Raw genomic sequence first — 43,140 nt, forward strand, 5'->3', positions numbered from 1 at the left:
AGCCCAATGCCGTGAGCAGTGCCGAGTTGGGCCACGACCCCACTCGCGTGCAGGACACAACTCAACCTCGTCCCGAGGGATCAAGCCCGCACGGGTGGGTCAAGGAGCGACACCGACGGCCTCATCCGGCGCGACACAGAATGCCTTGAACATCGGACAGCCCCAGAATCGCGTGGGACACTGAGTTCGTTAAGTTCACTCGCTACCTATGCCCGTTGACCGCAAGCTCGCAGCCGAGTCCATCAGCAAGGAGGCTTGCCCCCGGTGGAAATGCCCGTCTTGTAAGGCGGGACCATTCCGGCTTGAGAAGAACACGCTCCACTACGAGCTAGAGGGGCACCTTGAACTGGTGTGGCGAGAGGATTGGTTCGATCCCGCCACTCACGCGAAGTACCGCTTCACGGCCCTGCTGCGGTGCGCGAACGACCTGTGCCTTGAGGTCGCCTCAGTTGCCGGTCACGGCACCTCATTCGAAGCACCAGATGAGGACGCGAACCGAATGGACTATGCCGAGGAGTTCTTCCCAACGTACTTCAATCCTTCGCCGCCGCTCATAGATGTCCCTGAAGCGTGCCCTGAAGACGTTGCAACGCAACTCAAGCGCGCCTTCGTTGCTTCGTGGGGCGAGCCAGGTGCTGCGGCCGGGCGAGTCCGGATCGCGACGGAGCTCCTGCTGACGCACCTCAAGGTGCCGAAGACACAGCCGAAGCGCGCAGGCGGAAGAACGCGGCTGAACCTTCACCAGCGGATTGACGTGCTGCCTGCGAAGCATGCAGAGGTGCGGGAGGCATTGCTTGCTATCAAGTGGCTCGGGAACGCCGGAGCCCATGAGGCGGAGATGCCCCGCCACACGGTCTACGACGCGTTCGACATCCTGGAACTTGTGCTGAGGAAGCTCTACTCGAGGGACCAGGAGGCGGTGGAGCGCTTGGTCAAGGCGGTGAACAAGCGGAAGGGTTCCGCAGCCAAGAAGAGGAAGGCAGAACGGTGAGTCGGCGGGCTGCGCCTAGTGGGGGATCAGGATCCGCTGGTGATCTGCTACCACTTGGTTCTCCCGGAAAAGGACGTCGTTGCGTCGCGGCAGCAGATCGGACCACAGCGATCACTGCCAATGAAATCCCCTTTGGTAGGCCCTCGCGTCCTCGCGTCCTACGCGCGCATGCGCCCCAGGCTGACCTCCCCGCCGAACACGCGGATCTAGGCTCAGCCCATGGGACTGCATCGACTCATCGGGCGCCTGGCGATGGCGCCCTTCTCCAAGGCCTTGCCCGCGATGGGCGACACCGAACGGGCGGCCCTCGAGGCCGGCACGGTCGGCTTCGAAGGGCAGCTCTTCGCGGGCCGGCCCGACTTCGACGCGCTGATCGCGCAAGGCCCCAATCGCCTCACCGACGAAGAGCGTCGCTTCCTCGACCAGGAGGTGACCACGCTGGTCGGCATGCTGGACGACCACGCGATCGACGAGGCCGGCGACCTGCCGCCCGAGGTGTGGCAATACCTGCGCGAACACCGCTTCTTCGGGATGATCATTCCCAAGGCGTACGGCGGCCTGGGCTTCGGCCACTACGCGCACGCCGAGGTGGTGACCCGCATCGCCACCGTCAATACCGCCTGCGCGGTGACGGTGATGGTGCCCAACTCGTTGGGACCGGCCGAGTTGCTGCTGCGCTACGGCACGCCGGCCCAGCAGCAGCATTACCTGCCGCGCCTGGCCGATGGCCGCGAGCTGCCCTGCTTCGGCCTCACGTCGCCGCATGCCGGGTCGGACGCCGCTTCCATCCCCGACCGCGGCGTGCTCACCGAACGCGAGATCGACGGCCGGACCGTGCGCGGCTTCAGCGTGCGTTTCGACAAGCGCTACATCACGCTCGCGCCGGTGGCGAGCGTGGTGGGCCTGGCCTTCCAGGCGATCGATCCCTCGCGGCCCGAGGGTCAGCAGGAACTGGGCATCACCTGTGCGTTGCTGCCGGTGCCGACGCCCGGCATGGAGATCGGCCGCCGCCATCATCCGATGGACTCGGCCTTCATGAACGGGCCGATCCGCGGCGAGGACGTCTTCGTGCCCATGGACTGGGTGATCGGCGGCGAAGAGCGCGTCGGCCAGGGCTGGCGGATGCTGATGGAATGCCTGGCCGCCGGCCGCGCCATCTCGCTGCCGGCGCTGGGTGCGGCGATGCAGCAGACCGCGTTGTTTGTCGTCAACGGCTACGGGCAGGTGCGCGAGCAGTTCGGCCTGCCCATCGGGCGTTTCCACGCAATCGCCGGCATCACCGCGCAGATGGCCGCGCGGCTCTACGCGACCGACGCCGCGCGGCGCTACACCGCCGCGGCGCTCGATGCCGGCGAGCAGCCCAGCGTCGCCAGCGCGATCCTCAAGGTGCAGCTCACCGAAGCAGGCCGTCGCGCGGTCAACGACGGCATGGACGTGCTCGGGGGCAAGGGCATCATCGCCGGGCCGCGCAACCTGCTGGGCGTGGCCTACCGCCACGCGCCCATCGCCATCACGGTGGAAGGCGCCAACCTGCTGTCGCGGGCACTGATCATCTTCGGCCAAGGCGCGACACGCTGCCATCCCTTCGTGCTGGAGGAGATGAAGGCCGTGCAGGCCAAGGACGATGAGCGACTGGGCCGCGCCCTGGCCGGTCACGTCGGCCATGTGATGCGCAATCTCTGGCGCAGCCTGGCGCACGCGCCGCTGCGCGGGCAGCCGCCGGCCGACCTGCGCGCGGAAGCGACGCTCATCGCCTCGCTGTCGGCCCGCTACGCGCTCACCGCCGATCTGGCGATGGGGCTGCTGGGGGGCAAGCTCAAGCGCATGGAGCTGTTGTCCGCGCGCCTGGGTGACGTGCTCGCAGCGCTTTACCTCGCCGCTGCCTGCGTGTGGCGCTACCAGGTCGAGAACGACCCGGCGACGCTGCCGGTGGCGCGTGCCGCGATCCGCCTGCAGCTGCACGAGGCCGCCACGCTGCTGCGCGAGCTCTACGCCAACCTGCCTTCCCGTCTCCTGCGAGCGATGGCGCCGATGTTCCTGCACGGCACCGGCCACCTCGCGCCGCTGCGCGACCGCGAGGCCATCGCCCTGGCCGACGCGTTGCGCACGCAGCCTGCGCTGGTGCAACGACTGTGCCCCGATGTCTCGCGCCCGAAGCGCGGCGGCCTGCTCGACCTGATGCGCGCGCTAGACGCGGCTCGCGCGTTGGGTGACGAGGTGCCGGAGCTCAACAAGGCGCTGCGCCGCTCCGGTTCACTGGAGACGGTGGCGCGCGGCGCGCGCAGTCCGGAAGCGGCGCTCGCCTACCTGAGGGCCGCCGAAGAGGTGATCCGGGTCGACGAGGACTGAACGCCGGGCGCACCTCTCCCCCATCGGCAGGCCCACCGATACGCAAATTCGCTCATGCGGGTGCCGCCATTTGTGCGATTGCTCCGGGAACGGATTTCCCTAGAGTTCCTCACCTCTGCTCCAGCGCGACCGGCCAGGTCATCGCCTCGCTGGAGCTGGCTTCACGCCCGCCAAGAGGTCTTCGGATGGAACTGCTCAAAGAGAACTGGATCAGGCTCGCCTATGGCGCTGCCAGCGTCGGCATCGTGTGGGCCGCTTATCACTTCCGCATCGAGGTCCTGTCGGACAAGGACGCCTTCGACCGCTTCAGCTACATCGGCGGTGTCGCGACCTTCATCGGCCTGCTGATCACGGTGTCCGAGGTCCTGCAGGCGATCAGCATTTCCAAAGGCATCCGCGCCGAAGCGCGTGCGTTGCTGGCCGAGGCACGGAAGGTCGATCGCGCAGCACTCCTGAGCGAGTGCCTGTTGTTGATCGATCGCGTCAACGACGACCTCATCGACAACCGGAGGTCCACAGCCCTGCAATGCGTCCAGCAGGCCCGACGGTCCTTCCTGCGGGCCCTGCCGCCTGGCCCTGAGACCGACGAGCTGTCCTCCGGGCTCGTGGGACTTGAGGCGCATCTTCAAGACGCCATCCGATCCAACGATCGAGATGAACGTCTCTCCAAACGCGTTCTTACCGACATCCAGGAGCGTTCCCTGGATGTGAAGCAAGGCCTTGAACAACTGATATCCGGAAGGAGCAAACCTCATGTTTCCTGAGAAGGTCCGACACTTTGTGTCCGAGCTCGTGCAGCGCACCGAAGCCGGAGAACTCCCTTGGACGTACGACTATTTCGACGCTGTCTTCTGCACGGCAAAAAACTTCTCCGCGAGGCTGCTCTTCTCCCAGAACTCGCGGGAGTCCTGTACCCAGTTCGTCCTGGTTTATCGCGACGCCGAAGACAACCTCTACGACTTCTGCGTCACAAGCCTTGCCAATGACATCACCGACTATCACCTCGCGAAGCAACTTTTCGACACGGCACGCGCCAGCGGGATGGCGCTCCCGTTCTGACATCCCGAAAGTTGGACACTGAGGTCACTCCCTCCAAGCAACAGAACGCCATGCGCCTCCTCATCCTCGGCGGCACCGTCTTCCTCGGCCGCCATGTCATTGACGCCGCGCTGGCGCGCGGCCACACGGTCGCTATGCTGAATCGCGGGCGGCACGGCCCGGGTCTGTTTCCCGAGGTCGAGCGCCTCATCGGCGATCGCGACGGCGACATGAGCGCCCTGCGCGGCCGCGAATTCGATGCGGTAATCGACTGCAGCGCGTTCAACCCCGCGCAGATCGAGCGCACCATCGCCGCGCTCGACACGGGAACGCCGCATGTCGTGCTCGTGTCCTCGATTTCAGCGTACGGCGTGTTCCCGCCGCATCGTGCCTTCGACGAATCGACGCCGCTGGCTGACGGCAACGAGGGCTACGGGCCGTTGAAGGCCCGCGCCGAGGAGGCGCTCGCCCGCGCCCTGCCCGATCGGCACGCGATCGTGCGGCCGGGGCTGATCGTCGGGCCACATGACCCGACCGGCCGATTCACGTATTGGCCGACGCGCGTCGCGCGCGGCGGCGAGATCCTCGCGCCTGGCCGGCCCGAGCGGCCGGTGCAGGTCATCGATGTCCGCGACCTCGCCGCGTTCTGCGTGGCGCTTGCAGAGTCGCGCACCACCGGCGCATTCAACGCAGTCGGACCACAGCTGCCGATGCAGGAGCTGCTCGAGGCTTGCGTGCAGGCCGCGCCGGACGGCGATGCCCGCTTCACCTGGAAGCCGGACGCCATGCTGCTCGTGCTCGGCGTGGCGCCGTGGACGGGGCTGCCTCTGTGGCTGCCCGAGGAGGACCCGAGCTACGGCGGCATGCTGCTCGGCGACGCGTCCTGCGCCGTTGCCGCGGGCCTCACGACCCGCTCGATCCAGGCAACGGCTGCAGACACGCTGGCCTGGGCGAAGGCGCCGCGCGAGGCGGGCTGGGAAACCAGCAAGCTCGTCGCGACGTTGGCGCCCGAGCGCGAGGCCGAGATCCTCGCCGGCCGCTCCGCCACGGACCGCCCGAGCGGCCCGGGCGGCGCCGTTCACATCAGATCAACCTGATCAGTTCAGCCTGAACACCGCGATCGCGGTCGACAGGCGCGTCGACTGGTCCTTGAGGCTTTCCGCCGCCGACGCGGCCTCCTCGACGAGCGCCGCGTTCTGCTGCGTCATCTGGTCCAGCTGACCCACGGCGGCGTTCACCTGGTTGATGCCGTCGCTCTGCTCCTGCGACGCCGCGCGGATCTCGGCAATGATGTCCGTGACCCGCTGCACGCTGGTCACGATGTCGGTCATCGTCGTGCCCGCATCGCTGACCAGTCGCGATCCGGATTCCACCCGCTCCACGCTGGTGGCGATCAGCGTCTTGATCTCCTTGGCCGCCTGCGCGCTGCGCTGCGCCAGCGAGCGCACCTCGCTCGCCACCACCGCAAAGCCTCGGCCCTGCTCGCCCGCCCGCGCCGCTTCCACCGCCGCGTTCAGCGCCAGGATGTTGGTCTGGAAAGCGATGCCGTCGATGGTGCCGATGATGTCCGCGATGCGCCGCGAGCTGTCGCTGATCTCGCCCATCGTCGCCACGACCTGTCCCATCACTGCGCCGCCGCGCTGGGCGGTTTCCGCCGCGGAACCGGCCAGTTGATTGGCCGTCGTCGCCGCGTCCGCCGTCTGCCGCACCGTGCCCGTCAGCTGCGTCAGCGACGCCGCCGCCTGCTGCAGGTTGGAGGCCGTCTGCTCCGTGCGCGCCGACAGGTCCATGTTGCCCGTGGCGATTTCCGCGCTCGCTGTACCGATGCTGTCCGTCGAGCCGCGCACTTCGCCGATCAGGCGCACCAGCGCGCCCTGCATCTCGCTCAGCGAGCGCAACAGCTGACCCGTCTCGTCACCGCCCGACGTCTCGATGCGACCCGTCAGGTCGAAGCGCGCGATCGCATCGGCCACTTCCGCCGCCTGGGCAAGCGGGCGCGTGATCGATCGCGTCAGCCACACCGCCAAGGCGCCGCCCGCCGCCAGCGCGACCAGGCCGAACACCACCAAGGCGGTCCGTGCCCGCGCATTGGTTTCCGCCAGCGCCTTCAGCGCCGTGTCGAGCTGATCCCGCTGCTGCTGCGCGATCACGCGGATGCTCTCCAGATAGGCGGCGGCCGCCGGCTTGAACTGCTCGTCGAAGAGCTGCTTCGCCCGCGCCGGATCGCCTTGTTTCTTCGCCTCGGTGATGGTGTCGCGCACCTTGATGTAGCCCTTGCGGAGCTCGATCACGCGGTCGAAGGCGGCGCGTTCCTCCGGCGAGTTGAGCAGCTTGTCCATCCGCCCCTGCAACTCCGTCGACGACTTCGTCGATTCCGCCGCCTGCTCGGCGAAGAAGGTCGCCAAGGCCGGATCGGCGCTCACCGCGATCGCCGTCGTGCGCGTGCCGCCGTTGAAGACGTTGCGGTACCAGTCCGAGGCCACCCGCTCGGTGACGATGGTCTCCTGGTACATCGACTCCGTCTGCGCCGCCACGCGGCTCAGCCCCAGATAACCCATCGCCGATCCGATCAGCGCAATCACCAGTACCAGGGCCTGGACCAGCCCCAACCGCCGGCCGATGGATCCCCGGACGTTCGTGTTGGACATCATGTTCGTTCTCCTCGACACCGGTCCGAAGGGAGATCGGACCTGCGGTGCGGCGCGATGTTGTCACCGGTACCGTACACCGATATCAAGTCGCCGTTAAGACGCATCGGCCCTGTGGAATGCTTGGCAGAGGCGTGGGCGATCTTCAGATCCGAGGGGTCAGCCGCACCTGCGGGATCGGCTTGAGCGAGCCCACGTCCAAGGTGCGCGGCTGGCCCGACAGCTTGCGCGGCGTCGCGGCGCCGATGGCGTCCAGGCCGGTGAGGAAACGCGCCGCCTCGGCCCGCATCGCCGACGAGCGCTGGTAGCGCGTGTCCGTGTCGAGCAGCACCAGCCAGTCCGCCGGCGTCCCCTTCCCCGTCCTCGTGCTCCAGCCCATCGCCGACGCCAGCCCGACCGTCGCGGGTTGCATCACGCCGAGGAAGGTCGTCAGCCGGGCGCGCCGATGGTTATCCCAACCCGCGCCGCCCTCGGCGCCCGACGGATGGAAACGCGCGATCAGGCGCTGCGCCGCCAAGCCGCCGGCCTCCGCCAGCGCGGCGATCGTGCCGGCGGGCATCGTCAGGTTGAGCCCGCCCTCGTCGGACTTCTGGCTGATCTGGACGATGCGGTCGCGGAAGCCCGGCGTCGGGAACAGGATCTCGTCGCGCCAGTTCTGCATCGTGCCGACGATGCTTCCCAGGAAACCGGCCAGCCCCGCCAGCGGCGCCTTCTCGCGCGCATCCGGCGCGCGCTGCTCCCAGCCGTCGACGAGATCGGGCTCCGGCCAGTAGCGCAGGCGGCCGCCGCGATCGTCCTCCGGCAGGTAGATCCGTCCGCCGTCGTTGCCCGCATCCCCCGGCTCGATCGTATGGTCCGGATGCGGGCGCTTCAGGTTGATGGCGAACGTCGGATGCCGCGGCAACATCGCGTCGAACAGGTGCAGCGGCATGTTGCTGCCGATGCCGCCGTCCGAGAACCAGATCCGCGTCGCCCGCAGCCGCAGGCGGCGACGCTCCTCGGCCGTCGCCGCGGCGCGGACCGCCGCCTGCGTGCGCTGGTTGGCGGTGCGCGACCAGTCCACCGCGTACAGCGGCACGGCCGACAACAGCAGCGGGAAGCTCAGGCTCATCCGGATCGCGACCACCACCGGCAGGTCGCCGTGCCGCGGCAGCGGCCGCAGTTCGCGACCTTGGGCGCTCTCGATCACCGGACCGTCATGCCCGCCGCCGAACGGCGCCGCCAACGCCGCCATCACCGCCGGCGGAAACAGCCGCGACCACTCGAGCGGGTCGTAATAGAACATCGGCGTCCCGGGCCGGAACGGGATGCTGTAGACCATCTGCTGGCTGACCGCGCTCGTGATCACCTCGAGGTTGATGCGGCGCGTCGCCGGGTCCGGTCCCCACAGGTCCCCGAAGCTCAGCGGCGGCCCGTCGACGCTCTTTCCGGCCAGCTCATTGAAGTAGCCATGCAACCAGTCGGTGAGCGCGGTCTGCTCGCGCCACTCACCCGACTCACGGGGCTCGCCACGCGCGACCGGCCCCGGTTGCGTCAAACCGCTGCACAGGCCGTAGCCGTTGTCCTTGAGCCCACGGAGCAGGCTCCTGGCGAAGAGCGCCAGCACCGTACCGAGCATCGCAGCCGTCACGAGCGCGACGATCACCGCGATCCCCACGACGGCGACCAGCTTCTGCCAGGGTCCGGCGCTCCCATCGGACGCGATCAGCTGGAAATACGGGACCAACAGCGCCGCACCGACCGCGGCGATCGCCACGGCGGCGACGCCATGCATCGCCACCATCCCGCCGATGACCGACGCCACCGCCGCGCCCGTCGGCTTGCCGAGCGCCCGCGTCAGCACGTCGAAGTGGCGGCGCAGCGCGGGGACCGGCTGGAAGAGCGTGAACAGCCGGCTGCGACCGGGGCCAGGTCTTGCGCCCGGAAACTCGGCGCCCAGTTCCTCCGGCAGGCGGGCCAGCCGCTCGAACGCGCCGGCATGGCCGCGCTGGCGGCCGAGCTCCGCCGCGGCGCTGGCGCCGGCCGCGATCGCGCCCGCCGAGGTGCCGCCGATGTTCTTGAACCGGTATCGGTCGGACAGCCCGGCCACCAGCCGCGGATAGATCACGCCGCTGGTGACGCCGCCCTTCATGACGAGGTCGCAATGGCTGACCTCGCCGACCCCCGTCCCGGCCTCCGGTCCTGGTCCGGTGCCGGGTCTTGCCTCTGACTGCCGCATGTCGTCGCTCTCCATGACCCCTGATTCTCAGGGGGCCCGGCGACCACCGCTGTCAGGATCGTTCGGACTCGATGTCGCGGACGACGCCGTCACGCAGCATCACGCGACGGTCGCCGAAGCGCGCCAGGTCCTCAGGGTCGTGCGTGATCATCAGCATCGGCACGCCGACGCGCTCGAGCAGGGTGTCCAGCTCCGCGCGCATGCGGCCGCGCAGGTCCGGATCGAGCGCGGAGAACGGCTCGTCGAGCAGCAGCGCGCGCGGCTCGTTCACCAGCGCGCGGGCCAGCGCGGTGCGCTGGCGCTGGCCGCCGGACAGCTGGTGCGGCCGTTGCTGCGCGACGCGTTCCAGCTCGAAGGCCTGGATCCAGCGGTCGACCGCCTCGCCGCCCTCGTGGCGCGAGGGATTGCGCCAGCCGCGCTTCAGCGCGAAGGCGATGTTCTGCCGCACCGTGAGCTGCGGGAACAGCGCGTAGTCCTGGAACAGGTACCCCAGCCGCCGCTCACGGGCCGGCACGTCGATGCGCGACGCGCTGTCGAAGACCGGATGGCCGTCGATGTAGATCGTGCCCTCGTCGGGCTTGAGCAGGCCCGCGATGGCCTGGAGCGTGAGGCTCTTGCCGGCGCCCGACGGCCCGTAGATCACCGTCCGCCGCGTGTCGGTGCTGAAGGCGACATCGAGCTCGAAACGACGCCCGCCGCCGTCGACGTGCTTGCGGATACGGACCTCGAAGCTCATGCGGCGCTCCTCGGTCCGGCCAGACGGCCGGCGGCCAGCAGCACCACGATGCAGGTCAGCGACACGATCAGCACCAGCAGATTGGCCGTGTCGTCCTGACCGGCCTGCACCGCCTCGTAGACGGCGACGGACAGCGTCTGCGTCTTGCCCGGGATGCTGCCGGCGACCATCAGCGTCGCGCCGAACTCGCCCAGCGCGCGGGCGAAGGCCAGCAGCACGCCGGCCAGCACGCCGCGCCAGGCCATCGGCAGCGTCACGCGGAAGAACAGCGCCCATTCACTGAGGCCGAGCACCCGTCCGGCGCGCTCCAGCTGCGGATCGACGCCCTCGAACGCAGCCCGCGCGGACTTCATGACGAGGGGAAAGGCGACGATGGTCGCGGCGATCACGGCGCCCTGCCAGGTGAAGATCAGATTGATGCCGAAGGTGTCCCACAGCCACGCGCCCAGCCAGCCGCGCTTGCCGATGACGACCAGCAGGTAGTAGCCGAGCACCGTCGGCGGCAGCACCATCGGCAGCGTCAGGATGGCGTCGAGCAGCTCGCGCCCCGGGAAGCGCAGGCGCGCGAGCGCGAAGCCCGCGGCCACGCCGAGCACCAGGTTGAGCGCGGTCGCCCAGCCGGCGACCTTCAGCGACAGCGCGAGCGCGATCCAGGCAGATTCCACGAGGGGCGGCGCTCCTCAGTCCAACGTCGTCAGCCGATCAGCCGGTCGGCCGTTCAGGGCTTCTGGAAGCCGTACTTGGCCAGCACTGCCTGGCCGGCGGCCGAGGCCACGAAGTCCAGGAACTGCTTGCCGCCGTCGACGTTCGTGCCGCCGTTGGTGACGGCGATCGGGTAGGAGATCGGCGTCTCGGTCGGCACGCTGAACAGGATGCGGACCTTGTCCTTCAGCACGAAGGCGTCGGTCGCGTAGACGAAGCCGGCTTCGGTCTCACCGCGCGAGACGTAGTCCAACGCCTGGCGCACGTTCTGCGCATAGACCGCCTTCGGTTCGAGGGCGGTCCACAGGTTGGCCTTCTCCAACGCGGCCTTCGTATAGCGGCCGGCGGGCACGCCCTCGGGCTTGCCGATGGCGATGCGCTTGACGGCGGGCTGCTGCAGCTCGGCCAGCGACTTCAGCGCCACGCCGTTCTCCACCGGCGTGATCACGACCAGCGCGTTGCTGACGAAGTTGCGTCGCGTGCCGTCGACCAGCAGCTTCTGCTGCTGGGCCTTGTCCATCGTTTCCTGGTCGGCCGAGGCGAACACGTCCACCGGTGCGCCCTTGGCGATCTGTGCGAGCAACGCGTCCGACGCGGCGAAGTTGAACTGGACCTTGGTCCCGGGATGCGCCGCTTCGAAGGCAGGCGCCAGTTCCTTGAACGCATTGGTCAGGCTGGCGGCGGCGGAGACCGTCACGTCGGCGGCCTGCGCAAGGCCTGCGGCCATCAGTGCGAGGGTCAACACCGCGGCGCGGCGAGCGATCTGGACAGGGCGAATCGAGCGCATGGCGAGTCCCTCGAAGGGTGGACACAAAGGAGGCTCGCAATATATCCCAGGATATTGCGCCGCACGACGCTCGAACAAGGGCTGCCACGCAGCGCGCACGGCCATGCTGCGAAGGCCGAGGCCCGAGAACCTGGGTGTCTCGACGCCGGCGGCGCCGGTGCCCCTTGGAGCGAATTCCGAGCGGCGAGGTGGAGATTGAGCGGAAAGGGGCACCGGCGCTGCCGGCGTCCGCGCTGCTGTCAGGAGGCGAGCAGCTTGAGCAACTGCTTGATGTCGGGCTTGCACGCCGCGAGCGCCGTGTCCTCGATCTGCCGATAGAGCGAGACCAGCGCCCGGCCGGACTCGGTGAGCGCGCTCCCGCCGCCCTTGGCGCCGCCGGCGGCGGTGGCCACGGCGGGTTCCTTCAGTGCCTTGTTGGTTTCGTCGATCAGCAGCCAGGCGCGGCGATAGGACATGTCCAGCGACTTCGCCGCCGCGGTGATCGAGCCGGTCTCGTCGAGCGCTTCCAGCAGCGCGATCTTGCCGGGGCCGATGGCGATGACATCGCCGACGGTGACGCGCATGCGGAGCTTGAGCGTTGGCTTGAGCGACGGCTGGGGCGTGGAGGGGGCGGGAGTCGAACGGGCAACCATGGCTGCATTACACCCGATGCCGCATTCGACGCCGCACCCGTTGTTCCTCAGTCCGCCAGGCGCCAGCAGCCCCGCCCGGCCGCCTTGGCCGCATAGAGCGCGTCGTCCGCCCGGCCGAGCAGGGTCACGTCGCCCTCCGTCCCGCCGCCATGGCAGGCGATGCCGATGCTGGTCGTGAGCCGCAGATCCTGCCCCTGCAGCGTCAGCGGCGCCTGCACCGTGTCGAGCACCTTCTGGGCCACCACCGTCGCCTCCAGCGGCGTGTGCAGGTTCTCGAGGATCAGCACGAACTCGTCGCCGGCCAGCCGGCAGAGCTGGTCGGTCTCCCGGATCGCCCCGCGCACGCGGTCGGCGAAGGCGCGCAGCACCACGTCCCCGGCCGCATGGCCCAGCGAATCGTTGATCTGCTTGAAGTGGTCCAGGTCCATGAACATCAGCGCCATCGTGCGCTGGTTGCGCCGCGTGCGGGCGATCGCTTCCGACAGGCGGGACTCGAACTGGCGCCGGTTCGGCAACCCGGTCAGCGGGTCCACGCGGCTGAGCTGGTCCAGCTCCCGTTCGACCTGCTTGAACGGCGTGATGTCGGTCGCCAGCGTGTAGACGCCGGCCACGCTGCCGTCGGGGCGCAGGTCGGGCACGTACTCCGCCAGCATGTCCCGCACCACGCCATTGGCCTCCGATCGCGTCTCGAAACGCTGCCGAACGCCCGCCAGCGCCGCCTTCAGGAAGGGCTGCCGCTGCGCATGCAGCACCGGGCCGACGACCTCCAGCAAGGTGCGCCCCAGCGCCTCCTCCGGCGTCATGCCCATCCAGGTCCGGAAGGTCGCATTGAGGAAGCGCAGGCGCTCCTCCGCGTCGATGTAGGAGATCAGTACCGGCAGGTTGTCCGCGATCGTGCGCAGCCGGCGCTCGCTCGCTTCGTGGCGCAGCACCGCGTCATGCAGCTCCAGCGTGCGCGCCTCGACGCGCAGCTCCAGCGAGGCGTTCAGCTCCGCCAGCGAGCGGTCCTGCGCGGCCTGCCGGTGCGCCAGGTCGGTCAGCGCGTGCGACAGCACCGCCGCCTCGCGGTACCCGCCGACGATGGGGAGCGCGTCCTCGCTCAGGTGACGGCGTTGCGCGATCGCGTCGGCCAGTTCGTTCAGCGGCCGGCTCATGCGCCGCGCCAGCCACCAGCTCAGCGGCACCGCCGCCGCCAGCAGCAGGATCGCGCTGAGCACGATCTGCCGGCGCAGCCCGTAGTAGTCCGACAGCGCCACCGCCACCGGCTGCCGCACCAGCACCGTCCAGCCCAGGCCCGGGTACAGGCCGTAGCCCTGGCTCGGCACGCTGACGGCGAAGTAGTCGACGCCGTCGGCCTCGTGATGACGCAGGCCCTGGCCGTGCTCGGTGCCGATCGGCATCTTCTTTCCCTCGAGGTCCGAGGGCCCCAGGATCACCACGCCGTCCTTGCCCAGGACCAGCGCGTCGGCCTGATGGGACGACATCGTCGCGTCGATCAGCTCGCTCTTGATCTGGCGCGCCCAGCCCCAGCTCAGGTGCACGCCGAAGACGCCCTGCAGCTGCCCGCGGTGGTCGAGCAGCGGGATCGCGAAGTCGACGAAGCGCCAGGGCTCGTTCTGGCGCGGCAGCAGTTTTTCCAGCAGCAGCGCCGCGTGCACGTCGCCGACGAAGGGCTGCCCGCCCTTCGCGCCCTGCCACCACGGGCGCTTGGAGACGTCGACGCCGTCCAGCAGCCCGCCGGCCGCGGCCAGGACCCGGCCCTGTCCGTCGGTCACGCCCAGCCACGCGAAGTGGTCGAAACCGACCTGCACCTGATCGAGTGCGCGGCGCATCGTCTCGGGGTCGTCGAAGCGGCGGAAGGGCTCCAGCTGGGCCAGCACCCGGACTTCCTTGAACTGCTGCGCCATGCCGCGGTCCAGCGCGTCGCGGAAGTCGACCGCGACCTGGCGCAGCGACTCCACCGCGCGGCGCTCGGCATGGGCGCGGGCGAAGTTCTCGATCAGCAGCGCGGAGATCAGCAGCGCCGCCGCCACCGCCGACAGCACCATCGCCGTGAGCCAGCGGCCCAGCGAGGCGCGCGAGCCGCGCGGCGGGACGAAGCCGTCGGCGCCCGCGGCGCCGGTTCCCTGAGGACCGCCGGGGGCTGGGGGCGACGGCAGGACCTGGGTGTTGTCGTGCATCCGCGCATTTGTAGCGAGAGCCGGCCCGGCCCGCAACGCGGGATAGTGCCACTGCACCAGCGGCGGGCAAAGCCCGACCCTCTGTGGGCACCGTCGCGGGGCGGGGTTTGCAGGCGCACCAAAAGCGGTCAAGCTGGAGGCCTGACCGGCCCGCCCGCCGGACGGGGGTGGGCACGGCGCTTGCAACCGGCCCCTTCCGACCGCCACCCGGAGGCGGTCCGTCCCTGGAGACCTCATGCATGCGCTGACCCTTCCGGCCCCTGGCCACTATGACGAGATGCTGCTGCAAAGCGGCGCGATCCGGCCCAGTTACCAGGACTTCGCGGACTGGCTGCACGCCCAGACCCCCGACGCCCTCGCCAAGAAGCGGGCCGAGGCCGACCTGCTGTTCCACAAGGTCGGCATCACCTTCGCCGTCTACGGCGACGAGGCCGGCGCGGAACGCCTGATCCCCTTCGACACCGTGCCCCGCATCGTCCCCGCCGACGACTGGCGGATGCTGGAACGCGGCCTGCGCCAGCGCGTCACCGCGCTCAACCGCTTCCTGTGGGACATCTACCACGACCACGAGATCGTCAAGGCCGGCCTGATCCCCGCCGAGCAGGTCTTCGCCAACGCGCAGTACCAGCCGGCAATGCAGGGGCTGGACCTGCCGCTGGGCGTCTACGCGCACATCACCGGCGTGGACCTGATCCGCCATTCCGACGGCGGTTATTACGTGCTGGAGGACAACCTGCGCGTGCCCTCCGGCGTCAGCTACATGCTGGAGAACCGCAAGATGATGATGCGGCTCTTCCCGGAGCTGTTCGCGAAGTACCCGATCGCGCCGGTCGCGCACTACCCGGCGCTGCTGCTGAACACGCTGCGCCAGGCCAGCCTGGCGGACAACCCGACCGTCGTGGTGCTGACGCCGGGGCCGTTCAACTCGGCCTACTTCGAGCACGCCTTCCTCGCCCAGCAGATGGGCGTGGAGCTGGTCGAAGGCCAGGACCTGTTCGTCAAGGATGGTTTCGTGTTCATGCGGACCACCGTCGGACCGAAGCGCGTCGACGTGATCTACCGCCGCATCGACGATGCCTTCCTCGACCCGCTGGCCTTCCGGTCCGATTCGATGCTGGGCGTGCCGGGGCTGCTGTCGGTCTACAAGCAGGGGCACGTGGTGCTGGCGAATGCGGTCGGCACCGGCGTCGCGGACGACAAGTCCATCTACCCGTACGTGCCGGACATGATCCGCTTCTACCTCGGCGAGGAACCCATCCTGCACAACGTGCCGACCTGGCAGTGCCGCAAGCCGCAGGACCTGGAACACGTGCTGGCCAACATGGCCGAACTGGTGGTGAAAGAGGTCCACGGCGCCGGCGGCTACGGGATGCTGGTCGGACCGGCCGCGACCGCGGCCGAGGTCGCGGACTTCAAGGAACGCGTCAAGGCGAATCCGTCGAACTACATCGCGCAACCGACGCTGTGCCTGTCGAGCTGCCCCACCTTCGTCGAGCGCGGCATCGCGCCGCGCCACATCGACCTGCGACCCTTCGTGCTCTCGGGGCGCGAGGTCAACATGGTCGCCGGCGGTCTGACGCGCGTGGCGCTGAAGGCGGGCTCGCTGGTCGTCAATTCGTCCCAAGGTGGCGGCACCAAGGACACCTGGATCCTGGAGAACTGAACCATGCTCAGCCGTACCGCCGCACAGCTCTACTGGATGAGCCGATACATGGAGCGCGCCGAGAACCTGGTGCGCATGCTCGACGTCACGCATTCGCTGTCGCTGCTGCCGCAGTCGCGCGGCGCCGCGACGGAACTCGCCGCGCCGCTCGCCGTGACCGGCACGCTCGAGGCCTACCAGGCGCGACATCCGCAGTTGAGCGCCGCGCAGCTCTTCCGTTTCATGGGGATCGACCTGGAGAACCCCGCCTCGGTGCTGTCCTGCATCCGGCAGGCGCGCGAGAACGCGCATGCCGTGCGCGGTCAGATCACGGCCGAGATGTGGGAAGCCATCAACACCAGCTGGCTGGAGGCTCGCGAGCTCGCGCGCAAGGGCGTGGCCGAGCCGTCGTCCTTCTTCGACTGGGTGAAGGAGCGGTCCCACCTGTTCCGCGGCGCGACCTACGGGACGCTGCAGCGCAACGACGCGTACTGCTTCATCCGGCTGGGCACCTTCGTCGAGCGCGCGGACAACACCGCGCGGCTGCTGGACGTGAAGTCGCAGCTGATCGCGCCGGCGGTGGACACGCTGGCGCCGGTCGACGCACCGAGCGAAAGCGCGCCGGACTTCTATGCGTGGAACGCGCTGCTGCGCTCGCTGTCGGCCTTCGAGGCGTACCACGCGGCCTACCGCGACAGCCTGAACGGCCGCCGCGTGACCGAGCTGCTGATCCTGCGGCCGGACGTGCCGCGCTCGCTGCGCGCGTGCTGCGACGAGATCCGCGCGGTGCTGCCGCAAATCGAGGCGCGCGAGGGCTCCGAGGATGCGGGGCGCAATGTCAAGCAGAGCGCCGGCCGGCTGGCGCTGCGACTGGAGTATGGTGCGGTGGACGAGATCCTCGACCAGGGGCTGCATCCCTGGCTGACGGGTTTCCTGCAGGACTCGGCGCGGCTGGGCCGCGACATCCAGCAGGCCTACTTCGAGGCGCAGTGAAACCAGGGACGGCGCCATGCATCTGCACATCTCGCACGAGACCATCTATGCCTACGACTCGCCGGTGGCGCGCAGCACGCAGTACCTGCGGCTGACGCCGCGGCCCACGCGTGGCCTGCGCGTGCTGCACTGGCAGCTGGAGCTGCCGTCGCCCGCGAGCGCCTGCAAGGACGCGTTCGGCAACACGATGCATGTGCTGAGCCTGGACGGCCCGCGGCGCGACATCGTCCTGCGCGCGATCGGCGAGGTCGACACCGACGACGCGCCGCCCACGCCGGATCCTGAAGAGGACCTGCCCTCCCCGCTGTTCCTGCGCGACAGCCCGCTGACGCGGGCGGACGACGCGCTACGGCAGTTCGCCGGCGGCTTCGCGGAAGCGGCGAAGGCCGATGCGCATGGCGCGTTGCTCGCGATGATGGCGGCCATCGGCGAGCGCATGCCCTATGTGCGCGGCTACACGGACGCCGCGACGCCCGCGGCGGAGGCTTTCCAGACGGGTCATGGCGTCTGCCAGGACCACGCGCAGGTCTTCGTGTGCTGCGCGCGGCTGCTGGGGCTGCCGGCGCGTTACGTGTCGGGGTACCTTGCGACGGACTTCGAGCATGTGGCGAGCCATGCCTGGGCGGAGGTGCGCCTGCCCGCGGCCGACGACGCCGACCCCGCCGCCGCGCACGGCATGGCGGGCGGGTGGCTGGGTTACGACATCAGCAACCAGTGCCTGGCGGACGGGCGTTACGTGAAGCTCGCGACGGGTGCGGACTACCTGGACGCGTGCCCGGTGCGCGGTGTCCGCACCGGCGGCGGGCTGGAGACGATGCGGGCGCAGGTGCATGTGAAGCCCGGCACGACCGATCAGCAATGAAGATGCACCACGACGGCGCGCTGCAAGCCTGATGCGCTAACCTTCCGCCCCATGACTTACTGTGTTGCCATGCGGCTGCGTGCCGGCCTGCTGTTCGCGTCGGATTCGCGGACCAACGCGGGCGTGGATCACATCGCCACGTTCCGCAAGATGAATCTGTTCGAGCAGCCCGGCGAGCGCCTCATCACGCTGCTGACGGCCGGCAACCTAGCCACGACGCAGAGCGTGGTGAGCCTGCTGCGCCAGCGCGCGACCGCCGACGGCCGTCACCTGATGAGCCTGACGTCGATGTACGACGTCGCGGAGCTGGTGGGCAAGACGCTCAAGGAAGTCGTCGCGCGTGACAGCGACGGCGTCGGCCAGTTGAACCAGGGCGTGGACTTCGGCGCCAACTTCATCGTCGGCGGGCAGATCCGGGGCGAGGCGCCGCGCGTCTTCCATGTCTATCCGCAGGGCAACTTCATCGAGGCGACGGAAGACACGCCTTACGTGCAGATCGGCGAGTCCAAATACGGCAAGCCCATCATCGACCGCGTGATCGACTTCGACAGCTCGCTGGCCGAAGCGACGAAGTGCGCGCTGATCTCGTTCGACTCGACGATCCGGAGCAACCTGTCGGTGGGGTTGCCGATCGACATGCTGCTCTACAAGACCGACAGCTTCGCGCCGGCCGAGCCGCACCGGATCACCAAGGACGATCCCTACTTCAAGACCATCAGCCAGGGCTGGGGCGGCGGCTTGAAGCGGGTGTTCGAGCAGTTGCCGGACGAAGACTGGTTCGCGTGAGCGGACGGCAAGCCGGTCACGGCTTGCCCTGGCAGTCGCAGACCTCGCTGCCGTTGTCGAAGACGACACGCCAGCGGCCGTCGACGTCAAGGCGCCATGTGGACGCGAAACGCGCCACCAGCTTGTCCTTCACATGCACTGGGCCGGTGGAGTAGCCGAGCTTGCCGTCGGGCAGCACCTCGACGAGATCGGGCGCCCAGGAGAACGGCGCTTCCGCGCTGTCGAAGAAGCGCTTCCAGTGCGCCAGAACGGCGGCTCGGCCGCGCAGCGGCCGCTTGCCGTCGATGAACACTGCGTCCTCGGCAACGAATTCGGCGAAGGCCTTGAAGTCTCGTTTGGCCATCGTGGCGGCGAAGGCGATTTCAGCATCGCGCACAGGATTGCTGACACCTGCAGCGGATGGCGCCGCAGCCTTCGAGGAATTCATCGCGGTCGCGCTCAATACACCGGACGTCAGCGCAAGCGTGGATCGGAGGATCGAGCGGCGGTCAGGCATGGCGGGGCTCCTCGGCGAGTAAGGCGGAGTCTAGCGACCACGTGAAGGCTAGAAGGAAGTCAGCTTGCGCGCCGATCCTGTTTTCCACGGCACGCGATAAAGGCCGTTGCGAGCCGTCTCCACGTGCTCAAGGATGATCGGCCACCATTCGACGAGGCGCTCCGCAATGGCCCAGAAGCCATGCCCGCTCCACTGCGGATCCAACACGTAGCCGATGAGCTCGTTGCGATGAAAGGTCGTCCTCTCGTCGCCGCCCTGTTTCTTGAACTTGTCATTGGTCACCACCACCCAATGGGGCCCGTGGTCCTGCAGACGACTGAGCCACACGACATCGTCGGCGCTTTGCGGGAAGAGATCCTTGAGATGGTGGACCTGCTCCACAACGCACTCCTGGCGGGAAAGCGCCCCGATCGCCTTGGCCAGATCGATCGACAGGTTGTTGTCGAAGATGAATTTCATGCCGCCGCCAACCGTTCTTCGTAGGCGACCGCCGCCATGACCTCGTTGGGCGTCACCCGCCAGATGCGCGAGACGAAGTCCGTATTGCCTCCCTCCGCCCGATGGGAGAGAAACAGCGTCTCCGTCGACACATTGATCCGTGTGAGGATGGGCTCGCCAAAGCACCTCGCCGGATCGAGCACAACGACGCGCTCGTTCGGCACCGGGAACCATCGACGCGAATTTCCGTCCGTATCGAATTCGACGCCGTCGAACAGCGAAGGACGGATGACGCTGTCCAGCACCAGTTGCCGCGCTTGCACGTCAAGAAGACGCGAGGGCTGACCGTCGATACCGACGATGTCCATGAAGATGCGTTTCCCATCCGACAGGAATCGCCGAGACTGCAGCGGATACGGTCCCATCTGCTCGCGAGCAAGTTGGATGGCTGCTCGGACCGTTTGCAGCGCCACACCTTGCTCGACCAATCGTGCGACCACCCGCAACTCCATGAGGTCCTTGAACCCGAGCACATGCCGGTCACCGATCTCTTCATCGTCAGAGTACTGCAGTGACCACAGCGGCGGCGTGATGCTCAGACCGTTCTTCGTCTTGCGCGAACTTCCCTTCAGCCATCGGCGCACGCTGCGCAAGTCCAGGCGAAGAAGCCGAGCGGCCTCGTAGGTGGAGTAAAGACCGGTACCGACAAGCGAATGACGTTGACTCATGACGAAGCAGTTTAGGAACGCTTCGTGAGTCCGGATTCAAGCCAGCCGGGGGATGTTGCCGCCGAGACACGCCCCATCGGGCGCCCCCTTCAGTGGGAACTCAATCGTCGAGCGACTTCAGGAACTGCTTCAGCTCCGGCGTCCTCGGCGAGCCGAAGACATCGGCGGGCGTGCCGATCTCATGCACCCGTCCCTGGTGCATGAAGATCACCCGATCCGCGACCTTGCGCGCGAAGTTCATCTCGTGCGTGACCATCAGCAGCGTCATGCCTTCGTCGGCCAGCGACTCGACGACGCGCAGGACCTCGCCGACCAGCTCAGGATCCAGCGCCGAGGTGATCTCGTCGCACAGCAGCACCTGCGGCTCCATCGCCAGCGCCCGCGCGATCGCGCCGCGCTGATGCTGACCGCCCGACAGCTGATCGGGCATCGCATCGAATTTCTCCGCCAGGCCCACGCGCGCCAGCAGCGCGCGCGCCTGCTCCGCGGCGTCCTTGTCGGAGCGCCGCTTCACCAACGTCGGCGCCAGCATTACGTTGCGGCCGACGCTCAGGTGCGGGAACAGGTTGAAGCTCTGGAAGATCATCCCGACCTGCTGCCGCAGCGCCCGCATCGCCATCGCGCTCTCGTGCAGCAGCGGCTTGTCGGCCACGCGCAGCGAGCCCTCCTGGAACTGCTCCAGGCCGTTGATGCAACGCAGCAGCGTGCTCTTGCCCGAGCCGCTCTTGCCGATCAGCGCGATCACCTCGCCGCGCATCACGTCCAGGTCGATGCCCTTGAGCACTTCGTTCGTCCCATAGGACTTGCGCAAGGCGGTGATGCGCACGATGGGCACGCCGGGAGCAGGCATCCCCATCGGCGGGTTCATGTCGTCGATCGGGTGGTCGATCACGTGATCGATCAGCTTGTCAGGCAGTGCGGCCATGCTGCTTCCTTTCGAGGTGTTGGGCGGCCAGGCTCACGGGAAAGCACAGCACGAAATAGAACAGCGCCACGCAACCGAAGACCAGGAAGGGCTTGAAGCTCGCGTTGGCGATCATGCCGCCGGCCTTGGTCAGCTCCACGAAGCCGATCACCGACGCGAGCGCGGTGCCCTTGATGACCTGCACCAGGAAACCGACCGTGGGCGCGATCGCCAGGCGCGCCGCCTGCGGCAGGATCACGTGGCGCAGCTGCTCGCCGAAGCTCATCGCCAGGCTGCGCGCGGCTTCCCATTGGCCGCGCGGCACGGCCTCGACGCAACCGCGCCAGATCTCGACGAGGTAGGCGCTCGTGTAGAGCGTCAGCGCCAGTGAGGCCGCCGTCCACGCCGAGACGTCGATGCCCAGCAGCGACACGCCGAAATAGGCGAGGAACAGCTGCATCAGCAGCGGCGTGCCCTGGAAGATGCCGACGTACGCGCCGATCACGCGCTGCGTCTTGCGGCCCAGTCCGATGCGCAAGCACAGCAGCGTCGCGCCGACCAGACCGCCGCCGATGAAGGCGATCAGCGACAGCGCCACGGTCCAGCGCAGGGCGAGCGCGAGGTTGCGCAGGATGTCCCAGAGGGTGAACTCGATCATGAGGGTCTCCCGCCGCCGAAGAACCACTTCGGCCCGGCCCAGAGCAGGAAGCGCCGCGTGACCAGCGACAGCGCCAGGTAGATCGCCAGCGCGACGAAGGTCGCCTCGAACGCGCGGAAGTTGCGGCTGTGGATCAGGTTGGCGGCGTAGCTCAGTTCCTCGGTGGAGATCTGACCGCACACCGCCGTGCCCAGCATCACGATGACGATCTGGCTGGTCATCGCCGGCCACACGCGCTTGAAGGCGGGCGGCAGGATGACGCGCGTGAAGACCTGCGTCGGTCCGAGGGCCAGGCTTTGCGCCGCTTCCCACTGGCCCTTGGGCGCGGCCTGGATGCCGGCGCGCAGGATTTCGGTGCCGTAGGCGCCGAGGTTGAGCGTCATCGCGATCAGCGAGGCGGCCTCCGGCGACAGCTTCACGCCCAGCGCCGGCAGGCCGAAGAACACGAAGAACAGCTGCACGATGAAGGGCGTGTTGCGCAGCAGCTCGACGTAGACGCCGACGCCGCGCCGCAGGGCCGTCGACCCGCAGGCGCGGGCCCAGGCGCCCAGCGTCGCGATGAGCAGGCCGAGCGGCACGGCGATCACCGTGAGACCGACCGTCCACGCGAGGCCGCGCAGCAGCAGCGGCCATTCGGCGAGGACGGCGCCGAAGTCGAACTCGATCATGGGCGGCTCCCGGGGTGCCTGCTAGACGCGATCAATGTCGAGATGCAGCGAGTCGCCGCTCAGAGCGGCAGCTCGCCCGCGCCGCGGCCCAGCCACTTCTTGGAGAGCGCTTCGAGTTCCCCGCCCTGCTTCGCGGCAGCGACGATCGCGTTGACCTTCGCCAGCAAGGCGTCCTCGCCCTTGGCCACGCCGATGAAGCACGGGCTGTCCTTGAGCAGCAGCTTGTATTCGATGTTCAGCCCGGGCTGGCGCTGCATCAGGTTTCCGGCGACGGCGGCGCTGGTGGCGACCACCTGCGTCTGGCCGGCGGCGAACGCGGCAATGGTCGCGTTGTTGTCCTCGAAGCGCTTGAACTCCAGCGTCGTCGGCGCGACCTTGGCGAGCTCCTGGTCCTCCATCGCGCCGCGCGTGACGGCGACGGTCTTGCCGGCGAGGTCGGCGAAGCTCTTGATCGCCAGGCTCTTGGGCGCGAAGACGGCTTGATAGAACGGCGCGTAGGCCGAGCTGAAGGCGATGACCTTCTCGCGTTCCGGGTTCTTGCCGAGCGTGGAGATGACGAGGTCGGCCTTCTTCGTCTGCAGATACGGAATGCGGTTGGCGCTGGTGACCGGCACCAGCTCGACCTTCACGCCGAGCTTGGCGGCGATCAGTTCGGCCATCGCGACGTCCAGGCCTTGCGGCTTCATGTCGGGACCGACGAAGCCGTAGGGCGGGTAGTCGGTCGGGATCGCGATCTTGATGGTCTTGGACTTGGTGATGGTGTCCAGCGCGGTCTGCGCCTGCGCGCCCAGCGAGAGGACGCCCAGGCCGAGACCGAGACCCACCGCCAGCAGCAGGCGACGCGGCAGGAAAGCGCGGACGGAGGGACGGACGGCGTGGCTCATAACAAGGCTCCTAGGTAGGGGGCGGGGGCGGAATCGGAAACGTCGGCAGCCGCCGTGCGTGCGCGCGAGCGGCGCGCTGGCGAGGCGGAAGTCGATGAGACGGAAGACGATGCGGAGGCGCTCGACGCCAACGGCGAGAGCGCCTGCCGTAGGTGATGCAGGGGGTCGTCGGTCTGCGTCTCGAGCTGCAGCCCGGCCTGCACACTGGCGAGGTGTTCGGCCATCAGCGCCTCGGCGCGGACGGCGTCGCCTTGCTCGAGCGCGGCCACGATGGCGACGTGCTCCTGGCAGGACTGCGCGGCGTCGTGCGACGACTGGTAGAGCATCGCGATCAACGTGGTGCGCGCGGTGTAGTCGCGCAGCGTGTCGGCGAGCAGGCTGTTGCCGAGGCACTCGGCCAGGCAGACATGGAAGTCGCCGAGCAGGAAGCTGCGCGCGCCGACGTCGTCGCCGCGCAGGGCGGCCTTCTCCTGCGCGAGGTGCTTCTTCAGGCGCGTGAGCGCGGGCTTGTCGAGCGGCCGTCGGCCGCGGAGCAGACCGAGCTCGATGACTCGTCGTGCTTCGAAAGCTTCACGGGCTTCGTCCCGCGAAGGGGCGATGAGGTACCAGCCGCGGCGCGCGCTGACGGTCACGATGCCGCGCGCGGCGAGCCGGGTCAGCGCCTCGCGGACGATGGTGCGGCTGCAGTCGAAGAGCAGCGCCAGCTGCTGCTCGCCGAGACGCGTGCCCGGCGCCAGCTTCTGCGCCAGCACGGCATCGATGATGCGTTGGCTGATGTCGGTGGCGGTGATGCCCATGCACGGGGCTTTGCAGCTTCCGTGCCAGCGCGGGTCCACCCTGCCTTCCCAGGCTCATCTGTCTTGTATGCAAGACAGAACGGCACCCGCGCACCGCCGTTGCGCACAAGCTTGGTGTGGCGGGCACTGTCGCAGTGCCTGTCTGGCCGTCAATGCGGCCACGGGGCTTCGATGTCGTTCATCGCAGGCGGGCGATGACGATCGTCCTCTTCGGATAGTTCCGCCTGATCCATCAAGAATGGAGCGTGCTTGATCTTCTGGTAGAGATTCAGCAGTCGACGCTCCGCCTTCTCGAGAAGGGTGTCATAGCGCATCAACGTGATCGTGGTCTGGGGCCCGGCATTCCAGAACTCCTCTTCCCCGCGTTGGATGCCCTCTCCAAGAACATAGCAATCAATCTTCGTGTGAGCTTTGAAGCATCCGTGATTCCGAAGCTCCTTCACGTACTTCACCACCTGCGACCGCTCGGTATCCCCGATCTCCGTGCCGGTCGTCTTCAGTTCGATGAGTGCGAGATGCTTGATGCCGTTGACCTCATGCACGGCGTCGTAAGACGGGCAGGCGTAGAGCCCGATGCTGCTATCGGGTAACACAACGAAGTCAGGACGATTTCGGGAGCCGACTGCCGTCGGATCCTTGAGGAATTTCCGGATCACTCGCGTCATGCCTGCGTTCGCCGTGAACTCGGCCGACTCGAACTCCGGACCAAACATCCACAACCCGCGCGCGACGAGCGGTTGCAGTTCGTGGACTTCATCGACGCCCACCACATCGAGCTTGCCGCGAAGCTCGGCGATCAGTCGCAGGCGGCACTCGACCTCGTTGAGCACCAGCGTCGCCATGCTGGCCGGCCAGCGGCTCAGGATGTCGCGGAGCGCGCCCGCATTCGCATTGGGCACGTGTTCATCGTTGCAAGCATCAATCAATACTGTCTCCTTCGGTTGGGAAGGAAGTCAGTGTCTGAAAGAACTTCGGCGCCGAATATGGCGCCGAATTGCAGGAGTCGCTGATATCGAAGTCAGCGTCAGCCGTCGACCCGCATCGAGTAGTCAACCGCCTTCGCGTCCTTGGTCAGGCGCCCGACCGAGATGCGGTCGACGCCCGTCGCCGCGATCCAGCGCAACTGGTCGATGGCCACGCCGCCGGACACCTCCAGCAAGGCCTGACCCCCGGCGATCGCCACCGCCTCGCGCATCATCGGCTCGCTGAAGTTGTCCAGCAGCACGCTGACCGCGCCGGCCTTCAAGGCCTCGCGCAGTTGCTCGATGGTCTCGACCTCGACCTGGATGGACACGCCGGCCTCCAGCGCCTGCGCCTGCTGCAACGCCTGCGTCACACCGCCGGCCGCGGCGATGTGGTTCTCCTTGATCAGGATCCCGTCGTAGAGGGCCAGGCGTTGATTCGCCCCGCCGCCCACGCGCACCGCGTACTTCTGCGCCAGCCGCAGGCCGGGCAGCGTCTTGCGCGTGTCCAGCACCGCGCAGCCGCGCGGGTTCGGGCTGGCGCCTTCGATCGCGCGCGCATGCGCCCGCGTCGTCGTCGCCGTGCCCGACAGCAGCTGCAGGAAGTTCAGCGCCGGCCGCTCGGCCGACAGCAGCGACCGGCCTTCGGCCTCGATGCGGCAGACCACCGTGTCGGGCGCCATGTCGGCGCCTTCCTCGTACGACCACTCGATCCGCGACGACCCGTCCAGCGCGAGGAACACGCCCTCGAACCAGTCGCGCCCGCACAGCACCGCCGCTTCGCGCACGCGGACATGCGCCGTCACGCGCCGGCCCGCCGGCACCAGCCGCGCGGTCCAGTCGCTGACGCCGATGTCCTCGAACAGCGCATCACGGATGTTGCGCGCGCGGGCCTCGTCCAGGGTCTCGTTGTGATCGAACATCGTCTCGCGTTTCCGACTTGCGCTCGTTGCGCCTGTTTACTCGGCCTCGCCGATCGTGATCGACAGCTCGCCGAAGCCCTCGATCACGCCGGTGATCTTGTCACCCGGCTTCACCGGGCCGACACCTTCCGGCGTGCCCGTGTAGATCAGGTCGCCCGGCTCCAGGTGATAGAACTGCGACAGGTTGGCGACCAGCTCCGGAATGCTCCAGATCATGTCCGACAGGTCGCCGCGCTGCTTCTCCACGCCGTTCACCGACAGCGTGATCGCGCCCTTCGTCAGGTCGCCCTGCTCCGAACGCGGCACCAGCTCGGTGATCACCGCCGAGTGCTCGAAGCCCTTGCCCAGGTCCCACGGCCGGCCGATGGCCTTGGCCTCGTTCTGCAGGTCGCGGCGCGTCATGTCCAGTCCGGCGGCGTAGCCCCAGACCGCATCGCCGGCCTGCTCGGGCGTGGCCTTGAACACCGGCTTGCCGATCGCGACGACCAGCTCCATCTCATAGTGCAGGTTCTTCGTGCCCGGCGCGTACGGGATCGTGCCGCCCGACGGCGCCAGCGCGCTGGCCGGCTTGGTGAAGTAGAACGGCGGCTCGCGATCCGGGTCGCTGCCCATCTCACGGGCGTGGGCGGCGTAGTTGCGGCCGACGCAGAAGATGCGGCTGACGGCGTAACGCGCGTCGGTGCCGCGCACGGCCACGGCGGCCTGCGGCGCTGGGGAGAAGATGTAGGTGCTCATGACGATGCGGACGTAACGATCGAAACGATCATGAAAGGGAAGGAGGGTGCGCGCAGCATAACCTTGGCAAATCCGCGCCGCATTGCTAGGGTTGCGGCCATGTTTGAAGCCCGCCCCGCCGGTCAACGCCTGGCCGTCCTGACGTGTGCCCTGATCCTGGCCGCCTGTGCCAGCCGCGGTCCCACCCCCTCCCGTCCCGCTCCCGGCGGTCCCAAGGTCTCCTCCTGGCCCGACCGGGACGGCCCCGACGCCGTCGTCCCCCCCGACCTCAAGAAGGTGCCCGACGCGGTGCCCAAGCTGGAATCCATCCGCAAGGGCGGTCCCAACAAGCCCTATGAAGTGCTTGGCGAACGCTACGAGCCGATCGCCGAGGACAAGCCGCTGGTGCAGAAGGGCCTGGCGTCCTGGTACGGCCGCAAGTTCCACGGCAAGCCGACGTCCAGCGGCGAGATCTACAACATGTACGCGATGACGGCCGCGCACGCGACCATCCCCATTCCGAGTTACGCCCGCGTGCGCAACCCGAAGAACGGCCGCGAGATCATCGTGCGCATCAACGACCGCGGCCCGTTCCACAAGGGCCGCATCATCGACCTGAGCTACACCGCCGCGCTCAAGCTGGATGTGCTCAACGGCGTCGCGCCGGTCGAGATCGAGCGCATCACCTATGAGGACATCCGCACCGGCGCGTGGACGCGCGACCGCGACACGATGTCACCCGATCCGAAGGTCGCCCCCGACACCCCCGTCTACGCCGCCGCCACGCCCAGCGGCGCGCCCGACCTGACGACCACCGCGCAGCTGCGACCACCGGTCACGCCGGTGCCCGCGCAGGTGCCGCTGCCGGCGCCGGTGATCGCACCGGTGGCCAAGGCGGACCGGCCCGCGACGTCGTCGATGCCTTCCGCGTCACCCTCGACGGCCACCGCGGGAATGGCGGACGCGGGCATGACGCCCATCCCCATCACCGCGCTGCCGCCCGGCAGCGACCTGCCGCCGTCGGGCCAATCCAAGGCCGACGCGATGGCGGTCGCCACCGCCGGCGCGATCGCCGCGACCGACTCTCAGGCGCCGGTGCCCGCGCTGAAGATCGCCGCCGCCGCGCAAGGCTACTGGCTGCAGTTCGGCGCGTTCTCCCGCATGGAAGGCGCCGAGCAGCTGCGCGAACGCTTCACGCGCGGTATGGAAGAACTGGCGCCGATGCTGACGATCTTCAAGGACAAGAACCTGCACCGCCTGCAGGCCGGTCCGTTCGCGAGCCGCGAGGATGCCCGCGCCGCCGCCGACCGCGTCCGCACGTCGATGGCGCTGACGCCCATCCTGGTCGAGCGACGCTGAGGCTCAGCGCCCGCCAGCCACGTCCAGCGTGGCCCCCACGGTGAAGCTGGCCGCATCGGACATCAGCCAGGCGATGGCCTCGGCGATCTCCTCCGCGCGGCCGAGCCGGCCGATGGGAATGCCCTTTGCCGCCTCCGCCAGCAACGTGTGGAGTTCCTCCGCGGGGAGGCTGTCGGCATGGATGTCGGTCTCGATCACCCCGGGACGCACGCCGTTGACCCGGATGCCCTGCCCGATGAGCTCATGCGCCAGGCTCAGGGTCAGCGTGTCCACCGCGCCCTTGCTGGCCGCGTAATCCGAATAGAGGTGCGGCGATCCGCGCTGCGCCGCGCGCGACGACAGGTTGACGATCGCACCGCCGTGTCCGCCGTGGGACGTGCTCATCCGCGCGGCGGCCTGCTGCGTGCAGTAGACCAGTCCGAAGACGTTGACCTCGAAGACGCGCCGCAGGCGCTCGGGCGTGAGGTCCGCGAGCGAAGCCTTGCGGGCCACCATGCCGGCGTTGTTCACCAGTCCGGTGAGCCGGCCGAGCCGCGCGTCGACCTCCGCGAACATCGCCGCGACCTGCGCGGGATCGGCCACATCGGCGCGTATCGTCACCGCGCGCCGACCCTGCGCCCGCACGCGATGCGCGACGGCCTCGGCCGCGTCGGCATCCTGCCGGTAGTTGAGGGCAAGGTCATGACCGCGCGCCGCCAGCAGCAACGCCGTCGCCGCGCCGATGCCGCGGCCGGCGCCGGTGATCAGCGTGATCGGGCGATCGACCTCATCGGTCATTGCTGCGGAACCGTCGGCCCGCTCGGAGTCAGGGACACCATTTGTCATGGGCGCGATTGTGCGCTCGGCATCGCTTTGCGATGATGGTCTGCATGCCGCCGCTCGACGCCGCCACGCTGCTGATGGTGATCGCCGTGATCGACGCCGTCGCGTGTGTCGTCTGGCTCGCGCTGGGCGAGGTGCTGCGCATCGCGCCGCGCGCGTCGCGGCGGATCTCCGCCCACCACGGCCTGCTCGCGTTGAGCTGGTGGCCCGCGCTGCCGGCCTCGATGGAGCGGCTGATCGGGCTGCCGCTGGACCTGGTCGCCGCCGGCTTCCTCACCGCCGGCGCCCGCGCCCTCACGCGGGACCGCGACAACGCCCGCGACATCGTCGCCATCGTCGCGCTCGGCGTCGTCGCGGTCGCCTGCACCGCCGGCGATCCCGACCCCGACCGGGCGCGCGCCTTCTCCAACGTCATCGTCGGCTTGCTGGCGCTGATGGCGGCGCGCGACGTGGCCGTCGGCGCGGGCTTCCGCATCGGGTTCACCGGCGTGCTGACCCTGCCCTTCGGCGCCTTCGCCGTCGTCTGCTTCTGGCGCTCGGCGACCTTGCTCGGCTGGCTGCCTCCGGCGTATGTCCTGGCGGGACCGGGCGTCAACGTGCCGCTGGTCATGCTGGTCCTGATCATGGACGTGACCATGGCTACCGGGCTGATCGCGCTCGTCATCCAGCGCCTGATCGCGCGGGTGCGTCACCTGATGCGTCGCGACGCGTTGACCGGCCTGCTCAACCGCCGCGCGCTCGAGGAGCACCTCGCCCGCATGCAGGCGCGCACCGAACGGGGCCGGCGCAACGCGGTGCTGATGCTGGACGTCGACCACTTCAAGCGCATCAACGACGAACTCGGGCACGCGGGCGGCGATGCGGCGCTGCAGCACCTGTCGGCCGTGCTCGGCGCGACGCTGCGCGACGCGGACTGCTTCGGCCGTCTCGGCGGCGAGGAGTTCGCGGTGCTGCTGCCCGACACCGACCTCGACGGCGCGATGCTGGTTGCCGAACGTCTGCGCGAACTGCTGCAGAAGCAGCCGCTGGCCTGGGGCGACAAGCTCTGGCCGATCAGCGCGAGCTTTGGCGTGGCGACGATGCGGCCTGGAGACGCCAACGGCCACGACGCGCTGTCGCGGGCCGACGCGGCCATGTACGCGGCCAAGGCCCGCGGCCGCAACCGCGTGCTGCGCGCCGCGGGCGAGACGGAGTTCGCCTGATGCTGCCCGTCGCCGATCCCGTCTCGCTGATCGCCGCGCTGGTGGTGCTGTTCGGCGTGGCCGCCGCGGTCTGGCTGATGATGGCCGTCGGCCTGCGCGAATCGCCCTGGGCCTGCGCGAGCGTCGCCGGCGCGAACGCGGCGCTCGGCGCGTCCTTCCTGCTGCAGGAGCCGCTCGGCCTCGTGCCGCGGATGGATTACGGCTGGCCGGACTTCCTGTCGGTGGTGGCCTTCGGACTCATCCGCATCACGGTCCCGCTGGTCGGCGATCGGCCGGCGCCGTGGCGCGCGACCTTGCTGGTGGTCGTCGGCGTCAGCCTCCTCACCGCGCGCTTCACCGCCGGACCGCAGGCGCTGCCGCACAAACTGGTGCTCTTCGGCACGATGTGCGTGCTCGCGCTGCTGGCAGCCCTCGACGCCTGGCGGTTGATGCGCGCGCGCGGCCTGCAGGTGCGCGCGGCGCTGATGCTGGCCTCGCCGCTGGTCGTCGTCGGCCTGCTGCTGCTCTCGCGGCCGCTGGAGGCGGCGCTTGCGCCGGGCCGCACCGGGGACCTCGACGTCGTCAGCGCTTTCAACCTCGCATGGCTGTGGGCTTCGCTGGTGCTGGCGCTGCTGATCAACGGCTGGATCGCCTTCCTGCTGCTGATGAAGCTGGTGCTGGAGATCCGCCGGCTGACCGAACGCGATCCGCTGACCGACGCGCTGAACCGGCGGGCGCTGTCCGAGGCCGTGGACCTCGAGCACTCCCGCCTGATGCGCGGCCACGGCTACGCGCTGGTGCTGCTGGACATGGACCGGTTCAAGCACCTGAACGACACGCTCGGCCACGCGGCCGGCGACGCGGCGTTGAAATCGCTGGTCGTGCTGCTGCGCCCCTGCCTGCGCGAGGTGGACCGCCTCGCCCGCCTGGGCGGCGAAGAGTTCTGCGTGCTGCTGCCCGACACCGGCATCGCCGGCGCGGCGCTGGTGGCGGAACGGATGCGGACGCTGCTGGCGGAGCATCCGTTCACCTGGGAGGGTCAGGCCTGGCCCCTCACCGCGAGCTTCGGCATCGCCGAGTCCGCGCCCGAGGACGCCAGCGCCGCGGAGGTGCTCAGGCGCGCCGATCTGGCGCTCTACGGCGCGAAGAGCCAGGGCCGCAACGTCGTGCAGGCGGTGGAGCTGGAGCCTGCACCGAAGCCGGTGCCCTGAGCCTCAGAACCGTCCGCGCACGCTCAGCATCACACTGCGCGGATCCCCGTAGTTGGGATAGTCGAGGTTGGCCCAGTAGGTCTTGTCGAGCGCGTTGCGGACCGACAGGCCGAGGCTGAAGTGGTCGTTCAGCTGGTAGTTGGCGTGCAGGTTCAGCAGCACGTAGCTGCCCTGCGTGACGGTCACCGTCCCCAGCGTCGGATGCGGAATGCCGTAGCCCGCGACCGTGCTCTGCGCATTCACGCCGGCGCCGACGGTGAGCCGCTCCCAAGCGCCGCGCAGGCGGTAGCTGGTGCTGAGCTGCACCGTGTGGCGCGGCAGGTTCGCGTAGATCAGGTCCAGCGCGTTGCGCGTGATCCGCGTGTTGGCGTAACCGGCGTTCAGCGTCCAGCCCGGCGACAGCTGGCCCGCGATGTCGACCTCGAAGCCCTTGGTCTTGGTGCCGTTGACGCCGATGTACGCGGAGCTGCCGTCGGGCAAGGTGCCGTCCGGCACCGACGAGTCGCGCACCGCGTAGTTGTCCTGCTTGGCCTCGAACACGGCGGCCGACACCGCCAACCGCTTGTCGAGGAACTCGCCCTTGAGGCCGAACTCGGTGTTGCTACCGCGGATGGGCGCGAGCAGGTTGTCGTTCTTGTCCTTGTAGTTCTGCGGCTTGAACAGGTCGGTATAGCTCGCGTAGAACGAGACCGCGTCGGTGATGTCATAGACGACGCCGACGTACGGCGACACCTCGTCGGTGACCTTGTAGGCGCCGGTCCGGGTCGTGAAGTTGCCGGCCGCGTTGAATGCGTCGGTGCCGGTCTTCCAGTAGCTCAACCGCGCGCCGGTGATCAGCGACAGCGGCTCCAGCACCTTCCAGCGGCCCATCGCGAAGACGCCGCTCTGTTCGGTCTCGGCGACGCGCTTCGCGCCCGTGGCGCTGAAGGTCGGTGCCGGCGCGTTGCCGTCCCAGGTGCGGATGTCGGGGATGTTGTAGCTCCACGAGGCGACGGAGGTCAGCGTCGGCGTGGTGGTGGTCGTCTTCGCGCCGTTGGCGCCGATCACCAGGTCGTGTTTGCGCCCGAAGAGCTCCAGCGTGCCCGACGCGTAGAGGTCGAGGCTGTCGCGCTTCTCCCAGCTCTTGCCGACGGCGGCCAGCAGCTTGAGCCCGGCGCCGGTCTTCGGATCCGGATAACCGCTGGCGTAGGTGCGCAGGCTGAAGGTGTTGCCCTCGCTGTGGTTGGCGATGGCCTTCAACGTCCAGTCGCCGCCGAGCTTCTGCTCGAGTTGCGCATAGGTCGTGCCGTTGCGGCGCGACCAGCGCGTCCATGGCGGCGAGAAGCTGGTCTCGCGCGGCAGGCCGGCCAGCGAGCCGTCCGACGCGAAGCGCGGGATCGTGCCCCAGATCGGGCCCTTGGGCACGTTGTTCCCGTCCTGATGGCCGACGGTCAGTGTCGTGCTGTCGGTCAGGTCGGCCTCGACGGTGGCCATGAAGGCGGTCTTGGTCTCGCTGTGGCGATCGCGGAAGCCGTCCCGCTCCTGCGCCGACGCGATCAGGCGCGCCCGCACGCGGCCGTCGCGCGTGATCGGTGTGTTGAGATCGGCCTCGACGCGGTGGAAATCGTCCGTGCCCATCACCAGCCCGCCGTAGGCCGAGAACACCTTCTCGGGCCGCTTGCGGACCATGTTGACCGTCGCCGACGGGATGCCGGCGCCGGTTGTCAGGCCGTTGGCGCCGCGCACGACGTCGATGCGCGAGTAGAAGACCGTGTCGTACTCCTGCTGCGTGCCGCCGCTGTAGGTGGGGATGCCGTCGATCTGGAAATCGGTGATCTGGAAACCGCGCGCGAAGTACAGCGGGCGCTGCGTGTCGTAGAACGACACGTTCACGCCGGTGATGTTCTGCATCACGTCGTTGATGCTGATCAGCGTCTCGTTCTCGAGGCGGCTGGCGTCGATGCTGCTCATCGATTGCGGCGTCTCGCGCGCAGTCAGCGGCAGGCGCGTGCTCGCGCCTTCGAGCTTCTTGCGCGCGGCGCTGATGGTCACGCGGTCGAGCGCGCGACGGCGGTCGGCGCGGATCGTGCCTTCGCCGGCGGATTCAGCGGCGGCCTCAGCGGAAGTTCGGGCCGTCTCAGCGTCCGTCGCATCGGCATCACGGACGGGCACCGGCGTCGACTGGGCCATGGCGGCACCGGCGGACAGGAGAAACGCGACAGCGGCCGCGACAGGGGTTCGGGAGGAACGTGACATGTGAAAGAGCAGCATCAAGCAGGCGTGAGCCCGCATACCGGCGCGCGCAAGCGCACCAGCCCCGGGGAGGGAGGTGGATGACGGAGGCTTGCGGGACCGGCTCCAGGGTCGCGCGACGCGGGCAACGGGCGTTGCCGGGCGCGGGGGAGCGGAGGATCAGGCTGGCGGGAGGCTCATCGGCGGTGATTTACCCGCCAGATGAGAACTGTTCTCATTGTAGAAACAGTCTTGCGTGGCCCCGAGGCAAAACCTGTCCCCTTGTGCGGTCTTCAGGCCAGGGCGACGCGGTTGCGACCCAGATGCTTGGCGCGCTCGACGGCGGCGTTGGCGCGCGCGATGAGCAGGTCGGTCGCGTAGGGCGGCGCGCTCGCCAGGCCCATGCTGAGCGTCACGTCCAGGCCCGGCGCGAGTTCGTTCCATGGGTGCACCGAGACGCTGGCGCGGATGCGCTCGCAGACCTCGAAACCGCGGTCCGCGATGGTGTCGGGGAACACGACGAGGAACTCCTCGCCGCTCCAGCGCAGCAGCAGGTCGGAACCGCGCGTGTTCTCGCGCAGCAGGTCCGCGAGTTCCTGCAGGACGCGGTCGCCGATCTCGTGGCCGTGGCGCTCGTTGATGTTGCGCAAGCCGTCGGCGTCGATCAGGGCGACCGTCAGCGGACGCGCTTCCTGCTCCGCCGCCCGCAGCAGCGGCGGCAGGCGGGCCTCCAGGCAGCGGCGGTTGCCCAGGCCGGTGAGCGGATCCTTGAACTCGGCGGCATCGCGCGCGGCGACGCTCGCCGGATCGGCGGCGAATTCCGCCTCCATGCGCGAGACGAAGTACTGCGATTGCGCCATCAGCTGCGAGACCGCGCGACGACGCTCCAGGGTCCGCGCCTGCTCGAGATGGAACAGCGACGGTCCGAGCAACGCGAGCGCCTTCGCCGCGCGGTAGCTGGCCTGGTGCAGACGCACGCGCAGGAACAGCGGCACGGCGTGTGGCGCCGGAATCGGCAGCGCTGGCTGCGCACCGGCGGTCGCGCCCTGCTCGGTCTCCGTGCGCAAGGCCTCCAGTTGCTGCCAGGCGGCGGTGGCCTGGCCGCGCGCGAGCTGCAACTCGGCGAGCATGCAGCGCAGGCGCCAGTCGAGCAGCCGGAAGCCGGCGCGCTCGCATTCATCGCGGGCTTCGATCAGGAGCGGCTCGGCCTCGTCGAGGCGCCCCATCAGCAGCAGCACCTCGCCGAAGTTGGAGGCGGTCAGCGCGATGCCGTAGCGGTCGCCGAGCTGCAGCGAATGCGGACGCGCTTCGCGGGCGAGTTCCAGCGCGCGTTCGAGCGTGCGCGGCGCCTGCTCCGGTGCGGCGCCATCGCGTTGCAGGTGGTAGGCGCCGATTGCGACGGTGCACAGGTTGGTCAGCGTGACCACGCGTTCGAACGGCGTGGCGTTGGTGCGGAGCAGGCCCGCGGCCTCGCTCATCAGGCGCTCGGCCTGCCACGGGTCGCCCATGCGCTCGAAGCAGGCGCCGAGGCCGTTCAACGCGACCGCGTGCAGCCGCACGTCGCCGAGCTCGCCGGCGAGCTTGAGCGCCTCGTGCGCGCAGGCCAGTCCTTGCTCATACGAACCGAGTTCGCAGGCCGCCAGGCTCATCCAGCGCAGCAGCTCGCACATCGCGGGGCTGGCGCCCAGGGGACGCATCAGGCGCAGCGCGCGCTCGCCGACCTCGAGCATGCCGGGCAGATCGCCCATGCGCAGCCGGAAGAAGCTGCGCAGCTTGCCGGCCTCGGCCTGCTCGTTGATGAAGCCCTCGGCATCGGCGCGATCCCAGATCGCGTCGGCCAGCGCGACGCCATCGTCGAGCCGCGCCTGCTGCTGCGCCAGGCGCGCGCGTTCAAGCAGCTCGCCCAGCGGCACGCCGTCGAGGGCCGCGGGCAGGGTCGGGTCGGAAGAGGGATCGCCGGTCGGAAACATCCGGCAAGGTTAGCCGATCGGCGGCCTGCGACGGCCGCTGGCCCTCACCCCTGCCCTCTCCCGCAAGCGGGAGAGGGGGTAAGAAGGGAGCCGGTCGGACTCCTTCTCCCGCTTGCGGGAGAGGGTGGGGGTGAGGGCCAGCGGCCATGGCAGTTCACTTGCTCGTCGGCATCACGAATTCGGCGCCCTTGGCGATGCTGGCGGGCCAGCGCTGCATGACGCTCTTCTGCTTCGTGTAGAAGCGCACGCCCTCTTCACCGTAGGCATGCATGTCGCCGAAGAGGCTCTTCTTCCAGCCGCCGAAGCCGTGCCACGCCATCGGCACGGGGATCGGCACGTTGATGCCCACCATGCCGACCTGCACGCGGCGCGCGAATTCGCGGGCGACGTTGCCGTCGCTGGTGAAGCAGGCGACGCCGTTGCCGAACTCATGCGCGTTGACGAGGTCCAGCGCCTCGCCGAAATCCTTGACCCGCACGCAGGCCAGCACCGGGCCGAAGATCTCTTCCTTGTAGATGCGCATGGCCGGCGTCACATGGTCGAAGAGCGTGCCGCCGGTGAAGAAGCCATCCGGCAGTCCGTCGACGCGATGTCCGCGGCCGTCGACCACCAAGGTCGCGCCTTCCTCGACGCCATGGGCGATGTAGCCCTCGATGCGATCACGCGCCTCGCGCGTGACGATGGGACCCATCTCGGCGTCGAGCGCCATGCCGTTCTTGATCTTGAGCGCCTTCGCGCGCTCGGCGAGCAGCGGCACGATGCGGTCGGCGACATCGCCGACCAGCACGGCCACCGAGATCGCCATGCAGCGCTCGCCCGCCGAGCCGTAGGCGGCACCGATCAGCGCGTCGACGGCCTGGTCGATGTCGGCATCCGGCATGACGACCATGTGGTTCTTCGCGCCGCCGAGCGCCTGCACCCGCTTGCCGTGGCGGGCGCCGGTCTCGTAGATGTACTGCGCGATCGGCGTGGAGCCGACGAAGCTCAGCGCCCGCACGTCGGGGTGGTGCAGAAGCGCGTCGACGACCTGCTTGTCGCCCTGCACGACCTGGAAGATGCCGTCCGGCAGGCCGGCCTGCTTGAAGAGTTCGGCGACGGCAAGACTCGGCGACGGATCCCGCTCGCTGGGCTTGAGGATGAAGGCGTTGCCGGTGGCGATGGCCAGCGGGGCCATCCACATCGGGACCATGAACGGGAAGTTGAACGGCGTGATGCCGGCCACCACGCCCAGCGCCTGGCGCGTGGTCCAGTTGTCGATGCCGGTGGAGACCTGCTCGGTGTAGTCGCCCTTGAGCAGCTGCGGCACGCCGCAGGCGAATTCGACGACGTCGATGCCGCGGCTGACTTCGCCCTGCGCGTCGGTGAAGACCTTGCCGTGCTCGGCGGTGATCATCGCGGCGAGGCGGTCGCGGTGCTGGTTCAGCAGTTCGAGGAGCTTGAACATCACCCGCGCGCGGCGCAGCGGCGGCGCGTCCGCCCACGCGGGGAAGGCGGCCTGCGCGGCGGCGACGGCGGTGTCCACGTCCTCGACGTTGCCGAGCTGGAGCTGACGCGCGACCTGACCCGTCGCCGGATTGAAGACCGCCTGGCTGCGCCCCGATGTGGCCGGACGGCGCTCGCCGGCGATGAAGTGGCTGATGTCGGCGCCGTCGGTGAAGGCGACGGGGGCAACAGCGGCATGGGTGGACGAGGTCACAGCGGTCTCCTGCTTCTTGGGGATGCCATCGAGTCTAGGCATCCCCCTCTCCCCTGCCTAGCCCAGATGGGCAACCACATTGTTCGATAGACTGAACAATCATGAGCCCGACCTCTTTCTCGCCGCCTTCCGCGCCGCCGTCATCCCCCATGAAGGCGGAGGCACGCGACGAGCTGCTCTGGTCGCAGTTGCAGGCATTGATCGCCGTGGCCAGGCTCGGCAGCTTCACCAAGGCGGCGCAACGCCTCGGCCTGTCGAAGGCGGCCGTGAGCCAGCGGATTTCAGACCTGGAACGCCACCTCGACCAGCAACTGGTGCAGCGCACCACGCGCTCGGTGCGTCTGAGCGAGGCGGGGTCGCGGCTGGTCGAGCAGGCGGAACCCGGGCTCGCCCTGCTGAGCCGCAGCCTGAGCGAAGCACGCGAGTCCGCCGGCGCACCGCGCGGACTGCTGCGTGTGACGGCACCGGTGGCGCTCGGCAGGCAACACGTGGCCCCGGCGCTGCCGGCGTTCTTCGAGCGCTATCCGGAGTTGCGGATCGAACTGGACCTCGCGGACCGCCTGGTGCCACTCGCACAGGAAGGTTTCGATCTGGCGGTCCGGCACACGAGCGCGCCGCCGGAAACGCATGTGGCGTTCAAGCTCTGCGCATCGCGGGCGCTGCTCACGGCCAGTCCGACCTATCTGGCGCGGGCGGGCGTGCCGCAGCATCCGGCGGAACTGGCGCAGCATCGCTGCCTGCCGTACCTGCGGCCGGGGCCGGCGCAGTGGTTCTTCGAGCGCGCCTCGGACGGGGCGGAGCCCGAGCGCATCCGTGTGCCGGTGCAGGGCCACTTCCGCGCGAGCAACAGCGAGGTGCTGCGGGACGCGGCGCTGTCGGGGCTCGGCATCGCGCTGCTGCCGGACTTCAGCGCGCGGGACGCGATGCGGGAAGGTCGCTTGGTCGAGGTGTTGCCGGACTGGCGCGCGGTCGGCTTTTTCGGCGACGCGATCTACGCGATCCACCCCTGGAGCAGCCACACCCCGCAGGGGGTGCGCCTGCTGATCGACCACCTCAAGGGGGTCATGCGCGAGGGGTATTGACGGCGGCCCCGAGCCCCGAAAGCGTGTCGAGGCGCGCACGCAGGTCGGCGATCTCGGCGGCGAAGTTGTCGCGGGCGGTCGTGGCGCCGACGAGCTCCATCTCGGCGGCGAGACGCTTGTCGGACTCCGCGGCGGAGGTCGCGACCTGACGTTCCAGCTGCTGGCGGAGGTCGACCAGCTGCGCGTCCTTGCCGGCGATCGCCAGCTGGTCCTTGGCCTTGCCGACAAGCGCGTCGGAGGCGATATCGCGCGCGTGGCGCAGCTCGATGGTCAGGCGCTCGATGCTGGCGTCGCGCTCGGCGACACGGGAGAGCGCGTCGTCGCGCGCGGCGACGATCCGGTCCAGATGCGACTGCAATTCGTCGTGCTCGGATTCGGCGCGTTCGTTCAGGTGCAGCAGCGCGGCGAGGTCCGTCTCGGTCCGCGCGAGGCTGTCGCGCAGCCGGGCCGCGACGTCCTCCATCAGATGGCGGGCATCGCGGAAGGTGGCGGAAGTTGCCGAGGTCGCGGGGGTCGCGGCCGGGGCGGCGACGGCCGCGTCGTCGAAGGTCGTGTCCATGTCGGTTCCCAATCAGGTCCGTGAGCCGAAGGGATCACGGCGGCGGTCGATGCGTGTGTCGATCGCCCATGGGTGTGAAGGCGACCGGGGGCGCTCGTTCCTTTAATCGCCCCACCTGTAGGCTGACGTTTGGAGGGGGATCCCGTCACTGCCAAGATGGCGGCCAGCCGACGCCTTTCCGGGCCGACCGCCAAGCCGCCAAGGAGTGACCGACCATGAGCACCGTCTCCATCCTGTCGAAGCTGTTCCGCCACCAGGCCTGGGCCCACGACGGGTTCCTGCAGGTCCTCGAGACGTCCGCCGCCGGACAGCATCCCGAGGAGCGCCAGACCGCCCTGCGGGTCCTCAACCACTGCTACGTGGTCAACCAGATCTTCACGGGGCACCTGACGGGCCGGCCGCACGGGTACGCGGCCAGCAACACCGTCGAGACGCCGACGCCGGAATCGTTGCGCGCGGCGCATGCGGCATCGGATCGATGGTTCCTCGACTACGTCGCGTCGGTCACGCCGGAGCAACTGGCCGAACCCATCGCGTTCACCTTCACCGACGGTGATCGCGGCACGATGACGCGCGAGGAAATGCTGTTCCACGTCGCGACCCACGACGGGTTTCACCGCGGCGAGGTCGGGCGCCTCCTCAAGCAGATCTCGCTGCTGCCGCCGCGCGACACCTTGGCCGTGACGCTGCATCGGGAAGAGCCGGCGCGGCGCGAGCACGGCTGACCCGGTTCCCCGGGACCGCCGTGGCGCCTTTATCGGATCGCCCGCGCCATGTACCGCACCCACCCGATGCGGCCCTGCTCCCGCAGCCCCGCGTCGATGAACCCGGCCTTCTCATAGGCGCGCCGGCCCGGCGCGTTCTCCTCGTCGACCGAGAGCACGAGCCGCGCGGACCCCGGCCATTGCGTCCGGACCCACGCGAAGACCGCTCGGAGCGCCAGCGTGCCGTAGCCCTTGCCTTGATGCGCGAGGTCGATCCGCATCGCACTGATGACGGAATCCGACGCCTGCGCCCAGCCGGGCAGGCTTGTGCCGCGCTTCAGAACCAGGAAGCCGACGATCTGCTGATCGGCCAAGATGGCCAGACCGGCCACATTGCCGTCTGCGTCGGCGTCGCAGACTTGCATGGAGCGCTCGACGCTGCCGGCAAACTCGACCTGCTCGTCGGTGACCGACAGCGCCGACACGGCGTGCCGTTCGGCGTCGGTCAGCGTGTCCCAGGTCTTCAAGGCGATGGCGACGCCGACAGGCCTCACGTAATAGCAATCGAACTCGCCTTCATCGACGAGCTCGAAACCGTGCCGTTGGTAGAAGCGGTTCGAGTCGCTCTGCTTCAGCGCACCGACGCGCACCGGCAGTCCGAGCCGCCGCGCTTCGTCGAAGACGTCCGCCAGCACCGCCGCGCCGAGGCCGCGACCCTGGCTGGCCGGATCGATGTAGAGGTGATCAAGTGACAGCCACTCCGTCTGGGGCGTCATGACGACGAAGCCGACGCGATGCCCGTCGACGACGACGTGCCGCGTGCGCGCCGGATCGAAGCCCGACAGGAAGCGCTCGCGGGCGCGCTGAGGATCGAAGCGGCCGATGCGCTCCAGACTTTCGCGCATGGCGGCGATGCGCAGGGCGACGAGCGCTTCGGCGTCGTCGGCGCTCACCGGCGTCAGATGCACTTGGGGGGACGAAGTCATCGTGGTCGACATGGCGCGAGATCGTAGCTTCGCAAAACCGCCGCCAGCCGACCCACAAAAAAGGACGCCCGACCAGCAGAGCTGACCGGGCGTTGCAAGTCCTAGAAAGGACGTCGTTGGGATCGGTGCCGTCCATCGGGGCCTTGCGGGCCGCGCCGTTGGAGGGCGTGGATGAACTCTAGGGCGAACCCTGAGCCTCCGGCATCCCCTCAAGGTGGGATACATGCGCAAAATGGTCAGCAGGTGTAAGAGCGACTCCGCATTACGGAAAAACTGCGGGGCACGAACTCCTCCGAACCATGACTTTCGTGCGGTGGCGAACAGAAGCCATGCGACCCGCCTGCCCGTACAGGCTCGCCCGGATAATCCCGCTCTATGACCGCGCCCAAGCACCCCAACAAATCTGCGCCTCGCAGACCCGCCCCCAAGACTTCGGGCGCGCCCGCCAAGGCGGGGACACCGACGCGCGGTCCACGGCCGCAGCAGGGATTCGCTCCGTCGGCGCCTGCCGCCTCGCCCGCCGCGTCTGCGCCCGGCACGCCGCCCGAAGCCTGGAGCGACGACGACCTCGATGAGCTGCAGTCGCTGCTCGACGAGGTCCCGACGCCGCTGGAGCCGCTCGACGTCTCGATGCTCGACGGCTTCCTGGTCGCCGTGATCCTGCAGCCCAAGCCGGTGCCCCTGTCCGACTGGTGGCGCTGGGTGCTGGACTCCGAGGAAGGCCGGCCCGCGCCGGCCCGCTACGACGCGCGCCCGCTGCTGCAGCTCGTCCAGCGCCGCGAGCACGACCTCCGGCAGGCGATCAACGATCGCCAGTGGTTCGATCCCTGGGTGTTCGAGCTCGATGAGGATGCCTCCGCGTCCGAGACCGTCCTGCCCTGGGTCGCCGGCTTCGCACTCGCCGCGGACCTGTTCCCCGCGCTGATGAACCTGGACGAGACCGAACTCACCGAGCCACTCGCCCAGCTCTACATGCACCTGGATCCCGAGGACCTCGAAGACGCGGACGCGTTGCTCGTGGAGATCGAAAGCCTCGAACCGCCGGAGGAGCTCGACGACGCGGTCGAGAGCCTCGTCCGCGCCAGCCTGCTGCTGGCCGACGTGTCCCGGCCGATCCCTGCGCCCAAGCCGCAGCGGTCCGGCGGCCACCGCGGGGGTCCGGGCGGCCGCGGCGGACCGCCGCCCCGTCGTCTGCGCTGAGGTCGTCGGCGCGCAGCCTCAGGGCTGAGGAATCGGAGCGCCGGGTCCGACCTGGCGCTTCATCCATTCGCTCATTTCCCAGAGCGTGTGGCCCACCGACTCGCGCGCCGAATAGCCGTGCGACTCGAACGGCAGCGTGACGTAGCGCACCGACCCGCCCGTGCCCGCCAGCGCCTGGTACAGCCGCGCGCTCTGGATCGGGAAGGTGCCGGAGTTGTTGTCCGCCTCGCCGTGGATCAGCAGCAGCGGCTCCTTGAGCTTGTCGGCGTAGTTGAACGGCGAGAGCTTCTGGTAGACGTCCTGCGCCTCCCAGTAGGTGCGGCGCTCGCTCTGGAAGCCGAAGGGCGTCAGGCTGCGGTTGTACGCGCCGCTGCGCGCGATGCCGGCCTTGAACAGGTGGGTGTGCGCCAGCAGGTTGGCCGTCATGAACGCACCGTAGCTGTGGCCGCCGACGACCATGTGTTCGCGGTCGCTGACGCCCAGCTCCACGGCCTTGTCGATGACCGCCTGCGCGTTGGCGGTGATCTGCGCGATGAAGCTGTCGTTCACCGTCTTCGGATCGCCGACCACCGGCATGGTCGCGTCCATCAGCACCACGTAGCCGTCCAGCAGCAGCATCAGCGGGCTGGTGCCCGCGAAGCTGTTGAAGCGGTTGCCGGAGCCGCTCACCTGGCCCGCGGTCGACGCGTCGGTGTACTCCAGCGGGTAGGCCCAGACAAAGGTCGGACGACGCTCGCCAGCCTTGTAGCCGGGCGGCTTGTAGAGCCAGAACGACAGCTCCACGCCGTCCGCGCGCTTGAAGCGGACAAACTCGCGCTGGATGTCGCGCAGCTGCGGCGAGGGATCCTTGGCGTCGGTCAGCGCCTGCGCCGTCGCGAGCGCGGCGCCACCGCGCAGCATCACATTGCCGGGCTCGCTGACGCTCTCGCGCACCGTCAAGACGCGGGCGCCTTCGGTGTCGAGCACGGCCAGCGGGCGCTCGTAGTGCGCGCTGTCGCCGCCGTTGGCCTCGGAGCCCGACTGGAACACCCGCGTCTTCCTGTTGCCCGCCAGCACCAGCCGGTCGATGAAGGGCTTGTCGCCCTCCGGGCTCGCGCCGGTGCCGAAGTACCAGATCGCATCGCCGTCCAGGCGCACGACTGCGCGTCCCGTCGGCTGCATGCGGTGTACCGGCGTGCCGGGATCGCGGTAGCGGTCTCGCACGGAACGTTCGATCAGCCGCTGCGCCGCCGAGGTGCCGTCCATCGCAACCAGCTCCGTCGACGTGCGCATCTTCGTCAGGTCGAAATCCTGCACCAGCGCCTGCTTGCCGCCTTCGAGGAACTCGAGCCGCGACAGCCGCTGCGGCACGCGATGCACTTCGCGCGCTTCGCCGGTGTAGGGTGCGTCCAGACGCATCAGCCGGTCGCGATGCGGCACCTGC

40 protein-coding genes and 1 pseudogene are annotated in these 43,140 nt (G+C 69.0%); 15 read left to right on the top strand and 26 right to left on the bottom strand.

What is annotated here, in order from left to right:
* Window positions 1-208: 208 nt before the first annotated feature.
* From VF536_RS14215 to VF536_RS14235, 5 genes are all read left to right on the top strand, one after another.
* Window positions 209-991 carry a DUF4145 domain-containing protein gene (locus VF536_RS14215; RefSeq protein WP_331615512.1) on the top strand — a complete coding sequence of 261 codons (783 nt, stop codon included), beginning with the start codon at window positions 209-211 and terminating at the stop codon, window positions 989-991.
* 219 nt (window positions 992-1,210) lie between these two features.
* Complete coding sequence (locus VF536_RS14220) at window positions 1,211-3,340, top strand: acyl-CoA dehydrogenase (RefSeq protein ID WP_331615513.1); 2,130 nt, start codon at window positions 1,211-1,213, stop codon at window positions 3,338-3,340.
* A gap of 185 nt (window positions 3,341-3,525) precedes the next feature.
* On the top strand, window positions 3,526-4,104 hold the full coding sequence (locus tag VF536_RS14225) for a hypothetical protein (RefSeq protein ID WP_331615514.1): 579 nt from the start codon (window positions 3,526-3,528) through the stop codon (window positions 4,102-4,104).
* Window positions 4,094-4,399 (top strand): hypothetical protein, encoded by a 306-nt coding sequence (locus VF536_RS14230; RefSeq protein ID WP_331615515.1) that lies wholly within the window; start codon window positions 4,094-4,096, stop codon window positions 4,397-4,399. Before VF536_RS14225 ends, VF536_RS14230 begins: the two co-directional genes overlap by 11 nt.
* Before the next feature lie 50 nt (window positions 4,400-4,449).
* A complete protein-coding gene (locus VF536_RS14235) occupies window positions 4,450-5,475 on the top strand; it encodes an NAD-dependent epimerase/dehydratase family protein (RefSeq protein ID WP_331615516.1) in 1,026 nt (341 codons plus the stop codon).
* Here VF536_RS14235 and VF536_RS14240 read toward each other — a convergent pair whose 3' ends face one another.
* From VF536_RS14240 to VF536_RS14270, 7 genes are all read right to left on the bottom strand, one after another.
* On the bottom strand, window positions 5,476-7,029 hold the full coding sequence (locus tag VF536_RS14240; RefSeq protein WP_331615517.1) for a methyl-accepting chemotaxis protein: 1,554 nt from the start codon (window positions 7,027-7,029) through the stop codon (window positions 5,476-5,478).
* 142 nt (window positions 7,030-7,171) lie between these two features.
* Window positions 7,172-9,244, bottom strand: coding sequence for a hypothetical protein (locus VF536_RS14245; protein ID WP_331615518.1), 2,073 nt, complete (start codon window positions 9,242-9,244; stop codon window positions 7,172-7,174).
* Window positions 9,245-9,296: 52 nt separating this feature from the next.
* Window positions 9,297-9,980, bottom strand: coding sequence for a sulfate/molybdate ABC transporter ATP-binding protein (locus VF536_RS14250; protein WP_331615519.1), 684 nt, complete (start codon window positions 9,978-9,980; stop codon window positions 9,297-9,299).
* The gene (gene modB / locus VF536_RS14255) at window positions 9,977-10,645 is read right to left on the bottom strand and encodes a molybdate ABC transporter permease subunit (RefSeq protein WP_331615520.1); all 669 of its coding nucleotides are present in this window, start codon (window positions 10,643-10,645) and stop codon (window positions 9,977-9,979) included. Before modB ends, VF536_RS14250 begins: the two co-directional genes overlap by 4 nt.
* Window positions 10,646-10,698: 53 nt before the next feature.
* The gene (gene modA / locus VF536_RS14260; RefSeq protein ID WP_331615521.1) at window positions 10,699-11,469 is read right to left on the bottom strand and encodes a molybdate ABC transporter substrate-binding protein; all 771 of its coding nucleotides are present in this window, start codon (window positions 11,467-11,469) and stop codon (window positions 10,699-10,701) included.
* A 239-nt stretch (window positions 11,470-11,708) separates the two neighbouring features.
* Entirely contained in the window at window positions 11,709-12,032 is a 324-nt protein-coding gene (locus VF536_RS14265) for a ModE family transcriptional regulator (protein ID WP_331615523.1), read from the bottom strand.
* A 116-nt stretch (window positions 12,033-12,148) separates the two neighbouring features.
* The gene (locus tag VF536_RS14270) at window positions 12,149-14,281 is read right to left on the bottom strand and encodes a diguanylate cyclase domain-containing protein (RefSeq protein WP_331615524.1); all 2,133 of its coding nucleotides are present in this window, start codon (window positions 14,279-14,281) and stop codon (window positions 12,149-12,151) included.
* 235 nt (window positions 14,282-14,516) lie between these two features.
* Between VF536_RS14270 and VF536_RS14275 the strand changes: the two genes are divergently transcribed.
* From VF536_RS14275 to VF536_RS14290, 4 genes are read left to right on the top strand one after another with little or no spacing between them, the layout of a single operon-like run.
* Entirely contained in the window at window positions 14,517-15,944 is a 1,428-nt protein-coding gene (locus VF536_RS14275; protein ID WP_349257489.1) for a circularly permuted type 2 ATP-grasp protein, read from the top strand.
* Between the two features lie 3 nt (window positions 15,945-15,947).
* Complete coding sequence (locus tag VF536_RS14280; protein WP_331615525.1) at window positions 15,948-16,916, top strand: alpha-E domain-containing protein; 969 nt, start codon at window positions 15,948-15,950, stop codon at window positions 16,914-16,916.
* Between the two features lie 16 nt (window positions 16,917-16,932).
* Entirely contained in the window at window positions 16,933-17,778 is an 846-nt protein-coding gene (locus VF536_RS14285) for a transglutaminase family protein (protein WP_331615526.1), read from the top strand.
* Window positions 17,779-17,829: 51 nt separating this feature from the next.
* Entirely contained in the window at window positions 17,830-18,564 is a 735-nt protein-coding gene (locus VF536_RS14290; protein WP_331615527.1) for a proteasome-type protease, read from the top strand.
* Window positions 18,565-18,580: 16 nt separating this feature from the next.
* Here VF536_RS14290 and VF536_RS14295 read toward each other — a convergent pair whose 3' ends face one another.
* From VF536_RS14295 to VF536_RS14345, 11 genes are all read right to left on the bottom strand, one after another.
* Complete coding sequence (locus tag VF536_RS14295; protein WP_331615528.1) at window positions 18,581-19,060, bottom strand: nuclear transport factor 2 family protein; 480 nt, start codon at window positions 19,058-19,060, stop codon at window positions 18,581-18,583.
* A gap of 48 nt (window positions 19,061-19,108) precedes the next feature.
* On the bottom strand, window positions 19,109-19,519 hold the full coding sequence (locus tag VF536_RS14300; protein WP_331615529.1) for a hypothetical protein: 411 nt from the start codon (window positions 19,517-19,519) through the stop codon (window positions 19,109-19,111).
* Window positions 19,516-20,226 (bottom strand): DUF433 domain-containing protein, encoded by a 711-nt coding sequence (locus VF536_RS14305; protein WP_331615530.1) that lies wholly within the window; start codon window positions 20,224-20,226, stop codon window positions 19,516-19,518. The genes VF536_RS14300 and VF536_RS14305 overlap by 4 nt, the downstream gene beginning before the upstream one ends.
* A 100-nt stretch (window positions 20,227-20,326) precedes the next feature.
* Complete coding sequence (locus tag VF536_RS14310; protein ID WP_331615549.1) at window positions 20,327-21,094, bottom strand: amino acid ABC transporter ATP-binding protein; 768 nt, start codon at window positions 21,092-21,094, stop codon at window positions 20,327-20,329.
* A gap of 40 nt (window positions 21,095-21,134) precedes the next feature.
* Window positions 21,135-21,788, bottom strand: coding sequence for an amino acid ABC transporter permease (locus tag VF536_RS14315; RefSeq protein WP_331615531.1), 654 nt, complete (start codon window positions 21,786-21,788; stop codon window positions 21,135-21,137).
* On the bottom strand, window positions 21,785-22,456 hold the full coding sequence (locus VF536_RS14320) for an amino acid ABC transporter permease (RefSeq protein ID WP_331615532.1): 672 nt from the start codon (window positions 22,454-22,456) through the stop codon (window positions 21,785-21,787). The genes VF536_RS14315 and VF536_RS14320 overlap by 4 nt, the downstream gene beginning before the upstream one ends.
* Before the next feature lie 59 nt (window positions 22,457-22,515).
* A complete protein-coding gene (locus VF536_RS14325; protein WP_331615533.1) occupies window positions 22,516-23,340 on the bottom strand; it encodes a transporter substrate-binding domain-containing protein in 825 nt (274 codons plus the stop codon).
* Complete coding sequence (locus tag VF536_RS14330; RefSeq protein ID WP_331615534.1) at window positions 23,337-24,137, bottom strand: GntR family transcriptional regulator; 801 nt, start codon at window positions 24,135-24,137, stop codon at window positions 23,337-23,339. Before VF536_RS14330 ends, VF536_RS14325 begins: the two co-directional genes overlap by 4 nt.
* 149 nt (window positions 24,138-24,286) lie before the next feature.
* Window positions 24,287-25,063 (bottom strand): hypothetical protein, encoded by a 777-nt coding sequence (locus VF536_RS14335; RefSeq protein ID WP_331615535.1) that lies wholly within the window; start codon window positions 25,061-25,063, stop codon window positions 24,287-24,289.
* 98 nt (window positions 25,064-25,161) lie between these two features.
* Window positions 25,162-26,022: a carboxylating nicotinate-nucleotide diphosphorylase gene (gene nadC, locus VF536_RS14340; RefSeq protein WP_088405662.1), complete on the bottom strand. Its 861-nt coding sequence runs from the start codon at window positions 26,020-26,022 to the stop codon at window positions 25,162-25,164.
* Between the two features lie 36 nt (window positions 26,023-26,058).
* Window positions 26,059-26,757 (bottom strand): fumarylacetoacetate hydrolase family protein, encoded by a 699-nt coding sequence (locus tag VF536_RS14345; protein WP_331615536.1) that lies wholly within the window; start codon window positions 26,755-26,757, stop codon window positions 26,059-26,061.
* Window positions 26,758-26,856: 99 nt separating this feature from the next.
* On the opposite strand from VF536_RS14345, the gene VF536_RS14350 reads away from it, so the two are divergent.
* Window positions 26,857-28,095, top strand: coding sequence for a septal ring lytic transglycosylase RlpA family protein (locus tag VF536_RS14350; RefSeq protein ID WP_331615537.1), 1,239 nt, complete (start codon window positions 26,857-26,859; stop codon window positions 28,093-28,095).
* Between the two features lie 3 nt (window positions 28,096-28,098).
* Here VF536_RS14350 and VF536_RS14355 read toward each other — a convergent pair whose 3' ends face one another.
* Window positions 28,099-28,872 carry an SDR family oxidoreductase gene (locus VF536_RS14355; protein WP_331615538.1) on the bottom strand — a complete coding sequence of 258 codons (774 nt, stop codon included), beginning with the start codon at window positions 28,870-28,872 and terminating at the stop codon, window positions 28,099-28,101.
* Between the two features lie 92 nt (window positions 28,873-28,964).
* Here VF536_RS14355 and VF536_RS14360 point away from each other — a divergent pair, with 92 nt between their 5' ends.
* Both VF536_RS14360 and VF536_RS14365 read left to right on the top strand, forming a co-directional pair.
* Window positions 28,965-30,119, top strand: a complete 1,155-nt coding sequence (locus VF536_RS14360; protein WP_331615539.1) for a GGDEF domain-containing protein — start codon at window positions 28,965-28,967, stop codon at window positions 30,117-30,119.
* Complete coding sequence (locus tag VF536_RS14365) at window positions 30,119-31,309, top strand: GGDEF domain-containing protein (RefSeq protein ID WP_331615540.1); 1,191 nt, start codon at window positions 30,119-30,121, stop codon at window positions 31,307-31,309. Before VF536_RS14360 ends, VF536_RS14365 begins: the two co-directional genes overlap by 1 nt.
* A gap of 3 nt (window positions 31,310-31,312) precedes the next feature.
* Here the strand turns inward: VF536_RS14365 and VF536_RS14370 are convergent, their stop codons facing one another.
* From VF536_RS14370 to VF536_RS14380, 3 genes are all read right to left on the bottom strand, one after another.
* Complete coding sequence (locus VF536_RS14370) at window positions 31,313-33,478, bottom strand: TonB-dependent siderophore receptor (RefSeq protein ID WP_331615541.1); 2,166 nt, start codon at window positions 33,476-33,478, stop codon at window positions 31,313-31,315.
* 335 nt (window positions 33,479-33,813) lie between these two features.
* Window positions 33,814-35,490 carry a tetratricopeptide repeat-containing diguanylate cyclase gene (locus tag VF536_RS14375; RefSeq protein ID WP_331615542.1) on the bottom strand — a complete coding sequence of 559 codons (1,677 nt, stop codon included), beginning with the start codon at window positions 35,488-35,490 and terminating at the stop codon, window positions 33,814-33,816.
* Between the two features lie 154 nt (window positions 35,491-35,644).
* On the bottom strand, window positions 35,645-37,228 hold the full coding sequence (locus VF536_RS14380) for a CoA-acylating methylmalonate-semialdehyde dehydrogenase (RefSeq protein WP_331615543.1): 1,584 nt from the start codon (window positions 37,226-37,228) through the stop codon (window positions 35,645-35,647).
* A gap of 107 nt (window positions 37,229-37,335) precedes the next feature.
* Between VF536_RS14380 and VF536_RS14385 the strand changes: the two genes are divergently transcribed.
* The gene (locus VF536_RS14385) at window positions 37,336-38,268 is read left to right on the top strand and encodes a LysR family transcriptional regulator (protein WP_331615550.1); all 933 of its coding nucleotides are present in this window, start codon (window positions 37,336-37,338) and stop codon (window positions 38,266-38,268) included.
* Here VF536_RS14385 and VF536_RS14390 read toward each other — a convergent pair.
* Window positions 38,249-38,827 (bottom strand): hypothetical protein, encoded by a 579-nt coding sequence (locus tag VF536_RS14390; RefSeq protein ID WP_331615544.1) that lies wholly within the window; start codon window positions 38,825-38,827, stop codon window positions 38,249-38,251. The two genes, VF536_RS14385 and VF536_RS14390, sit on opposite strands and share 20 nt — an antisense overlap.
* A 215-nt stretch (window positions 38,828-39,042) precedes the next feature.
* Here VF536_RS14390 and VF536_RS14395 point away from each other — a divergent pair, with 215 nt between their 5' ends.
* Entirely contained in the window at window positions 39,043-39,552 is a 510-nt protein-coding gene (locus VF536_RS14395) for a DinB family protein (protein ID WP_331615545.1), read from the top strand.
* Between the two features lie 29 nt (window positions 39,553-39,581).
* Here the strand turns inward: VF536_RS14395 and VF536_RS14400 are convergent, their stop codons facing one another.
* Entirely contained in the window at window positions 39,582-39,956 is a 375-nt protein-coding gene (locus tag VF536_RS14400; RefSeq protein ID WP_331615551.1) for a GNAT family N-acetyltransferase, read from the bottom strand.
* 108 nt (window positions 39,957-40,064) lie between these two features.
* Window positions 40,065-40,529 (bottom strand): annotated as a pseudogene (locus VF536_RS14405) (GNAT family N-acetyltransferase); the annotation flags it as partial.
* 363 nt (window positions 40,530-40,892) lie between these two features.
* Here VF536_RS14405 and VF536_RS14410 point away from each other — a divergent pair.
* Window positions 40,893-41,717 (top strand): YecA family protein, encoded by an 825-nt coding sequence (locus VF536_RS14410; protein ID WP_331615546.1) that lies wholly within the window; start codon window positions 40,893-40,895, stop codon window positions 41,715-41,717.
* 18 nt (window positions 41,718-41,735) lie between these two features.
* Here VF536_RS14410 and VF536_RS14415 read toward each other — a convergent pair.
* Window positions 41,736-43,140 (bottom strand): alpha/beta hydrolase family protein (locus VF536_RS14415; RefSeq protein WP_331615547.1); only part of this gene is annotated, 1,405 nt, incomplete at its 5' end.

Origin of the sequence: Roseateles sp. (genome assembly GCF_036486225.1) — a bacterium.
Classification (GTDB): domain Bacteria; phylum Pseudomonadota; class Gammaproteobacteria; order Burkholderiales; family Burkholderiaceae_C; genus Roseateles.

Bases quoted from the DNA above. Each gene is read 5' to 3' on its own strand.
- modA (WP_331615521.1), bottom strand. From the start codon at position 11,469: ATGCGCTCGATTCGCCCTGTCCAGATCGCTCGCCGCGCCGCGGTGTTG.
- VF536_RS14215 (WP_331615512.1), top strand. From the start codon at position 209: ATGCCCGTTGACCGCAAGCTCGCAGCCGAGTCCATCAGCAAGGAGGCT.
- VF536_RS14370 (WP_331615541.1), bottom strand. From the start codon at position 33,478: ATGGCCCAGTCGACGCCGGTGCCCGTCCGTGATGCCGATGCGACGGAC.
- VF536_RS14245 (WP_331615518.1), bottom strand. From the start codon at position 9,244: ATGCGGCAGTCAGAGGCAAGACCCGGCACCGGACCAGGACCGGAGGCC.
- VF536_RS14250 (WP_331615519.1), bottom strand. From the start codon at position 9,980: ATGAGCTTCGAGGTCCGTATCCGCAAGCACGTCGACGGCGGCGGGCGT.
- VF536_RS14375 (WP_331615542.1), bottom strand. From the start codon at position 35,490: ATGTTTCCGACCGGCGATCCCTCTTCCGACCCGACCCTGCCCGCGGCC.
- VF536_RS14225 (WP_331615514.1), top strand. From the start codon at position 3,526: ATGGAACTGCTCAAAGAGAACTGGATCAGGCTCGCCTATGGCGCTGCC.
- VF536_RS14400 (WP_331615551.1), bottom strand. From the start codon at position 39,956: ATGCAAGTCTGCGACGCCGACGCAGACGGCAATGTGGCCGGTCTGGCC.
- VF536_RS14360 (WP_331615539.1), top strand. From the start codon at position 28,965: ATGCCGCCGCTCGACGCCGCCACGCTGCTGATGGTGATCGCCGTGATC.
- VF536_RS14235 (WP_331615516.1), top strand. From the start codon at position 4,450: ATGCGCCTCCTCATCCTCGGCGGCACCGTCTTCCTCGGCCGCCATGTC.
- VF536_RS14395 (WP_331615545.1), top strand. From the start codon at position 39,043: ATGAGCACCGTCTCCATCCTGTCGAAGCTGTTCCGCCACCAGGCCTGG.
- VF536_RS14325 (WP_331615533.1), bottom strand. From the start codon at position 23,340: ATGAGCCACGCCGTCCGTCCCTCCGTCCGCGCTTTCCTGCCGCGTCGC.
- VF536_RS14365 (WP_331615540.1), top strand. From the start codon at position 30,119: ATGCTGCCCGTCGCCGATCCCGTCTCGCTGATCGCCGCGCTGGTGGTG.
- VF536_RS14410 (WP_331615546.1), top strand. From the start codon at position 40,893: ATGACCGCGCCCAAGCACCCCAACAAATCTGCGCCTCGCAGACCCGCC.
- VF536_RS14350 (WP_331615537.1), top strand. From the start codon at position 26,857: ATGTTTGAAGCCCGCCCCGCCGGTCAACGCCTGGCCGTCCTGACGTGT.
- VF536_RS14300 (WP_331615529.1), bottom strand. From the start codon at position 19,519: ATGAAATTCATCTTCGACAACAACCTGTCGATCGATCTGGCCAAGGCG.
- VF536_RS14320 (WP_331615532.1), bottom strand. From the start codon at position 22,456: ATGATCGAGTTCGACTTCGGCGCCGTCCTCGCCGAATGGCCGCTGCTG.
- VF536_RS14355 (WP_331615538.1), bottom strand. From the start codon at position 28,872: ATGACCGATGAGGTCGATCGCCCGATCACGCTGATCACCGGCGCCGGC.
- VF536_RS14280 (WP_331615525.1), top strand. From the start codon at position 15,948: ATGCTCAGCCGTACCGCCGCACAGCTCTACTGGATGAGCCGATACATG.
- VF536_RS14310 (WP_331615549.1), bottom strand. From the start codon at position 21,094: ATGAACCCGCCGATGGGGATGCCTGCTCCCGGCGTGCCCATCGTGCGC.
- VF536_RS14385 (WP_331615550.1), top strand. From the start codon at position 37,336: ATGAAGGCGGAGGCACGCGACGAGCTGCTCTGGTCGCAGTTGCAGGCA.
- VF536_RS14380 (WP_331615543.1), bottom strand. From the start codon at position 37,228: ATGCCTAGACTCGATGGCATCCCCAAGAAGCAGGAGACCGCTGTGACC.
- VF536_RS14345 (WP_331615536.1), bottom strand. From the start codon at position 26,757: ATGAGCACCTACATCTTCTCCCCAGCGCCGCAGGCCGCCGTGGCCGTG.
- VF536_RS14290 (WP_331615527.1), top strand. From the start codon at position 17,830: ATGACTTACTGTGTTGCCATGCGGCTGCGTGCCGGCCTGCTGTTCGCG.
- VF536_RS14240 (WP_331615517.1), bottom strand. From the start codon at position 7,029: ATGATGTCCAACACGAACGTCCGGGGATCCATCGGCCGGCGGTTGGGG.
- VF536_RS14220 (WP_331615513.1), top strand. From the start codon at position 1,211: ATGGGACTGCATCGACTCATCGGGCGCCTGGCGATGGCGCCCTTCTCC.
- VF536_RS14315 (WP_331615531.1), bottom strand. From the start codon at position 21,788: ATGATCGAGTTCACCCTCTGGGACATCCTGCGCAACCTCGCGCTCGCC.
- VF536_RS14295 (WP_331615528.1), bottom strand. From the start codon at position 19,060: ATGCCTGACCGCCGCTCGATCCTCCGATCCACGCTTGCGCTGACGTCC.
- VF536_RS14275 (WP_349257489.1), top strand. From the start codon at position 14,517: ATGCATGCGCTGACCCTTCCGGCCCCTGGCCACTATGACGAGATGCTG.
- VF536_RS14265 (WP_331615523.1), bottom strand. From the start codon at position 12,032: ATGCGCGTCACCGTCGGCGATGTCATCGCCATCGGCCCCGGCAAGATC.
- nadC (WP_088405662.1), bottom strand. From the start codon at position 26,022: ATGTTCGATCACAACGAGACCCTGGACGAGGCCCGCGCGCGCAACATC.
- VF536_RS14390 (WP_331615544.1), bottom strand. From the start codon at position 38,827: ATGGACACGACCTTCGACGACGCGGCCGTCGCCGCCCCGGCCGCGACC.
- VF536_RS14285 (WP_331615526.1), top strand. From the start codon at position 16,933: ATGCATCTGCACATCTCGCACGAGACCATCTATGCCTACGACTCGCCG.
- VF536_RS14230 (WP_331615515.1), top strand. From the start codon at position 4,094: ATGTTTCCTGAGAAGGTCCGACACTTTGTGTCCGAGCTCGTGCAGCGC.
- VF536_RS14305 (WP_331615530.1), bottom strand. From the start codon at position 20,226: ATGAGTCAACGTCATTCGCTTGTCGGTACCGGTCTTTACTCCACCTAC.
- VF536_RS14270 (WP_331615524.1), bottom strand. From the start codon at position 14,281: ATGCACGACAACACCCAGGTCCTGCCGTCGCCCCCAGCCCCCGGCGGT.
- VF536_RS14330 (WP_331615534.1), bottom strand. From the start codon at position 24,137: ATGGGCATCACCGCCACCGACATCAGCCAACGCATCATCGATGCCGTG.